This window comes from Arthrobacter zhaoguopingii (assembly GCF_009828595.1).
Lineage (GTDB): Bacteria > Actinomycetota > Actinomycetes > Actinomycetales > Micrococcaceae > Arthrobacter_D > Arthrobacter_D zhaoguopingii.
Genome location: NZ_WPNY01000007.1, coordinates 1 through 56,182 on the forward strand (window position 1 = coordinate 1; position 56,182 = coordinate 56,182).

56 protein-coding genes and 1 tRNA gene (1 of these 57 cut by a window edge) are annotated in these 56,182 nt (G+C 67.4%); 32 read left to right on the plus strand and 25 right to left on the minus strand.

What is annotated here, in order from left to right:
- Both acnA and dxs read left to right on the plus strand, forming a co-directional pair.
- Positions 1–1,751, plus strand: a 1,751-nt coding sequence (acnA, locus tag GVV86_RS10420; protein ID WP_159802762.1) for an aconitate hydratase AcnA, incomplete at its 5' end; no start/stop codon positions are given.
- Positions 1,752–1,927: 176 nt separating this feature from the next.
- Complete coding sequence (gene dxs / locus GVV86_RS10425; RefSeq protein WP_159619845.1) at positions 1,928–3,934, plus strand: 1-deoxy-D-xylulose-5-phosphate synthase; 2,007 nt, start codon at positions 1,928–1,930, stop codon at positions 3,932–3,934.
- 107 nt (positions 3,935–4,041) lie between these two features.
- Here dxs and GVV86_RS10430 read toward each other — a convergent pair whose 3' ends face one another.
- Entirely contained in the window at positions 4,042–4,674 is a 633-nt protein-coding gene (locus GVV86_RS10430) for a vitamin K epoxide reductase family protein (RefSeq protein WP_159802763.1), read from the minus strand.
- Positions 4,675–5,108: 434 nt separating this feature from the next.
- On the opposite strand from GVV86_RS10430, the gene GVV86_RS10435 reads away from it, so the two are divergent.
- From GVV86_RS10435 to GVV86_RS10495, 13 genes are all read left to right on the plus strand, one after another.
- Positions 5,109–8,504 carry an Rne/Rng family ribonuclease gene (locus tag GVV86_RS10435; protein ID WP_201291431.1) on the plus strand — a complete coding sequence of 1,132 codons (3,396 nt, stop codon included), beginning with the start codon at positions 5,109–5,111 and terminating at the stop codon, positions 8,502–8,504.
- Between the two features lie 483 nt (positions 8,505–8,987).
- A complete protein-coding gene (gene rplU / locus GVV86_RS10440; RefSeq protein ID WP_159619839.1) occupies positions 8,988–9,296 on the plus strand; it encodes a 50S ribosomal protein L21 in 309 nt (102 codons plus the stop codon).
- A 57-nt stretch (positions 9,297–9,353) separates the two neighbouring features.
- Entirely contained in the window at positions 9,354–9,614 is a 261-nt protein-coding gene (rpmA, locus tag GVV86_RS10445; RefSeq protein ID WP_026545518.1) for a 50S ribosomal protein L27, read from the plus strand.
- Positions 9,615–9,735: 121 nt separating this feature from the next.
- Positions 9,736–11,316 (plus strand): GTPase ObgE, encoded by a 1,581-nt coding sequence (gene obgE, locus GVV86_RS10450; protein WP_159619837.1) that lies wholly within the window; start codon positions 9,736–9,738, stop codon positions 11,314–11,316.
- 7 nt (positions 11,317–11,323) lie between these two features.
- The gene (gene proB / locus GVV86_RS10455; RefSeq protein WP_159619836.1) at positions 11,324–12,454 is read left to right on the plus strand and encodes a glutamate 5-kinase; all 1,131 of its coding nucleotides are present in this window, start codon (positions 11,324–11,326) and stop codon (positions 12,452–12,454) included.
- 67 nt (positions 12,455–12,521) lie between these two features.
- Positions 12,522–13,907, plus strand: coding sequence for a glutamate-5-semialdehyde dehydrogenase (locus GVV86_RS10460; RefSeq protein ID WP_159802764.1), 1,386 nt, complete (start codon positions 12,522–12,524; stop codon positions 13,905–13,907).
- A gap of 103 nt (positions 13,908–14,010) precedes the next feature.
- Positions 14,011–14,247, plus strand: coding sequence for a hypothetical protein (locus tag GVV86_RS10465; protein ID WP_159619834.1), 237 nt, complete (start codon positions 14,011–14,013; stop codon positions 14,245–14,247).
- A gap of 95 nt (positions 14,248–14,342) precedes the next feature.
- A complete protein-coding gene (gene nadD / locus GVV86_RS10470) occupies positions 14,343–14,993 on the plus strand; it encodes a nicotinate-nucleotide adenylyltransferase (RefSeq protein WP_159619863.1) in 651 nt (216 codons plus the stop codon).
- A 7-nt stretch (positions 14,994–15,000) separates the two neighbouring features.
- Positions 15,001–16,365: a hypothetical protein gene (locus tag GVV86_RS10475; RefSeq protein ID WP_159802765.1), complete on the plus strand. Its 1,365-nt coding sequence runs from the start codon at positions 15,001–15,003 to the stop codon at positions 16,363–16,365.
- Between the two features lie 18 nt (positions 16,366–16,383).
- Positions 16,384–16,806, plus strand: coding sequence for a ribosome silencing factor (rsfS, locus tag GVV86_RS10480; RefSeq protein WP_120168924.1), 423 nt, complete (start codon positions 16,384–16,386; stop codon positions 16,804–16,806).
- Positions 16,803–17,483, plus strand: a complete 681-nt coding sequence (locus GVV86_RS10485) for a histidine phosphatase family protein (RefSeq protein ID WP_246669953.1) — start codon at positions 16,803–16,805, stop codon at positions 17,481–17,483. The genes rsfS and GVV86_RS10485 overlap by 4 nt, the downstream gene beginning before the upstream one ends.
- Before the next feature lie 94 nt (positions 17,484–17,577).
- A tRNA-Ala gene (locus tag GVV86_RS10490) sits at positions 17,578–17,653 on the plus strand.
- 209 nt (positions 17,654–17,862) lie between these two features.
- The gene (locus GVV86_RS10495; protein WP_159802766.1) at positions 17,863–18,639 is read left to right on the plus strand and encodes a hypothetical protein; all 777 of its coding nucleotides are present in this window, start codon (positions 17,863–17,865) and stop codon (positions 18,637–18,639) included.
- 54 nt (positions 18,640–18,693) lie between these two features.
- On the opposite strand, the gene GVV86_RS10500 is transcribed toward GVV86_RS10495, so the two are convergent.
- Entirely contained in the window at positions 18,694–18,954 is a 261-nt protein-coding gene (locus GVV86_RS10500) for a hypothetical protein (RefSeq protein ID WP_159802767.1), read from the minus strand.
- A 130-nt stretch (positions 18,955–19,084) separates the two neighbouring features.
- On the opposite strand from GVV86_RS10500, the gene GVV86_RS10505 reads away from it, so the two are divergent.
- On the plus strand, positions 19,085–19,267 hold the full coding sequence (locus GVV86_RS10505; protein WP_159619830.1) for a PspC domain-containing protein: 183 nt from the start codon (positions 19,085–19,087) through the stop codon (positions 19,265–19,267).
- Positions 19,268–19,369: 102 nt separating this feature from the next.
- On the opposite strand, the gene GVV86_RS10510 is transcribed toward GVV86_RS10505, so the two are convergent.
- On the minus strand, positions 19,370–19,819 hold the full coding sequence (locus tag GVV86_RS10510) for a GNAT family N-acetyltransferase (RefSeq protein WP_159619829.1): 450 nt from the start codon (positions 19,817–19,819) through the stop codon (positions 19,370–19,372).
- 62 nt (positions 19,820–19,881) lie between these two features.
- Positions 19,882–20,769, minus strand: a complete 888-nt coding sequence (locus GVV86_RS10515; protein WP_159619828.1) for a YsnF/AvaK domain-containing protein — start codon at positions 20,767–20,769, stop codon at positions 19,882–19,884.
- 177 nt (positions 20,770–20,946) lie between these two features.
- Between GVV86_RS10515 and GVV86_RS10520 the strand changes: the two genes are divergently transcribed.
- On the plus strand, positions 20,947–21,717 hold the full coding sequence (locus GVV86_RS10520; RefSeq protein ID WP_159802768.1) for a TM2 domain-containing protein: 771 nt from the start codon (positions 20,947–20,949) through the stop codon (positions 21,715–21,717).
- An 8-nt stretch (positions 21,718–21,725) separates the two neighbouring features.
- Here GVV86_RS10520 and GVV86_RS10525 read toward each other — a convergent pair whose 3' ends face one another.
- Positions 21,726–23,273, minus strand: a complete 1,548-nt coding sequence (locus GVV86_RS10525; RefSeq protein WP_159802769.1) for a CYTH and CHAD domain-containing protein — start codon at positions 23,271–23,273, stop codon at positions 21,726–21,728.
- A gap of 129 nt (positions 23,274–23,402) precedes the next feature.
- Between GVV86_RS10525 and GVV86_RS10530 the strand changes: the two genes are divergently transcribed.
- Entirely contained in the window at positions 23,403–24,599 is a 1,197-nt protein-coding gene (locus GVV86_RS10530; protein ID WP_201291432.1) for an App1 family protein phosphatidate phosphatase, read from the plus strand.
- Here the strand turns inward: GVV86_RS10530 and GVV86_RS10535 are convergent.
- The 3 genes from GVV86_RS10535 to GVV86_RS10545 all read right to left on the minus strand — a co-directional run bounded on the left by GVV86_RS10535 (position 24,596) and on the right by GVV86_RS10545 (position 28,069).
- On the minus strand, positions 24,596–25,678 hold the full coding sequence (locus GVV86_RS10535) for an FUSC family protein (protein WP_246669954.1): 1,083 nt from the start codon (positions 25,676–25,678) through the stop codon (positions 24,596–24,598). The two genes, GVV86_RS10530 and GVV86_RS10535, sit on opposite strands and share 4 nt — an antisense overlap.
- A gap of 318 nt (positions 25,679–25,996) precedes the next feature.
- On the minus strand, positions 25,997–26,974 hold the full coding sequence (locus GVV86_RS10540; RefSeq protein WP_159802770.1) for an SDR family oxidoreductase: 978 nt from the start codon (positions 26,972–26,974) through the stop codon (positions 25,997–25,999).
- A 168-nt stretch (positions 26,975–27,142) separates the two neighbouring features.
- Entirely contained in the window at positions 27,143–28,069 is a 927-nt protein-coding gene (locus tag GVV86_RS10545) for a LysR family transcriptional regulator (RefSeq protein WP_159619824.1), read from the minus strand.
- 660 nt (positions 28,070–28,729) lie between these two features.
- Between GVV86_RS10545 and nrdH the strand changes: the two genes are divergently transcribed.
- The 4 genes from nrdH (at position 28,730) to nrdF (ending at position 32,757) form a co-directional block, all read left to right on the plus strand.
- Positions 28,730–28,975, plus strand: a complete 246-nt coding sequence (gene nrdH / locus GVV86_RS10550) for a glutaredoxin-like protein NrdH (protein ID WP_120168950.1) — start codon at positions 28,730–28,732, stop codon at positions 28,973–28,975.
- Between the two features lie 43 nt (positions 28,976–29,018).
- Positions 29,019–29,477, plus strand: a complete 459-nt coding sequence (nrdI, locus tag GVV86_RS10555; RefSeq protein ID WP_159619822.1) for a class Ib ribonucleoside-diphosphate reductase assembly flavoprotein NrdI — start codon at positions 29,019–29,021, stop codon at positions 29,475–29,477.
- Complete coding sequence (gene nrdE, locus GVV86_RS10560) at positions 29,474–31,639, plus strand: class 1b ribonucleoside-diphosphate reductase subunit alpha (RefSeq protein WP_120168954.1); 2,166 nt, start codon at positions 29,474–29,476, stop codon at positions 31,637–31,639. The genes nrdI and nrdE overlap by 4 nt, the downstream gene beginning before the upstream one ends.
- A gap of 143 nt (positions 31,640–31,782) precedes the next feature.
- A complete protein-coding gene (nrdF, locus tag GVV86_RS10565; RefSeq protein WP_120168956.1) occupies positions 31,783–32,757 on the plus strand; it encodes a class 1b ribonucleoside-diphosphate reductase subunit beta in 975 nt (324 codons plus the stop codon).
- Between the two features lie 229 nt (positions 32,758–32,986).
- On the opposite strand, the gene GVV86_RS10570 is transcribed toward nrdF, so the two are convergent.
- On the minus strand, positions 32,987–33,397 hold the full coding sequence (locus GVV86_RS10570) for a hypothetical protein (RefSeq protein WP_159802771.1): 411 nt from the start codon (positions 33,395–33,397) through the stop codon (positions 32,987–32,989).
- A gap of 349 nt (positions 33,398–33,746) precedes the next feature.
- Here GVV86_RS10570 and ppk2 point away from each other — a divergent pair, with 349 nt between their 5' ends.
- A complete protein-coding gene (ppk2, locus tag GVV86_RS10575; RefSeq protein ID WP_246669955.1) occupies positions 33,747–34,619 on the plus strand; it encodes a polyphosphate kinase 2 in 873 nt (290 codons plus the stop codon).
- A 101-nt stretch (positions 34,620–34,720) separates the two neighbouring features.
- Here ppk2 and GVV86_RS10580 read toward each other — a convergent pair whose 3' ends face one another.
- Entirely contained in the window at positions 34,721–35,971 is a 1,251-nt protein-coding gene (locus tag GVV86_RS10580) for a phospholipase D-like domain-containing protein (RefSeq protein ID WP_246669956.1), read from the minus strand.
- Positions 35,972–36,294: 323 nt separating this feature from the next.
- On the opposite strand from GVV86_RS10580, the gene GVV86_RS10585 reads away from it, so the two are divergent.
- Complete coding sequence (locus tag GVV86_RS10585) at positions 36,295–36,528, plus strand: hypothetical protein (RefSeq protein WP_159802772.1); 234 nt, start codon at positions 36,295–36,297, stop codon at positions 36,526–36,528.
- A gap of 165 nt (positions 36,529–36,693) precedes the next feature.
- Here GVV86_RS10585 and GVV86_RS10590 read toward each other — a convergent pair whose 3' ends face one another.
- From GVV86_RS10590 to GVV86_RS10600, 3 genes are read right to left on the minus strand one after another with little or no spacing between them, the layout of a single operon-like run.
- On the minus strand, positions 36,694–37,461 hold the full coding sequence (locus GVV86_RS10590; RefSeq protein WP_159802773.1) for an SCO1664 family protein: 768 nt from the start codon (positions 37,459–37,461) through the stop codon (positions 36,694–36,696).
- Positions 37,461–38,015 carry a DUF3090 domain-containing protein gene (locus tag GVV86_RS10595; RefSeq protein ID WP_159802774.1) on the minus strand — a complete coding sequence of 185 codons (555 nt, stop codon included), beginning with the start codon at positions 38,013–38,015 and terminating at the stop codon, positions 37,461–37,463. The genes GVV86_RS10590 and GVV86_RS10595 overlap by 1 nt, the downstream gene beginning before the upstream one ends.
- Before the next feature lie 9 nt (positions 38,016–38,024).
- Complete coding sequence (locus GVV86_RS10600) at positions 38,025–38,732, minus strand: MSMEG_4193 family putative phosphomutase (RefSeq protein WP_159802775.1); 708 nt, start codon at positions 38,730–38,732, stop codon at positions 38,025–38,027.
- 186 nt (positions 38,733–38,918) lie between these two features.
- Here GVV86_RS10600 and GVV86_RS10605 point away from each other — a divergent pair, with 186 nt between their 5' ends.
- Positions 38,919–39,380, plus strand: coding sequence for a hypothetical protein (locus GVV86_RS10605; RefSeq protein ID WP_159802776.1), 462 nt, complete (start codon positions 38,919–38,921; stop codon positions 39,378–39,380).
- 69 nt (positions 39,381–39,449) lie between these two features.
- On the opposite strand, the gene GVV86_RS10610 is transcribed toward GVV86_RS10605, so the two are convergent.
- From GVV86_RS10610 to GVV86_RS10620, 3 genes are all read right to left on the minus strand, one after another.
- Positions 39,450–39,611 (minus strand): hypothetical protein, encoded by a 162-nt coding sequence (locus tag GVV86_RS10610; protein WP_159802777.1) that lies wholly within the window; start codon positions 39,609–39,611, stop codon positions 39,450–39,452.
- Between the two features lie 307 nt (positions 39,612–39,918).
- On the minus strand, positions 39,919–40,608 hold the full coding sequence (locus GVV86_RS10615; protein ID WP_159802778.1) for a response regulator transcription factor: 690 nt from the start codon (positions 40,606–40,608) through the stop codon (positions 39,919–39,921).
- Positions 40,605–41,768: a sensor histidine kinase gene (locus tag GVV86_RS10620; RefSeq protein ID WP_159802779.1), complete on the minus strand. Its 1,164-nt coding sequence runs from the start codon at positions 41,766–41,768 to the stop codon at positions 40,605–40,607. The genes GVV86_RS10615 and GVV86_RS10620 overlap by 4 nt, the downstream gene beginning before the upstream one ends.
- A 170-nt stretch (positions 41,769–41,938) precedes the next feature.
- On the opposite strand from GVV86_RS10620, the gene GVV86_RS10625 reads away from it, so the two are divergent.
- A complete protein-coding gene (locus GVV86_RS10625; RefSeq protein ID WP_159802780.1) occupies positions 41,939–42,364 on the plus strand; it encodes a hypothetical protein in 426 nt (141 codons plus the stop codon).
- 23 nt (positions 42,365–42,387) lie between these two features.
- Positions 42,388–43,950, plus strand: coding sequence for a multicopper oxidase family protein (locus GVV86_RS10630; protein ID WP_201291433.1), 1,563 nt, complete (start codon positions 42,388–42,390; stop codon positions 43,948–43,950).
- Between the two features lie 110 nt (positions 43,951–44,060).
- Here GVV86_RS10630 and GVV86_RS10635 read toward each other — a convergent pair whose 3' ends face one another.
- Together GVV86_RS10635 and GVV86_RS10640 are read right to left on the minus strand one after the other, a co-directional pair.
- Complete coding sequence (locus tag GVV86_RS10635) at positions 44,061–44,468, minus strand: VOC family protein (RefSeq protein ID WP_159802782.1); 408 nt, start codon at positions 44,466–44,468, stop codon at positions 44,061–44,063.
- Between the two features lie 86 nt (positions 44,469–44,554).
- Positions 44,555–45,286 carry a DinB family protein gene (locus GVV86_RS10640; protein WP_159802783.1) on the minus strand — a complete coding sequence of 244 codons (732 nt, stop codon included), beginning with the start codon at positions 45,284–45,286 and terminating at the stop codon, positions 44,555–44,557.
- A gap of 298 nt (positions 45,287–45,584) precedes the next feature.
- Between GVV86_RS10640 and GVV86_RS10645 the strand changes: the two genes are divergently transcribed.
- Positions 45,585–47,126, plus strand: coding sequence for an LTA synthase family protein (locus GVV86_RS10645; RefSeq protein WP_159802784.1), 1,542 nt, complete (start codon positions 45,585–45,587; stop codon positions 47,124–47,126).
- An 83-nt stretch (positions 47,127–47,209) separates the two neighbouring features.
- On the opposite strand, the gene GVV86_RS10650 is transcribed toward GVV86_RS10645, so the two are convergent.
- Positions 47,210–47,809 carry a hypothetical protein gene (locus tag GVV86_RS10650; RefSeq protein ID WP_159802785.1) on the minus strand — a complete coding sequence of 200 codons (600 nt, stop codon included), beginning with the start codon at positions 47,807–47,809 and terminating at the stop codon, positions 47,210–47,212.
- A 200-nt stretch (positions 47,810–48,009) separates the two neighbouring features.
- Between GVV86_RS10650 and GVV86_RS10655 the strand changes: the two genes are divergently transcribed.
- Positions 48,010–48,513, plus strand: a complete 504-nt coding sequence (locus GVV86_RS10655) for a hypothetical protein (RefSeq protein WP_159802786.1) — start codon at positions 48,010–48,012, stop codon at positions 48,511–48,513.
- Between the two features lie 210 nt (positions 48,514–48,723).
- Positions 48,724–49,392: a VOC family protein gene (locus tag GVV86_RS18910; protein WP_343206291.1), complete on the plus strand. Its 669-nt coding sequence runs from the start codon at positions 48,724–48,726 to the stop codon at positions 49,390–49,392.
- A 24-nt stretch (positions 49,393–49,416) separates the two neighbouring features.
- Here the strand turns inward: GVV86_RS18910 and GVV86_RS10665 are convergent, their stop codons facing one another.
- The 4 genes from GVV86_RS10665 to GVV86_RS10680 all read right to left on the minus strand — a co-directional run bounded on the left by GVV86_RS10665 (position 49,417) and on the right by GVV86_RS10680 (position 52,788).
- Positions 49,417–49,605, minus strand: coding sequence for a bleomycin resistance protein (locus GVV86_RS10665; RefSeq protein ID WP_159619790.1), 189 nt, complete (start codon positions 49,603–49,605; stop codon positions 49,417–49,419).
- 120 nt (positions 49,606–49,725) lie between these two features.
- Complete coding sequence (locus GVV86_RS10670) at positions 49,726–50,400, minus strand: LmeA family phospholipid-binding protein (RefSeq protein WP_159802787.1); 675 nt, start codon at positions 50,398–50,400, stop codon at positions 49,726–49,728.
- 104 nt (positions 50,401–50,504) lie between these two features.
- Positions 50,505–51,245, minus strand: coding sequence for an alpha/beta fold hydrolase (locus GVV86_RS10675; RefSeq protein WP_159802788.1), 741 nt, complete (start codon positions 51,243–51,245; stop codon positions 50,505–50,507).
- Positions 51,246–51,504: 259 nt separating this feature from the next.
- Positions 51,505–52,788, minus strand: a complete 1,284-nt coding sequence (locus tag GVV86_RS10680) for an SAM-dependent methyltransferase (RefSeq protein WP_159802789.1) — start codon at positions 52,786–52,788, stop codon at positions 51,505–51,507.
- A 111-nt stretch (positions 52,789–52,899) separates the two neighbouring features.
- Here GVV86_RS10680 and GVV86_RS10685 point away from each other — a divergent pair, with 111 nt between their 5' ends.
- Entirely contained in the window at positions 52,900–53,298 is a 399-nt protein-coding gene (locus tag GVV86_RS10685) for an MmcQ/YjbR family DNA-binding protein (protein ID WP_159619782.1), read from the plus strand.
- Between the two features lie 53 nt (positions 53,299–53,351).
- Here GVV86_RS10685 and GVV86_RS10690 read toward each other — a convergent pair whose 3' ends face one another.
- Both GVV86_RS10690 and GVV86_RS10695 read right to left on the minus strand, forming a co-directional pair.
- The gene (locus tag GVV86_RS10690) at positions 53,352–53,825 is read right to left on the minus strand and encodes a cupin domain-containing protein (protein ID WP_159802790.1); all 474 of its coding nucleotides are present in this window, start codon (positions 53,823–53,825) and stop codon (positions 53,352–53,354) included.
- Positions 53,826–53,963: 138 nt separating this feature from the next.
- The gene (locus tag GVV86_RS10695; protein ID WP_159802791.1) at positions 53,964–54,926 is read right to left on the minus strand and encodes a GlxA family transcriptional regulator; all 963 of its coding nucleotides are present in this window, start codon (positions 54,924–54,926) and stop codon (positions 53,964–53,966) included.
- 111 nt (positions 54,927–55,037) lie between these two features.
- On the opposite strand from GVV86_RS10695, the gene GVV86_RS10700 reads away from it, so the two are divergent.
- Positions 55,038–56,182, plus strand: the 5' portion of a protein-coding gene (locus GVV86_RS10700; RefSeq protein ID WP_159802792.1) for an alpha/beta fold hydrolase. Its footprint extends 175 nt past the window's final position; only the first 1,145 of its 1,320 coding nucleotides appear in the window; it begins with the start codon at positions 55,038–55,040; the stop codon falls past the right edge of the window.

Genomic DNA, 56,182 nt, shown 5'->3' on the forward strand with positions numbered 1-56,182 from the left:
ATCCGTCCACCGAGATCCGGTTCTCCGAATACCTGGAGCTGGACCTGTCCACGGTGGTGCCCTCCATCGCCGGGCCCAAGCGCCCCCAGGACCGGGTCGCCCTGACCGAATCCAAGAGCCAGTTCCGCAAGGATCTGGCCAACTATGTGCATGCCGTCGACGACGACGCCCTCGATGAGGCCCTTGACGAGACGTTCCCCGCCTCCGACGTGCCGGCGATGACGGCGCCCCTGGTCGCCTCCGCCGCCTCCCCGGGACGCGGGCGTCCCTCCCGTGCCGTGCCCGTATCCATGACCGACGGGCGGGAGTTCGAGCTGGACCACGGTGCGGTGACGATCGCGTCGATCACCTCCTGCACGAACACCTCCAACCCCTCGGTCATGCTCGCCGCCGCACTGCTGGCGAGAAACGCCGTGGAGAAGGGCCTGAGCTCCAAGCCGTGGGTGAAGACCTCCGTCGCCCCGGGCTCGAAGGTCGTCACCGACTACTACGACCGCTCCGGTCTCACCCCGTACCTTGAGAAGCTCGGCTTCTTCCTCGTCGGGTACGGCTGCGCCACCTGCATCGGCAACTCCGGGCCGCTCGAGGATGAAATCTCCTCGGCCATCTCCGCGCACGACCTCACGGTCGCCGCTGTCCTCTCCGGCAACCGGAACTTCGAGGGCCGGATCAACCCGGACGTGAAGATGAACTACCTGGCCTCCCCGCCGCTGGTGGTCGCCTATGCGCTGGCCGGCACTCTGGACTTCGACTTCGAGCACGACCCCCTGGGACTCGATGCGGACGGAAACGGCATCTTCCTCCGCGATATCTGGCCGAGTCCGGTCGAGGTGCAGTCAGTCATCGACTCCTCGATCGATCAGGAGATGTTCACCTCGAGCTACGGGTCGATCTTCGAGGGCGACGAGCGCTGGCGGGCCCTGCCCACACCGGCCGGCGCCACTTTCGCGTGGGATCCCGAGTCCACCTACGTGCGGAAGCCTCCGTACTTCGAGGGCATCACCGCGGTGCCGGAGCCCGTGGGAGACATCGCCGAGGCCCGGGTGCTCGTGATGCTCGGCGATTCGGTGACCACCGACCACATCAGCCCGGCAGGCTCCTTCAAGTCCGACACCCCGGCCGGACGGTACCTGCTCGAGCACGGCGTGCAGCGCAAGGACTTCAACTCGTACGGCTCCCGCCGCGGCAACCACGAGGTGATGATCCGCGGCACCTTCGCCAATATCCGGCTGCGCAACCGCCTGCTCGACGGCGTCGAGGGCGGCTTCACCCGGGATTTCACCCAGACCGGCGGTCCCCAGACCTACATCTACGACGCGGCGAGGAACTACGCCATCGCAGGCACGCCGCTGGTGGTCCTGGCGGGCAGGGAGTACGGCTCCGGGTCCTCCCGTGACTGGGCGGCCAAGGGCACCGCGCTGCTCGGGGTGAAGGCGGTGATCGCCGAGAGCTACGAGAGGATCCACCGCTCCAACCTCATCGGCATGGGCGTGCTCCCGCTCCAGTTCCGCCAGGGCGAGAACGCCGCAGTCCTTGGACTGACCGGCACCGAAACGTTCTCGGTGGAGGGCATCACGGCGCTCAATGCGGGCAGCATCCCCGACACGGTCCGCGTCACGGCGGTCCCGGAGGAAGACGGCGAGCCGGTTTCTTTCGACGCCGTCGTGCGCATCGACACCCCGGGGGAGGCCGACTACTACCGGCACGGCGGCATCCTCCACTACGTCCTGAGGCAGCTCAGTGCGCACTGAGTCCCGGATCTCCGGCGGGAAGATGCCAGGACAGCCCGCCCGCCGGTCCGCCGCGGAGGGGTCCCGGGCGTCGGGCGCCGGGAGATCGGGCACCTGCGGGTGGGCTGTGACGTTAGAGTTAACGGACATTGCCCTGGCGAAGTCTTCGCCGCAGCAGACGACCTGAGGAGGCGCCGGTGGGACTTCTTGAGACAATTCGCAGCCCGCAGGACCTGAGCCGGCTTACCGAATCCCAGCTCGACGCCCTTGCCCGGGAGATCCGTTCCTTCCTCGTCACCAACGTCTCCCGCACCGGCGGTCACCTCGGCCCTAACCTGGGCGTTGTCGAACTGACCCTGGGCGTCCACCGCGTGTTCGACTCGCCGCGCGACAGCATCATCTTCGACACCGGCCATCAGTCCTACGTCCACAAGCTCGTCACCGGCCGGCAGAACTTCGACACCCTGCGCCAGCAGGGCGGCCTCTCGGGGTACCCCTCCCGCGCCGAGTCCGTGCACGACATCGTCGAAAGCTCCCACGCGTCGTCGTCGCTGTCCTGGGCCGACGGAATCTCCCGCGCCCGCGTGCTGAACGGGGAGGGCGACCGGTACACCGTCGTCCTCGTCGGCGACGGCGCCCTCACCGGTGGCATGGCCTGGGAGGCGATCAACAATATCGCCGCGGACAAGCGCCGCCGCGTGGTGATTGTGGTGAATGACAATGGACGCTCCTACGCCCCGACGATCGGCGGCGTCGCCGATTACCTCGCCTCCCTCCGCCCGGCACTCGACTCGGTCCGCACCCACAAGGTGTACGAAAGAACCCTCGAGTGGTTCACCGGCCGGCTGCAGGCCGGCGGGCCCGCGGGCCGTTTCGCGTACAAGAGCCTCCACGCCACGAAAAAGGGCGTGAAGGACTGGTGGGCTCCGCAGGGTCTCTTCGAGGACCTCGGCATGAAGTACGTCGGCCCGGTCGACGGCCACGACCTCGGCGCCGTCGAGCAGGCACTCCACCTCGCCCGCAACTACGAAGGCCCGGTGATCGTGCACGCGATCACCGAAAAGGGGCACGGCTACGCCCCGGCACGCGCCCACGAGGCCGACCAGTTCCACGCCGTAGGCATCATCGACCCGGGCACGGGGGAGCCGGTCGAGTCCGGCGCCTCCCAGTCCTGGACCTCGGTCTTCGCCAACGAAATCGCCGACATCGCCGACGAGCGCCCCGACATTGTCGGCATCACCGGCGCCATGCTCATCCCGGTCGGGCTGCACCGCTTCGCCGCCCGCCACCCGGACCGCGTGTTCGACGTCGGCATCGCCGAACAGCACGCGCTCACCAGTGCCGCAGGAATGGCCTACGGAGGGCTGCACCCCGTCGTCGCGCTCTACGCCACGTTCCTGAACCGGGCCTTCGACCAGCTCCTGATGGACGTCGCGCTGCACAAGGCCGGGGTCACCATCGTCCTTGACCGCTCGGGGGTGACCGGGCCCGACGGCGCCAGCCACCACGGCATGTGGGACCTCTCCATGCTGCAGACCGTGCCCGGGCTGCACCTTGCCGCCCCGCGTGATGCCACCCGGCTGCGTGAGGAGCTGCGCGAGGCAGTCTCGATTCCGGACGCCCCGAGCGTGGTGCGTTATTCCAAGGGCTCGGTCGGTGCGGAGGTCGAGGCCATCGAGCGCCTGGGCGACGGCGTCGACGTGCTCGCCCGGCGGCCCTCCGGATCCACGAACAACGACGTGCTGATCGTCAGCGTCGGCGCCATGAGCGAACTCGCCCTCGATGTCTCAAACCGGCTCGGGGCCCAGGGCATCAGCTCGACGGTCATCGATCCCCGCTGGGTGCTGCCCGTCTGCCCGTCGGTGATCGATCTGGCCGCGGAGCACCGCATCGTCATTGTGATCGAGGACGGCGTGCGCGCCGGCGGCGTTGGGTCGAGGATCCGGCAGGAGATGCGGGCCGCGGGCGTCGATACCGCCCTGAACGAGGTGGGCCTCCCCGTGGAGTTCCTCGACCACGGCTCGCGCAGCGAGGTGCTCACCCGGGTGGGCCTGACCGCGCAGAAGGTCACCCACGACATCGTGGCGCAGGTCCTGGGAACGAAGGTCCCGGTGGCCCGGCCCCTGCCCGGCCACGATTCCGCTGCCGGCCGGGAGTCCACTTCCGGCCAGGACGCGACCACCGGGCAGTTCCCGACCCTCTAGGCTCCCGGCCTGCGTCGAGGACGCAGGAATAACCGGTGAACCGACGGCTGCCCCGGAATTACTGCGTCCTCGATGGCGGGGGAGGGCGCCGGATGGTTCGAGGCTGCTCAGCCCAGCAGGGCCCCGGCGAAGCGCAGGAACACCGACGCCGCGCCCGCCACGATCAGCAGCGCCACCAGGACCCACGACCACTCGGCCAGCAGCCGTGCGGCCCGCGGAGGAACCGGCAGCACCCCGGACGCGGCATTACGTGCCGTGAGGTGCACGGTCAGCACGATCATCACGACCCAAACCACCATGCAGTAGATGCAGAGGATGGAGATCACAAACAGCGCCTGGAACCACAGCCAGAGTGTGAACGCCGCGCCGAGGACCGTTCCGGCCTGCAGGCCGAGCCAGTACCAGCGGCGCAGCTCGGCCCCCGCGAGCAGCGCCATGCCTGTGGTGATCACGACGGCGAAGGCCACGAGGCCGATCAGCGGGTTGGGGAAGCCGAACACCGCGGCCTGCTGCGTCCGGAACACCTCGCCGCAGGAGATCCACGGGTTCAGGTCGCAGCTGGTGACGTACCCTGGGTCCGCATAGAGGGCGAGCCGTTCGAGGACCAGCTGCCCCGAGGCGAGCCAGCCGACGACGCCGGTGGCCACCAGGAGGAAAGCGAACCGCCGCTCCGGCCGTCGGGTCGCGGCTCCTTTCTCCGGATTCGTGGCGGAGGGAGCAGCGTGCGCGGGGTGTGCCATGGGGTGGTCGTCGTCCTCGGGTGGGCGGTCGGCGCCGGCATCCCGTGCGCCGATGGTTCCGCCACTCTAGCCGCCGGAACGGCTGATTTGCATGCTGGTGTGAGACAATTGCCGTGGCTGGTTCGGGAACCACATTTCCGTTCCGGTCCAGCGACAGGCTTCCGCTCTGCGGGCGATGCTTCCGGCGCACCGAGCCCATCAATCCTGATGGGCGGTTCCGGAATCCGCCTCGCAGGCCACCGTGATTACGACGGATGAGTTGGAAAAGCGCCGCTGGTCTTTGAGTGATGCCGCACCCTCCAGCCGGTGCGACCTCAAACGACACAATGACGACTTCCGGTCGCCGCTAGGGCGTAGGGTCCGCGGACGGCCGACATACTGCCCTGGAGGGCGCTGGAATGTGGCCGGTGCCGCAGGGGCTGGAGCCAATACATATGGATCAGTTCGAAACGCAGAACAACGAGCAGGGTGCAGCAGCAGGGGCCGCCGAGGCGCAGTCCCCAACAGTGCCGGTGAAGAAGGCCCCGCGGGCCCGCAGGGCGGCAAGCTCGCCCGCCGGAGCGCCGACGAAGGTCCCGGCGGCCGAGACCGCCGGAGACACTCCCGCACCGGAAGCATCCGCAGCGCCGGCCGACACGGCCTCCGAAGCACCCCGCCGGCGCGCCACCCGCGCCCGCAAGGCCCCGGCCGCTGTGCCGGAGTCGCCGGTGGAGGCACCGCTCGACGCCGCAAGCACCACGGCCGGCACTGACCCGGCCGGCGGTGGCGCAGCCGCCAGTGAGGCACCGGAGAGTGTCGGTGGGTCGGTCACCGGTTCCGCCTCCGACGTGCCCGCCGCCGAGCCGGCACCCAGGGCGAAGGCCACCCGCACGCGCCGCAGGGCCGCCACGGCCGAAGCAGGACCGGCAGCGCCCGCGCCCGAGGTTCCTTTCGGAGAGCCCGCCGCCGCAGAGGCCGCCGTAGCCGCGGCCGCCGTCGCCGGTGACACCGCCGACGCCGGAGCGGCACCAGCCGGGGAGGACGTCCCGGCCGAGAAGCCGGTCCGGGCCCGCCGGACCGCACGCACCCGCCGGACGAAGAGCGACGCCGGAGAGGCCGTCGCGGTTTCCGCGGACGGTGAAGCAGCCGAGGAGGCAGCCGCAGGCTCGGCCGACGACGCCGGAATCGAGGTCCCCGCGGCCGCCGCGCAGCAGCCCCACGCTACCCAGGCAGGAAAGACGGAGCCGGGCACGGCGGAGACCGCCGCCGAACCGGCACCGAAGAGCGCCGAACCCTCGTACGTCGACCCCTTCGCCATTCCGGATTCGCCCCTCTCCCTGCTCTTCCATGCCCCCGACCTGAGCGCCGCGGTCCAGGCCGTCAAGGTCACCGAGCCCGCGCTTGAGGACGACGAGGACGACGACTCCGATGACTCCGGACCGCGCCGCCGGCGCAGCCGCCGCCGGGGCCGGAACCGCAGCGACGACGGCTCCGGCGACGCCCAGGACGACGAGACCGGGGACTCTAGGGAGGGACAGTCCAACGGACCCTCCTCCGAGGCAGGGGACGCCGTTACCTCCCGCCGCCGGCGCCGTCGCCGCCGCGGAGACCAGGACCTCGAACTGACCGGCGGGGAGGACGACGATCCGCCCAACACGGTGACCCGGGTCCGCGCCCCGCGCCAGAGCAACGACGTCCCCTCCGACCGGGTGACCAGCGTCAAGGGCTCCACCCGCCTTGAGGCGAAGAAGCAGCGCCGCCGTGAATCCCGCGATTCCGGCCGCCGCCGCCAGGTCATCACCGAGGCCGAGTTCCTTGCGCGCCGCGAATCAGTCGACCGTCAGATGGTGGTGCGCCAGCGCGACGACAGGATCCAGATCGGCGTGCTCGAGGACGGAATCCTCGCCGAGCACTTCGTCTCCAAGACCCAGCAGGACTCGCTGATCGGCAACGTCTACCTCGGCAAGGTGCAGAACGTTCTGCCGAGCATGGAGGCGGCCTTCGTGGACATTGGACGCGGCCGCAACGCCGTGCTGTACGCGGGCGAGGTCAACTGGGACGCCGCCGGCCTCGACGGGCAGCCGCGCCGCATCGAGCTGGCGCTGAAGTCCGGTGACCCGGTGCTCGTCCAGGTCACCAAGGACCCCGTGGGCCACAAGGGAGCCCGCCTGACCAGCCAGATCTCCCTGCCGGGCCGCTACCTCGTGTACGTGCCGGGCGGCTCCATGACGGGCATCTCCCGCAAGCTGCCCGACGTCGAGCGCAACCGGCTCAAGCGCATCCTCAAGGACCGCCTGCCCGAGAACGCCGGGGTCATCGTGCGCACCGCGGCCGAAGGCGCCAGCGAAGAGGAACTGACCCACGACATCAACCGGCTGCGCGCCCAGTGGGAGGAGATCGAACGCAAGTCCTCCTCCACCAAGACGCTCGCCCCGGAGCTCCTTTACGGCGAGCCGGACCTCACCATCAAGGTGGTCCGCGACGTCTTCAACGAGGACTTCTCAAAGCTCCTCGTCTCCGGCGAGGAGGCCTGGGACACCATCGAGGCCTACGTCATGTACGTGGCGCCGGATCTGGTGGGCCGCCTTGAGAAGTGGACCTCGGAGGAGGACATCTTCACCGCGAGCCGCATCGACGAGCAGATCCAGAAGGCCCTTGACCGGAAGGTCTACCTTCCCTCCGGCGGCTCGCTGGTGATCGACCGCACCGAGGCGATGACCGTCGTCGACGTCAATACCGGCAAGTTCACCGGCAGCGGCGGCAACCTCGAGGAGACGGTCACCAAGAACAACCTCGAAGCGGCCGAGGAGGTGGTGCGCCAGCTGCGGCTGCGCGACATCGGCGGCATCATCGTCATCGACTTCATCGACATGGTCCTCGAAGCCAACCGCGACCTCGTGCTGCGCCGGCTCGTCGAGTGCCTCGGCCGGGACCGCACCAAGCACCAGGTGGCGGAGGTGACCTCACTCGGGCTCGTCCAGATGACCCGCAAGCGTATGGGCACCGGGCTGCTCGAGGTCTTCGGCGAGGTCTGCGAGCACTGCGCCGGACGCGGCGTAGTGACCCACGACGAGCCGGTCGAACACCGCCGCCACGCCGTCTCTACCGAGAACCACCAGCAGCACCTCCGCCAGGAAAAGATGTCCCGCAGTGAGCGCAAGCGCAGCCGCGGACGCACCTCCGAGCAGGTCGAGGAGCCGCAGGCAGCTCCCGAGCCGCGCGCGGAAAGCCCGGAGCGGGCAGCCAAGGCGGAGGCGGCGCGCGCCGCCCTCGCGAGTATCGCCGCGGCCACCCACCATGCCGCACACAGCGACGACGCGCCGGCGGTAACGCCGGAGAAGGCACCAGCCCCGGAGAAGGCGCCCGCCGCCGAGGGGTCCCGGGACGAGGCAGCCGCGGCGGTCCTCACCATCAATGGTGAGACCGTCACCCTGCCCCGCGCGGACGCGGCCGCGGCGCCAGCCGCCCCGGAGGGTCCGCGGCTGACACTTGACAGCCTTGCCGAGGCTTTCGACAAGAAGCCGGCCGGTGAACGGGGTGCGGGAGCCGCTGAGGCCCCGGCGCGGGATACGGCCCAGCGCGCGGAAGCCCCGGCCCAAACCCCGGCCTCGCCAGCACCGGCCACCCAGTCAGTACCGGCTGCCCAGGGGTCCCGCCGCCGCCCGCGGCGCCGGGCCGCCAGCGCCCAGGGCTCGAACGCCTCCATTGAAACGGTGACGGGCTCCGGCGCAGGCGAAGCCCAGCCCGGCGCACAGCACGTGGCCCGGGCCGGGAAGCCCGCGCCGCGGGAGGATAACGGGGGAGACGAGCCGATGATCCTCGGCGTCGGCGTGCCCGCCTCCGACCTGTAGGCAGGAACGCTGCTTCCTTGAGCGCACAGGAGCCGGACCCCGCACCGCGGGGGCCGGCTCCTGCGCTGTCCTGAAGAGTTTCCGGTTGACCGAACATCAGTTCGGCTCCCAGGTATGCAGAACGACGTCGAAAATGCGGAACCGACGTACGATCCGCCTATTCGGCCGCCATTACTGCACTGTCGACGGCAACCGGGCGATGGGAACCGGGCCCGGCGACGCATCGAAGTCGCACCCGGCCCGCACTCGGCCCGCACCGGGGCCGCACCTTGGCCGCGCCGGGAGGAGCCCTGAATTTGCGGGAAGCTGCCCCACTGACGTAACCTTGATCTTCGGTGCGTTCGCCTTCTAACCGGTGTATCCGGGGCGTAGACGCACGGCGCAGATATGGCTCTTTGAAGTGTCCTTCCCGGATGCCAGCCGCAGAGCGCAACCAGTTTTTCACATCAGAAGTCAAGATTGTCGAGAGAAGTGAGTTCCCAAGTGGTGTACGCGATTGTCCGCGCAGGCGGCCGCCAAGAAAAGGTTTCCGTTGGAGACCTCGTTACCCTTGACCGCGTCACCGGTCAGGCAGGAAGCACCTTTGCGCTGCCTGCCCTCCTTCTGGTAGACGGCGACAAGGTCACCTCAGCAGCAAAGGACCTCGAGAAGGTCACCGTCACTGCCGAGATCGTTGAGAATCTTCGCGGCCCGAAGATTGTCATCCAGAAGTTCAAGAACAAGACCGGCTACAAGAAGCGCCAGGGTCACCGTTCAGAGCTGACCCGCGTCAAAATCACAGGTATCGCGTAACCCTCTGCGGTTGCTCGGTCGGTCAAACAGTATCTTCAGCGAAGGCAGGCATAACTCATGGCACATAAGAAGGGCGCGAGCTCCACTCGCAACGGTCGCGACTCCAACGCTCAGTACCTCGGCGTGAAGCGCTTCGGCGGCCAGGTCGTCAAGGCCGGCGAAATCATCGTCCGCCAGCGCGGCACCCACTTCCACCCCGGTGCCAACGTTGGCCGCGGCGGGGATGACACGCTGTTCGCCCTCGAAGCAGGTGCCGTTGAATTCGGTACCCGCCGTGGGCGCCGCGTCGTGAACATCGTTGGGGCAGCCGCGGAGTAATCTGCCGCTTTCAACGCACGATGCTCCAAGCATTGAGGTGGGGTGGGCCGACATGGCTCACCCCGCCTTCTTTTAAGCCGGTTAGACCCGGCACAGTGAAGCATTTCAGAAGGAGATCAACGTGGCCAGCTTCGTTGACCGAGTAGTCCTGCACGTTTCCGGCGGCACAGGCGGCCACGGCTGCGTGTCCGTCAAGCGCGAGAAGTTCAAGCCCCTGGGCGGGCCCGACGGCGGCAACGGCGGCGACGGCGGCGACGTGATCCTGCGCGTCGACCCGCAGACCACCACCCTGCTCGACTACCACCACGCCCCGCACCGGCACGCCACCAACGGCGGCAACGGCATGGGCGACTGGCGCGGCGGCAAGAACGGCGAGACGCTCATCCTTCCGGTCCCCGACGGCACCGTCGTCAAGGCCAAGGACGGCACCGTGCTGGCCGACCTCGTCGGCGAGGGCGCCGAGTTCGTCGCCGCCGCCGGCGGCCAGGGCGGGCTGGGTAACTCCTCGCTGTCCTCCCAGAAGCGCAAGGCTCCCGGCTTCGCCCTGCTGGGTATCCCCGGCGACGAGCGCGACGTCGTCCTGGAGCTGAAGTCGATCGCCGACATCGCCCTGGTGGGCTTCCCCTCGGCGGGCAAGTCGAGCCTGATCGCCGCGATGTCCGCCGCACGGCCCAAGATCGCCGACTACCCCTTCACCACGCTTGTCCCCAACCTCGGCGTGGTCGAGGCCGGTAACACCCGCTTCACCATCGCCGACGTCCCCGGCCTGATCGAGGGCGCCAGCGAAGGCAAGGGCCTGGGCCACCACTTCCTGCGCCACGTCGAACGCTGCGCCGCCCTGGTGCACGTGCTTGACACCGCGGCCCTCGAGACCGACCGCGATCCGCTGGGCGACCTGGCCGTGATCGAAGGCGAACTCGACAAGTACGCCGTGGACATGAGCTTCGCGGGCTCCGACGGGGAGGTCGTTCCCCTCAATGAGCGCCCGCGCCTCGTGGTGCTGAACAAGGTGGACGTGCCCGACGGCCGCGACATGGCCGCCATGGTGCGGCCCGAGCTCGAGGCGCGCGGCTACCGCGTGTTCGAGGTCTCCGCCTCAAGCCACGAGGGCCTGCGCCAGTTTGGCTTCGCCATGGCCGAGATCGTCCAGGCCGCCCGCGACGCCGTGAAGGCCGCCCCGCCGAAGGTCGCGCCTCCCGTCCTGCGCCCCCGCGCAGTCAATTCCGCCGGGTTCCGCATCCGCAACGAGGAAAAGGACGCGCTGCCCCTGTTCCGCGTGCTCGGCGAGAAGCCCGAGCGCTGGGTCAAGCAGACCGACTTCACCAACGACGAGGCTGTCGGCTACCTCGCAGACCGCCTGGCGAAGCTCGGCGTCGAAGAGCAGCTGTTCAAGGCCGGGGCCAAGCCGGGCGACACCGTTGTTATCGGCGAGGGCGACGGCGTAGTGTTCGACTGGGAGCCCACCATGATGGGCGGGGCGGAGTTGCTGGCCGGCCCGCGCGGCACCGACCTGCGGCTGGCCGAATACGTCCGCCCCACCCGCGAGCAGAAGCGCGAGGAGTACCAGGAGCGCAAGGACGCGAAGGCCGCCGCGCGCGCCGAGCTCGAGGCCGACCGCAAGGCGGGCATCTGGACCGAGTCCGTGAACAACAAGGCCAAGCGCACCCCCGCCCCCGCAGACAACGCGGGCGACCAGGCGTAGGGACGCGATGGCAGCACACTCACCCCTGACGGACCGCTCCGGGCTGCCCGGGGCCCGGCGGGTCGTCGTCAAGGTGGGGTCCTCCTCCCTGACCTCGGTTTCGGGTGGGATCTCCACCGAGGCCCTGGTGGGCCTCGTCGATATCCTCGCCGCGCGGCGCCTGGCAGGCACCGAGCTGATCCTGGTTTCCTCCGGGGCGATCGCGGCGGGCCTCGCCCCGCTGGGGCTCGCGCGCCGTCCGGCGCAGCTGTCCTCCCAGCAGGCCGCGGCGAGCGTGGGGCAGGGACTGCTGATGGCCCGCTATACGCAGGCCTTCGGCGCCCATGGGGTGACGGTGAGCCAGGTGCTGCTCACGGCCGACGACCTGATCCGGCGCTCCCACTACGCCAATGCGCACCGGGCCATGGAGCGACTGCTGAACTTCGGCGTCGTGCCGATCGTCAACGAGAACGACGCCGTAGCGAGCCACGAGATCCGGTTCGGCGACAACGACCGCCTCGCGGCTCTGGTGGCCCACCTGGTGAAGGCCGACGCCCTCGTGCTGCTCTCGGACGTCGACGCCCTGTATGACGGCCCGCCGAAGGACGGCGCGCAGCGCATCCCGGACGTGCACTCGGCGGCCGACCTTGAGGGCGTCAGTATCGGACGCGCCGGCGCAGCCGGAGTCGGCACCGGCGGCATGGCCACCAAGGTGGAGGCCGCCGGGATCGCGGCAGCCTCGGGCATCCCCGCGCTCGTGACCTCGACGGCGAACGCCGCCGCGGCCCTGAACGGGGCCGACGTCGGCACCTGGTTCTCCGCCGGCGGCCGCCGCCAGCCCATCCGGCTGCTGTGGCTGGCCCATCTGGCGCGCATCCAGGGCACCCTGATTCTCGACGACGGTGCCGTGAAGGCCGTGGGGGAGCGGCGGCGCTCACTGCTCCCGGCGGGCATCCTCGCCGTGAAGGGCGACTTCGAGCCCGGCGATCCGGTGGAAATGGTCGACACCTCCGGCCGTGCCGTCGCCCGCGGGCTCGTCAACTACAGCTCCGCCGAACTGCCGCCCATGCTGGGTCGCTCCACCCGGGACCTCGCCGAGGAACTCGGGCACGGGTACGAACGCTCGGTGGTGCACGTCAACGACCTCGTGGTGCTCTGAGCCAACGCCCACTCCGGCCGCGGAGGCCGGACCCGCGGCACCGGGAGCCTCTCGGTAGACTGTGCTCATGATTCCTCCCCAGACGCTGCAGGGCGGGCGCACCCCCGCCGAATCCGAGGACGCCGCCGTCCAGGCCGCGTCCGGTGAACCGACCACCGTGGAAGCGACCACCGCGGAACCGACCACCGTGGAACCGGACGTCACGCAGGCCGTGTACGCCCTGACCGACCGTTCCCGCGCCGCCTCCCGCATCCTTGCCTCGGCCACCCGCGCCACCAAGGACCGGGCCCTGCGCGCCGTGGCAGCTGCGCTCACCGAACGCCAGGACACCGTGCTCGCCGCCAATGCGCTCGACGTCGAGGCGGGCCGGGCGAACGGCACCTCGGCCTACCTCCTTGACCGGCTCAGCCTCGATCCGGGCCGCGTGGCCGGGCTGGCCCGGGCCCTTGAGGAGCTCGCGGCCCTTCCCGATCCCGTGGGGTCGGCGGTGCGGGGGCAGACCCTGCCCAACGGGATCCGGCTGCGCCAGGTGCGGGTGCCTCTCGGCGTGGTCGCCGCCATCTACGAGGCCCGCCCGAATGTCACGATCGATATCGCAGGCCTGGCCCTGAAAAGCGGCAACGCCGTGATCCTGCGCGGCGGATCCGCCGCGGCGCACACCAACGCCGCGCTCGTGGAGATCATCGGCGCGGTGCTCGAGGAGAGCGGACTGCCAGCCGACGCGGTGCTGAGCGTCGACCAGTACGGCCGGGCCGGGGCGGCCGCCCTGATGGGCGCACGCGGCCGGGTCGACGTCCTGATTCCGCGCGGCGGGCGGGACCTGATCCAGACGGTCGTCCGTGAATCCTCGGTGCCCGTGATCGAGACCGGCGAGGGCAACGTGCACATCTTCCTCGATGAGAGCGCCGACGCCGGGATGGCCACCGACATCCTGCTCAATGCCAAGACCCAGCGGCCCAGCGTCTGCAACACCGTCGAGACCCTGCTGATCCACAGCGGTGCTGCCGCGGCCCCGGCGGTGCTCGGCCGGCTCGCCGACGCGGGCGTCCGCCTCCACGTCGACGGGCGGGCCCAGGCCCTGCTGCCCGAGGGGACGGCGTCCGAGCCGGCCACCGACGACGACTGGGGCCGGGAGTACATGGCCCTCGACCTCGCCGTCGGCGTCGTCGATTCGGTGGACGAGGCGCTGGCTCACATCCGGCGCTGGAGCACCGGGCACAGCGAGGCGATCATCACCAACGACCTGGCCAACTCGGAGCGGTTCATCGCCGGCGTTGACTCGGCGGCGGTCCTGGTGAACGCCTCCACCCGGTTTGTCGACGGCGGGGAGCTGGGCCTGGGTGCGGAGGTCGGAATCTCCACCCAGAAGATGCACGCCCGCGGACCCATGGGCCTTGCCGAACTGACGACCACGAAATGGATCATCTCGGGCGAAGGCCAGGTGCGGCAGTGACGCACGTGTGCGGCTCCGATCGAGCAGCGCGTAATATGGTATCGAACCTGCTCGCCGGCCCGGGCGCTCCGGCGGTCCGCCATTACATTCCAAGGGGAACTACATGCTGAATTTCTACGCCGACGCAGCGGTGCTTGCAGGCGAGGCGGCGGTGCACCACGAGCTGCCGCTTCCGGCGATCGTGTACCCGCTGATCGTCGGGGGCTTCCTGCTCCTGCTCATGATCGTCACCGCCTCGTTCTCCAACCTCGGCCACCGGCATGAAGCCACGCGGGAACACCTCGACCCGCACAAGCAGCACCCCAACAAGCACGACCACGGCGAAGCCACCCGGCGCTAGTTCCCTTGGGCGATTCGACGAAGGCCGGCGAGCCGGGCACCGGGGACACCGCACCGCACCGGCGGCGTGACGGCGGGCCATGGCGGCTCGGTGTCATGGGCGGCACCTTCGACCCGATCCACCACGGGCACCTCGTGGCGGCGAGCGAAGTCGCCGCCGTGTTCGGCCTGGATGAGGTGGTCTTTGTTCCCACCGGCCAGCCGTGGCAGAAGGCCGACACCCGCGTGACGTCGGCGGAGCACCGGTACCTGATGACGGTGATCGCCACGGCCTCAAACCCGGACTTCACCGTGAGCAGGGTGGACATCGACCGGCCCGGCCCGACCTTCACCATCGACACGCTGCGCGACCTCAAGGCCGCCCGGCCCGAGGCCGAGCTGTTCTTCATCACCGGGGCCGATGCGATGGCGCAGATCCTCTCGTGGAAGAATGTCGACGAGCTGTGGACCCTCGCCCACTTCATCGGAGTGACGCGCCCCGGGCACGAGCTCGACGGCGGCGGGCACGACGTGAGCCTGCTTGAGGTCCCGGCCATGGCCATTTCCTCGACCGACTGCCGCCGCCGGGTCGAATCGGGCAACCCGGTGTGGTACCTGGTGCCGGACGGGGTGGTGCAGTACATCGCCAAGTACGGGCTCTATGCAAGGACCGACGCTCCCGCCGCGCAGGGGGCCGACGACGGCGCCGGACCCGGGACGCCGCCCCACGGTGTCAATCCCACAGCGCTTCCGCAGACGACCGGATGAGAAAGCAATGAGCAAGGCTAACGACGAGAAGGACCCACGACCCGCCGCTTCCGGCCGCGGGTCTTCCGCTGTATCGGGAACCGGAACCGCAGGCGGGGGGCAGCGGCGGAGCCGGCGTGCCGCCGACGCGCCGGTCGACGCCGAGGTCCACACCTCCGAGCGGGTATCCCTGGTGCGGGCGAGGGACCGTGAGGCCCTGCGCACCTACCGTGCCTTGGCCGAACACTCAGTGCCCACGGTCACCGGCTCATATGACGCAATGCCCACCCGGCGCCAGCTGCGGCTGCAGCAGCAGGAAGCGCAGGCGGCCCGGGCGGAGGCTCCCACCACCGCTCCCGGCGGCACGATCCCGGGCGATTCCACCCCGGCTGCTTCCACCCCAGCTGCTTCCACCCCGGCTGCTTTGACCGCCGATGAGTCGGCCTCCGCTGCTTCGACTCCCGCCAATGCAGGAGCCGGCAGCTCGGCGCAGGGATCGGCCGGTGCAGCCCCCTCCGGCGCGGTGACGGCACCGGAGACGGCCGCGCAGCAGGGCGAAGGCCGCCCCCTGCACCCCGACGGGACCCCCATCGAGCGGCGGGTCGCCCAGGTGCCGCTCGAAGGCCGGCGCGACCGCCGCCGCCGCGTGAGCACCGAGGGGGCAGGCGCGGCCGGTGAGCCGCAGGCAACCGGCGCTGCCCCCGCCGCCGGCCAGGGAGCCGGTGGGGAGGACCTGAGCGTCGAGCAGGCCCTCGCGGCCCGCGAGGCCATCGCTGCGCAGGCCCGGGACCAGGTCGCTCTGATCGAGGCGGCGCAGGGCACCGATCCGTTCGCCGTCGACCCCGCCATCCTGGCGAAGCAGAAGGCCCTGGCCGAACGCGCCGCCGTCCTCAACAGCCGGGCGCAGAAGATCCAGAAGCTTTCCGAGGAAAATTCCCAGCGGCGTCCGCAGTCGAGCGACCCAACCACCGCGCACAACCTCTCGATCGTCGCGCCGCCCGAATACGTTCAGGTGCCCGGGGTAGGCGGCCCGGTCCTGAAGGCCCCGACCACCTCCCACGTTCCGGTCGTCCGCCGTCCCCTTCCGTCGAAGCCATCGGCACACCCTGCGGCTCCCGCCCAAGGTTCGGCCTCCGCCGGCAAGGGCCCCGAGCGGCGGTCGCAGGTGCTGGCGCAGGCCGAGGCCCTCGCCCGCAACCACGGCCGGGCCACCGACGACGGCGCCACTCCCGTGCGTGCCCAAAGCGCCCACGGGCTTGACCCCCTTGACGCGATGACCGCGGGCCTGGCCCGGGTTCGGCGGATGAGGTACCTGCAGTTTTCAATACTCGGGTTGGGCGTGCTTGCACTCCTGGCCGGAATTCTAATGATTGTCAGCGGCCTCGGCGGCTGACCACACACAAGGAGATCAGTGAGCGCTACCGAATCGTCCATCGGGATTGCCCGCACCGCGGCACACGCCGCAGTGGACAAGATTGCCCAGGACATTGTTGCCATCGATGTAAGCGAGCGCCTGGCGATCACCGATGTTTTCCTCATTGCCTCGGCGCCGAGCGAACGGCAGGTCAACGCCATCGTCGACGGCATCGAGGAGGAACTGTCAAAGCAGGGGCTGAAGCCTGTTCGGCGTGAAGGCCGGAGCGAGGGCCGCTGGGTGCTGCTCGACTACGCCGAGGTGGTCATCCACGTCCAGCACGAGGAGGACCGCGTCTTCTACGCCCTGGAGCGGCTGTGGAACGACTGCCCTTCCGTCGACCTGCAGCTTGAAGGCTCCCTGCAGAGCTCACCGCAGAACCCCGATGCGCCCAGCGCCGTCAGCACCGAAGCGGAGTGACGGGACACCGGCACGATGACCCTGCCGCCCGCAGGGTGATCTTCTGGCGGCACGGGAGAACGGCCTGGAACCACGGCGGGATGTTCCAGGGCCAGGAAGATATTCCGCTCGATGCGACCGGCCGGCGCCAGGCCTCCCGGGCCGCCGGGCTGCTCGCCCAGCGCCACCCGGTGCGCATTGTGTCCTCCGACCTCAGCCGGGCCGCCGACACCGCCCACGCCCTGGCCTCCATCACCGGCCTGAAGGTGCGGCTGGACAAGCGCTTCCGGGAGACGGCCGCCGGTGCGTGGCAGGGTCTCACCTTCGCTGAGATCGATGAGCGGTTCCCCGAGGACAATGCCGCCTGGCGCGGGGGCGACCCTTTGGTCCGGGCCGGCGGTGCGGAGAACCGGGAGGAAGTCGGCCGCCGGATGAGCGAGGCCACCCTCGAAGCGGTGGAGGACCTCGCCCCTGGGCAGACCCTCGTGGTGGTCAGCCACGGCGGAGCGATCCGCGCCGGACTGGCCGCCCTGATGGGCCTGCCCTCAACCACCTGGGGTGCGCTGGCCGGGGTATCCAACTGCCACTGGTCACTTCTGGACGAGCAGGTCCGCACCCCGGAGGCGCTCTTTTCCTGGCAGCTGCGGGAACACAATGTGGGTCTCGGGTCCTTCCCGGCGGAGCCGATCGAGGGCTAGCGGGGGCCGGTTCCGGCCGATTTTGCAGGAGCGGAAAACTTTACTAAACTAAACGAGTTGCTTCAGCCGGTTAGCCGGAGGGAAACAACGGATTGGGGCTGTGGCGCAGCTGGTAGCGCACCTGCATGGCATGCAGGGGGTCAGGGGTTCGAGTCCCCTCAGCTCCACCAATCCGCCGCCAGGTTCCGGGAATCACCCCCGAGACCTGGCGGCTTTTGTGTGCTCGGGAGACTGTGCGGCGCGGACCGGAACCTGCAACAGTTTTGGAACGATTCCGGCGCCCCTGCCCACGACGCGCCGCCGGGCCCCACAATGGACCGATCGATGCACTACCGATCGATGCACTATGGACAGATCAGCGGCCGTCCGGGAGGTCCACATGAACAAGAGGCGCACGTCCGTTTTATCCGTCAGCGGGGCCCTCGGCCTCGCCGTCGTGCTCGGAGCATGCGCTCCGGCCGCCTCGGGGCCGGCCCCCGGGCTCACCCAGTCGGCATCGAACAGCATCGCGGCGTCCTCGACGCCAACCCCGACGCCCGCCGGGACCACCGCGCCAGCCTCCACGCCGGGTGCCACGGCACCCACAGGCACCGCACCGCCGACCGACCCGCCCACGGCGCCCGGCTGGAACACCTACACGACCCTCGACGGCGAGCTCGCCTTCGACTATCCCGAGAACTGGACGATCGTCGCCGCGGAAGGGACAGCACCTGGCGGGGTCTCCATCGAGGTGGTCAGCGACACCGGAAAGTCGATCGCGACGCTGCGCACCAATCTGGTCACCGGCGCCGAGTGCGCCCAGAAGAGCCCCTACGGGGTGATCGAGTCGCGGCCGCTGCCCGCCCTGGCCCAGGCCGGCAGCACTCCCCGCTTCGTCTTTGAAATCCGCAGCGACCCAGCGCAGGCCGACCCGCAGAAGGGATTCAGCGGAGCCTATGGCATCACCTCGGCGCCGGAGCCGGTGGGCCCGACGGCGTGCCCGATTGCGCACTTCTTTACCTGGCCTCCCAGCGGCGCGGCATTCGGAGGCATCTACGACCCGTTCGACACGACGCCCGGCAACCCGCCGCACGCCGACACGCCGCAGGTGTACGCGGAGACGGAGGAGTTCGGGAAGATCCGCACCATGATCACGTCCCTGCGCCCGGCGGAGTAGGCCGCCGCCAGGCTCGGCGTCCCGCCGCGGGGCAGCCCGGCGTCGGCGGTGGTACTACCGGGCGGGCCCCGGCCGGCCCGGTCCGTCCCGGTTTTCGGACAGCCAGCGCCGCGACCAGATCACCACCACGTACACCACGAGGCAGTTGGTGATGACCCGCATCAGGGTCAGTTCGGTGCTGTAGGCGCCGAAGATCAGCACCGTGACGAGGACGACGAAGGCGCTCCTCCTCAGGAGGGAAAAATGCCGGGACGTCAGGCCGCTGGGCCAGGGGTGGAAGTCAACCTGCGGCGGTTTGTCCGCGTTTCCGAACACATCAGCTCCTCGGGTGGTTTCAGCTGATGCAGCAATGGTGCGCGCTCGGTCCACCGCGCACAAGGCCTATCCCGGAGCCCGCCGTATTTGGTCCTGTCCACCCATGCGGCCGCGTTGGTAGGGTACGGGCATGACTTCTCAACTTGTACGTCCGCGCAACGGCAAGGTGATCGCGGGGGTCTGTGCGGCCCTTGCCGCCCGCTTTGGCATCTCCAAGACCCTGGTACGGCTGCTGTTCGTGATTTTCGGCCTGGTCGGGGCCGGGGAGATCGCCTACATCATCCTGTGGATCGTGATCCCCAAGTCGTACTGACACGACGAGCTGGCTGGACGGGCAGGCCGACCCGGCATCGCCGGGCGGCCACTGACCGGTCGGAAGGTCAGGTCCGGCTTGACCGGACAAACTCCGGCCCGGTCAGGGACCCGACCACGCATACCGGATGTCCGGTGCCCGCTCCTCGTTACCGGTGCCGTCCGTGCGTTCGACGGCGACGAACCCGTGCCTCTCGTAGAACCGCTGGGCGCCGAGGTTTGACTCGAAGGTCCACAGCTGGAGTCCGGAGGGCTGCAGCGCCTTGGCGTGGCCGAGGAGTAGCGTGCCCACCCCGCGCCCCCAGGATTCGGGGGCGACGTAGAGCTGATCGATCCACCCGGGGCTGAGGCTGAGCAGGCCGGCGGCACGGCTGTCCCCATCCACCGCAAGCCAGGTCTGCCGTTCCGTGATCAGGACCCCGCGGACGAACTCCTCGTCCTCCGCCTCAGTATGGGCGGCCGAGGGCAGGTAGGCGGCGGCGGCCGTGCGGGAGCCCCGGAAGACGCGGATCGCTTCGGCAGCGTCCGCCGGTTCGGCGCGGCGTATCAACATTGCCTTTTCCTGTTCTCCGCGCGCCGAGGCGGCGCCGGTGCGGTCAACCGGTGGGGAAGGGGTCAGCCACCGGTCCTGCGTGGTGCCGCCGCGGCCCGGCCGGGAGCATCGAACGATTCGGCCTCGATGACCTCCTTGCGGACCTCCCCGCTGAGGGTTTCCTCGTGCGTGATGATTTCCTTGAGCACATGGATCCGCTCGACGGCGACGATCTCGGTCTGCACCACGGGGCGCTCCTGGTAGAGCACAATGGTGACCTCGTCCCCGCTGAACGCGGAGCCGACGGCGGCATACAGGTCGTCCCGGTCCGCGGCGGTATCCTCGTCGCGTTCCACGTAGGTGTACGACCCGCCGCCGGTGGAGGCCGCCCCGTTGGTGTGTCCGTTGCCGTTACCGTTGCGGTGGCCCGGCACATCGTCGAGGGGGACGCGCTCGATGGAGAGCTCTTCCCGCCGGACCGGCACCGTGATGGTGACCTCCTCCGTGACGATCCTCTTCACCAGGCGTACCCGCTCGGTCTCCCGGATCTCGGTGCCCGCGCGGAGCTGCTCCTCGGAGCGGATCATCACGTGGTCGCTCTCAAGCCGGGACGTGGCGTGCTCATCGGACCGGTCATCGGAGACCTCGTCGACGCCGGGGAGGAGCCCGTAGTGGCGCAGCAGGTGCTTCTCCTCCGCCTGGCTCAGGTGTCCGTCCTGGGACATGCCCGGGGCTGCGAGCACCGATTCTCGGGGGTAGGCGACCTGGACGTCGCCGCCCGACGTGGTGGCACCATCAAGCGGTACGAAGGACTCGGCGGCGGAGGCCCCCGTGTCCACGGTGACCCAGGTGGGCCGGCCCGTCGCATCGTCGACATACAGGCGCCCCAGCGGGCCGAGGATCTGCCCGTCCGCGCTCAGGACATTGCCGCCGGCGCTGATGAGCTCCTTCATCTGTTCCTGAGTGATCATGGGGTCTCTTTCCGCAGTGGAGATGGTCCGGGATGCCTAATGCATTTCTGTCCCGAGGCTCCCAACAATATACCAAGCATGCTTAGTACACAGCGGGCTACGCCGCGCCGATGGCAGCGTACTAAGCAAGCGGCCTCCGCCCTACCCCGGCCGCCGCCGCAGGCATAGTGTTCAGCCATGAACGCGGAGGCCGGGCCTGCAGCGAAGCGGTGGTCCAACCGTTTGACCGCCGCGGCCCGGGCGCGCTCCGCCGGAAAGGCCCGGGCCGATTCGGTTCCCGAAGTGCGCCTGATCGACTTCCGCAGACCGTGGGTGCTGTCGCTGCTGGGAGGGTTCTTCGGTGTCGACCGGTTCTACCTTCGGCGCCCGGTGTCGGGGGTCATCAAGCTGCTCACCCTGGGCGGCGCTGGCTTCTGGTGGGCGGCCGATGTTCTGGCGCTCGCCCTGGGATCCGCGGTCGACGGCGGCGGCCACCCCCTGGCGGGGCGCCGCAGCCACCGTGCCGCGGCGCTCGTTGCTTCACTGGTGGTGATCCTTACCGCCTTCACCCTCGCCTCGGGTCCGGCGCTGACCCTGCTGCGCGCCGGTGGCGGGTCGGCCATGACAGCCCTCAGTTCCGTCCTTCCGACCAAGGAACCTCCGCCCCGGTGGACCGCGGTGGCAGTGCTCGCCGGCGGGCCCGGACGGCCGGCGCCCGAACCATTCACCCTCACCGGAGGCGCTGCGCGGATTCAATACACCCTCGACGGGCCGGGATTCATCTACCTGCTGGCGGAGGGGACGGGCGGGGTGCCCGAGGGGGAGGAACCGCTGATCTCGAAGCTTGAGGCGGGCTCGGGCACCTACACCCGGCGGGTGGATCCGGGGGAGTGGACGCTGATGGTCCTTCCGGCCGGGACCCGTTGGTCTGCCACCATCGACAGCCTCACCGGAGGCAGCATCGAATAGCCCCCGCCTCAGCCCTGCCGAAGGCGCTCCGCCGCCTCCCGGTACGCCTCGGCCGCCATCTCTTGGCGGGATGCCTCGGCCTGGTGAAGCACGCCGTACGCGAAGGTGTTTTCGCCGGAGCGGTGTGCCGCGCGGGCGGTTCTGGTGACAAATTCCTGGAACATGACGCTGTCGCGGTGGACGCCGAGGGCGTCCTGGATGTCCTCGGCGGTCGCCAGGACGGCAGCGAGCTTGCTGCCGAAGTCGAAGCCGGTGGCCGTGGAGACCGATCGAATGGCGTACCGAAGCCGCTTGGACCGCTTCCTCACCTCGTGAAGGAGATGGATCCGCGCCGCGGCGTCCTCCTCCCCGGCGGCAGCGTCAACGAGTTCGAGCACCTTGCGCTGCTGGCGCTTGGCGGCCCGCCGGATGGCCTTCCGTGCGCTGTGCCCCTCCCGTTCGGCCGCCAGCGGCGGCCGGGCGGAAAATTCGTCGAGCACGGCAAGGAGCCGGAAATAGTCAGGGGAGCTCAATTCCCCAAGCAGTTCCCCGTAGGCCCGCCGGTACTGGGCCGAGGCCGTCCTCTGAAGCCGGCGGGCAACGTGGGCGGGAATCGATCCATCCGGAAGGGCCTTCACGCTTCCAGGCACCCAGCCACGGATCACGTCGGCATCGCGGGCGACGGAAAGGGTATGTCCGAGCCGTTGCAGCCGGCCCTCAAGGTCCCGGACGGCGGCGTCATCGAGCAGCTTTTCGTACGTCTTGAGCACGCTCCGCAGGGTGCGGGAGCGCACCCGCAACTGGTGGACGGCGTCCTCTTCGTCCACCCGTACGCGGAGGTCCCAGGTCTTGAGCTCGGCCGCGAGTGTCGAAAACACCGGGGCGAGGACCGCGCCGATCGGCGTGCCGGTGTCCGTTGGGGCCTCCGGGACGGTGCTGCGGCCCGCCGCGGGCGGTGCGAGCCACTCCGCGGGCCCGCCGGGGGAGGCACCCGCCGCGACCAGCAGGGCCTCGACGGTGTCAAGCAGCTCCCCGGCCTTATTGCCGTTGCCGTCGACGTCGCCATCGCCGTGGCCGCCGTCCCCAGGTCCGCCGTCCGCCGCCGGGTCAGGGAGTGCCTCTACCGTCCATTCCCGCCAGCCGGCGTCGTCGAGGGGTTCGACGGCGTCGTCCCTGACCCGCAGCGAGATGCCGTCGGATTCCGGGAGGGTGACCTCCCGACGCCGGAGGACCAGGTCGGCCACCGGCCGCAGGTCCCGGTCGCGGACATGGACCCGGACCCGCTCGAGGACCTCCGGCGGGACGCCGCCGGCCTCCGGGGACGCAACCGAGAAGTCCAGCTGGCTCAGCGCCGCGGGAAAGGTCAGGTCCCAGCGGGCCGCCGGCCCCTCACCGGTGACGGCCACGGTGATCCCCGCGTGCGCCAGCTCATGGTCGTCGAGATCCCAGTGGACGCGCCGAAGAACTGTGGTTCCGCCCTGCGGGGGTGTCCCCGCGCCGCCTGGCAGTTCCGGCAGGACGGCGGCGACGTCGGCAAGATACCGGCGCGCTGCGGGCGCTTCTTTCCCCTGGGTCATGAGCCATTATGGTGCCGCCCGGCGCCGGAGGGCCACGGGCTTCCCGCCGTGCCGGTGCTCTTGCGCCGACGGTGCACAGGAGGGCACGAAGGGAGGGTTTCCGGAGCGTACTCGTGACACACTGAACCCATGACGACTCCTGCTGAACAGCCAACAGACCGTCCAGCCGACAAGGCCGAAATCATCGAGAGCACCCCGGCCACGGAGGTGCCGGCGGCTAAGGTACCGGGCGTGGAGGTGAAGGAACGCACCCACCTGGGCATGAGAATCGACGACGCCTGGCTGGGCTTCCAGCGCCGGCTCGCCATCCGCCGAGGGCACGTGCAGACTGTCATCCCGTACACCGGTTACGGGACGACCAAGTGGGTTCGGGTGCTGGCCCGGGTGGTGCTGACCGATCCCCGCGACAGCGGTCCGGTGGAGGACAGCGGCCCCCTCAAGCCCTTAAAGGAGGGCATCCGCGGGTGGCGGAACTTCACCAGCGCTCCCGTGCGCGACGCCGTCGTGCAGGTGCAGATCAATGGAAGCACGCACACCGTCAAGGCCGACCACGGCGGGGTGATCGATGCCCGCATCGATGTGGAACTAACACCCGGCTGGCACACGGTCCGGCTGCGGTCGGGCGATTCGCGGCTCGCCGACGCGCCGATGCGGGTGGTCGACGACTCAGTGGACTTCGGGGTGGTCTCCGACATCGACGACACCGTCATGGTCACAGCCCTTCCGCGGCCCTTCCTGGCCGCCTGGAACACGTTCGTGGTGGACGAACACGCCCGGACGCCGACCCCCGGCATGGCTGTGCTGTACGAGCGGATCACCCGCAGCATGCCGTCGGCGCCGGTGCTGTACCTCTCGACGGGGGCGTGGAACGTGGCACCTGCCCTGACCCGGTTCCTCTCACGCAACCTCTACCCGGCCGGCCCGAAACTGCTCACCGACTGGGGCCCCACCCGCGACCGCTGGTTCCGCAGCGGCCAGGACCACAAGCGCACCTCCCTCGAGCGCCTGGCTGGGGAGTTCCCGTCGGTGAAGTGGCTCCTGGTGGGCGACGACGGCCAGCACGATGAGGCGATCTACGCCGAGTTCGCGCAGCGGCATCCAGACCGGGTGCGTGCCATCGCCATCCGGCAGCTCTCGGCCAGCGAGGCGGTGCTCGCCGGCGGGCGGTCGAAGACCAATGCCGCCGAGCTGACCCCGGACATCGAGTGGGTGTACGCCCCGGATGGCGCCGGGATGTCCAAGCAGTTGGAGAAGCTTGGCATCATTGCCCCGGATCCCGACCCGGACCCCGTCCCCGAGCCCTTTCCTCACCGCGAGGACAGCTAGCGGGCGGGAACCGAGTCGAGGCGGATCGTCAAAAGGATCCGCCGGAGCCCCATGCCGAAGGTCGCCGCGGCGTCGATCCGTTCGTTGACGGCGCTGGCGTGTACCTGGCGGATGAGGGACTCGACCGCGTCTTCCGCGGTGGCCTGGGCTGACGCTTCGGGATCCCAGGCGTCAATGGCCTCCGAGGTCAGCCGGCTGGCCTCGGCGAGGGGTACGCCCAGGGCGGCGGGCAGCGGCGCCGCGGTCTCCGAACGCCAGATGGCGCCGGAGAGCACCTCTGTGATGTCCTCGACGTAGAAGGTGATCCGTTCAAGGGACCGCAGGGCGTGGTAGTCGGCCTCAAGGTCCCGGCCGTTGCGGTAGCGGCGGAGGTTTCCCCGGCGGCTCGTATCGGCCAGCTGCACCGCGGCGCGTGCGTCCCGGCCCAGCCGGCGGAGCCGGTCCTGCCGGGAGGCCCACTCCTCGTGCTCGGGCGGCCAGCGTTCCTCAAGGGCTGCCCCCATGTCGCTGAGCTGGAGCGCCAGGGCGGAGCGAAATTCCTCGAGGCTCTGGATAACGCCGTTGAGGTGCAGCGGGGGGAAGACCAACGCGTTCACCGCAAGCCCGACGGCGACGCCGACGAGCATCTGGATCGAGTACCCCAGTGAATAGGTGTTGGCGTGGTCGCCGCCCAGCAGCAGCACGAAGAGCGCCGCCATCGGTATCCAGTCCCGTCCGGCGCCCAGGCGCGGAAGCCCGGCCAGCAGCACACCGAGCCCGACGACCAGTCCGACCGTCAGGCTGGTGGGGTTGCCAAGCAGGATCACCGGGAAGGCCAGCAGGATTCCGGCCCCGAGCCCGATGAGGGTCTGGAGGCCCGTCCGCGCCGAGCCGGCCACCGTGGGGTACATGCACACGAGCGCCCCGAGCGGCGCGTAGTACGGGTAGCTGGAGGCCACTCCGGGGACCAGCAGGGCCACCCACCAGGCGATGCCGGCGGCGATGGCCGCCTTCAGGGCGAGCAGGACGCGCCCATGACGCAGGTACGCGCCGAGGCGTCGTGGCAGGGGCCGGGGGACGGTGGGAAGTGGTGAAGCCATCCCTCCAGTATTGCAATGCGGAGTGGGCCCGGTTCGACCGGCGGCCCGGTCGGGGGCCCGGCCGGGGAGCCGTGGCGGTGCCCTTCAGGCCTCTGCGGCGCCTTGTCCGGCCGACGCTGCGACCCTCGCCGCAATGTCGCGCAGCTGGATGTTCCGGGCCGGTGGACAGCGAGGTTGGCGAGGTCGTAGAGGAAGTCCTTCACATCGGTGCTGTCCAGGACCAGGTCCCTCAGCGCCGGGGAACGTCCCGGAGCATCGGTGTTCACTGCCCGCTCGGCGTGCCTTCGACGTCCCTGTCCTGGATTCTGTGCCCCGTGGTCAGCCGCGCATCCGCCGGACGAGGATTCCGCCTGCTGTCGCCAGGGCGGCGGTGCCGAGCAGCGAGCGCTGCACCGACCGGCGCCTGCCGCTCCACCCGCCGGTCACCGCGGTGTTGCGCCGGTCCGCGGAGGGTTCGTAGAGGTTGCCGCTGGTGGCCTCGGCCGACTGTTTCCTCGACAGGTGGGTTTTCTCCACCTGGTGGGCCATTGCGGTCTCCACCTTCGCGGGGGCGAACCGGTGCTGGCGCACCATCGAGCGGCCGATCCTGCCGACGACCACTTCGCCGCGCGGCGAGTCGACAAGCTTGTAGATGGCGACGGCCACCTTCTGCGGGCTGTACACCGGCGGCATCGCCTGGGCCCGGCGGCCGGTGTAGTTGGCCGCCTGGTTGAAGAAGGGGGTGTCGATGGTGGCAGGAAGCACCGTGCAGACGTGGATTCTGCGGGCCTTGGCGAGCAGCAGTTCCGAGCGCAGGCTCACTCCGAGGGCGCGGACTGCGGCCTTGGACATCGAATAGGCGGAGGTGTACGGCTGGGGGACGACGCCCACGATCGAGGCCACATTGATGAGCACGCCCGAGCCCTGGCTGCGCATGTGCTGCAGCGCCACCCGGGCGCCGTGCACGTAGCCCATGATATTGACGTCGATCACCCGGTTGAAGTCCTTCAGCGGGACCTCAAGGAAGGGCGCGAAGAAGGAGACAGCGGCGTTGTTGACCCACACGTCGATGCGGTCGTAGGCCTCCACGGCCCGCGCGGCCAGTTCCTGGACGGCCTCGGGGTCGCTGGTGTCGGTGGGCACCGAGAAGGCCCGGGAACCGTAGGCCTCGCACTCCTCGATCAGCCCCTCGAGGGCTTCCTCCCGTCGGGCGGCCAGGACGAGGTCCGCGCCCCTGCGGGCGAAGTGGAGGGCTGTCGCGCGTCCGATCCCGCTCGATGCACCGGTGATCACGACGACTGGCTGCTTCTTGCTCACTGGGTTCTCCCTACCTTGGGCATGAATTGCGGCATGAACTGCGGTATGGACCCCGGCACGGCCGGTGGAGCGGGTGGACGGCTGGGGGCCGCCCACCCGCTCCGAGGCTACCGAGGCACGGAGGGCCCGACAACGCTTTTAGAGGTCCGCAGGAGGGGGTGCGGATCGTCAGGAAATGTGTTTCGGTTCGATGCTCCGCTGGCGAAGGATGTCGGCCAGCTGGTCCATGAAGAGCCGCACCCGGACGTTCTGGCGGTCCCCGGTCTGCAGGGCGAAGATGCTCCGGGCGAGCCGGATCTCCGGGACGTCCAGGGCGACGATGCCGGGCGGCCGGTTCAGCATCGCCAGATCTGGAACCAGTGCGGCGCCGAGCCCCGCGGCGGCCATTTCGAGGCTGGCGTTGAAGTCGTCGCAGTATGCCACCACCCGCGGATGGAGGTTGCAGCCGGCGAACAGGCGCTCGATCACCGTGGCGTCGGCCGTGCCGGGATGGTGGAGGATCCACGGCATGTCGGCCAGCTGGTCGGCACTGACCGTGGATCCGGCCCGGATGCCCCAGGCCTCGGGCAGGACCACCCGGAAATCGTCGTCGCCGATCCACTGCCGGCTGACGCTTGAGGGCCAGGCCAGGCCCGCCTGGCCCACCTGGTACACGAGGGCGAGGTCGAGTTCCCCGCCGGTGCGCAGGCCCTGGATGGTCTGTGCGGGTTCGGCGACGTACACCTTCAGGTGGATCCCGAGGGACTTCCACTGCTGGGTGCTGAGCAGCCGGGGCAGCGCATAGGTCGCCAGTGAGGGGAACAGGCCCAGGCGGAGCTCCTGGGACGTCTCGGCCTGGGCGCGGGCCGTGGAGGCGAGCAGCGCGTCGATGTCCGTGAGCACCTTTGCCGCATGCCGGGACATGACGACGGCGGCCTCCGTGGGCACGGCGCTGCGGGCGCTGCGTTCGAAGAGGGTGGCACCGGTGTCCTTCTCCAGCGCCGACATCTGCTGGGACACCGCAGAGGCGGTGTAGCCGAGGGTGGTGGCGGCTCCTGCGAAGGACCCGTGGCGGATCACCTCGAGCAGCGTCCTCAGATGGACGGGATTGACCATGGGCGGTCCTTTCCGGCGAACGATGGCGCGATGCTCCGGTGCGTGGGGCGGCGGAGCGATCCACAGGTGGGGGGACTCCGAACTTTAGCCGAGCCGGTGCCCGCTAAGTCGAGCCCGCGGTGCTCCGCACGGAATGTGTCGTGCCCTGCGCGGCCGGGACGGGAGCCGGGTGCGGGTTGGCGCTTCTACCTCTGCTACTCCGGGGCAGGTTTCCAGGCCGGGTAACTCGACGTGCAGCAGTTCCTCATCGACCGCCGGCCGTAGGGCCCGCGGCGGCCCAGGGGTGTGCCCTCGGACACCCCGCGGAAGGTCACCGCGACACGCCGAGAAAAGGACGACACAGGCAATTTTTTGCTGTGTGCAAGTACTCCACAGGGTGTGCACCCAGGGGTGCAGATCGGCGTAAATCCGCGGGTCCGAGAGGGCCCCGCCTGTGGATTTCATGTGGACTCAGGAGCGGGTGAATGACATACTTGTAATACATCATGTTGGGGTCTGTATCGGTGGCCCGCACTAGATGTAGTATCTAGATATCGAATCAACCGCTGGCCGGGCAGAGACCGCAGGGCCGGAAATTCCCCGGAATTTCCCCCTTATCGGGACGCTCCACCACCACCCACGGACACGGCAATACAGCAGCATCAAGAAGGGGACAGGGACATGACCGTAACGGTTTACACCAAGCCAGCATGCGTACAGTGCAACGCCACCTACCGGGCTCTGGACAAGAAGGGAATCACCTACCAGAGCGTCGATATTTCACAGGATCCGGCCGCACTGGAGCGCCTCCGCTCGATGGGCTACATGCAGGCACCGGTCGTCATCACTGACAAGGACCACTGGTCCGGTTTCCGCCCCGACAAGATCAACGAGCTGGCCGAGCTGTCCGTCACCTCCGTCGCCTGATTTTCCTGCCTTCGCAGGACCGGGCCGGCCTATCCCGCCGCTCATGACAACCACCGTGGATACCGAGACACCCCGCCTGGAGCAGACGGCTTCTGGCGGGGTTACCGATGCGCCGCTGATCTACTTCTCGTCGGTCTCGGACAACACGCACCGGTTCGTCACCAAGTTGGGCATGCATTCGGCCCGGCTCCCGCTGCTCACGAAGGATCCCACCCTCAAGGCGCTCCAGCCCTACGTGCTGGTCCTGCCCACCTACGGGGGAGAGTCCGGCAGGGGAGCGGTGCCGCGGCAGGTCATCAAGTTTTTGAACAATGAAGGAAACCGCTCGCTCCTCCGGGGAGTCATTGGAGCGGGCAATACGAATTTCGGGGAAACCTACTGTCTGGCGGCCGACATCGTCGCCGCCAAGTGCGGGGTCCCCGTCCTATATCGGTTTGAACTTATGGGGACGTCCGATGACGTAGACCGGGTACATCAAGGATTGGAAGAGTTTTGGACATGAGTGTTGCTGAGACGGACACCGCTGGGGCCACAAAGCACAGCGTCGATGCCCGCTACAAGGATCTGGGCTACCACGAGCTCAACGCGATGCTTAACCTCTACGGGCCGGACGGAGAGATCCAGTTCGAGGCCGACAAGGAAGCCGCACACCAGTACTTCCTGCAGCACGTCAACAACAACACTGTCTTCTTCCACGACCTCGAGGAGAAGCTCGACTACCTGGTGAAGAACGAGTACTACGAGCGGGAAACCCTCGACCAGTACACGATGAACTTCATCCGGGACCTCTACAAGCGCGCCTACAGCAAGAAATTCCGCTTCGAGACCTTCCTCGGCGCCTTCAAGTTCTACACCTCGTACACGCTCAAGACGTTCGACGGCAAACGCTTCCTGGAGCGTTATGAGGACCGTGTCTGCATGGTGGCCCTGCACCTGGCCGCCGGCGACGAGACGCTCGCCACCCAGCTCGTCGACGAGATTATCGAGGGCCGATTCCAGCCGGCCACCCCGACCTTCCTCAATGCCGGCAAGGCCCAGCGCGGCGAGCTCGTCTCCTGCTTCCTGCTGCGCATCGAGGACAACATGGAGTCCATCGGGCGCTCCATCAACTCCGCCCTGCAGCTGTCCAAGCGCGGCGGCGGCGTCGCCTTCGCCCTGACGAACATCCGCGAGGTCGGCGCGCCGATCAAGCAGATCGAGAACCAGTCCTCCGGCGTCATCCCCGTGATGAAGCTCCTCGAAGACAGCTTCTCCTACGCCAACCAGCTCGGAGCCCGCCAGGGAGCCGGCGCGGTGTACCTGCACGCCCACCACCCGGACATCAACCGGTTCCTCGACACCAAGCGCGAGAACGCCGACGAGAAGATCCGCATCAAGACCCTGTCCCTCGGCGTCGTCGTCCCCGACATCACCTTCGAGCTGGCCAAGCGCGACGAGGACATGTACCTGTTCTCCCCGTACGACGTCGAGAAGGTCTACGGCATGCCGTTCTCCGACGTGAACGTCACCGAGAAGTACTACGAGATGGTCGACGACGCGCGGATCAAGAAGACCAAGATCAAGGCGCGCGAGTTCTTCCAGACCCTCGCGGAGATCCAGTTCGAGTCCGGCTACCCGTACATTATGTTCGAGGACACGGTGAACCGGGCGAACCCGATCGAGGGCAAGATCATCATGAGCAACCTGTGCTCGGAGATCCTGCAGGTTTCGGAGCCCACCACGTACCACGACGACCTGTCCTACGCCGATACCGGTAAGGACATCTCGTGCAACCTGGGTTCGCTGAACATCGCGAAGACGATGGACTCGCCGGACTTCGGGCGGACCATTGAGACTGCGATCCGCGCCCTCTCGGCCGTCTCCGTGATGTCGAACATCACCTCGGTTCCCTCGATCGCCAAGGGCAACGAGCAGTCGCACGCCATCGGCCTGGGCCAGATGAACCTTCACGGCTACCTGGCCCGCGAGCGGGTCCACTACGGTTCCGAAGAGGGCCTGGACTTCACGAACATCTACTTCTACACCGTGGTCTACCACGCCATCCGCGCCTCGAACCTGCTGGCGATCGAGACCGGCCGGACCTTCGGCGGCTTCGAAAAGTCCAAGTACGCCTCGGGTGAGTTCTTCGACAAGTACACCGACCAGACGTGGGTTCCGCAGACCCCGCGCGTGGCGGAGCTGTTCAAGGACGTGCACATTCCCACGCAGGAGGACTGGCGTGCGCTGAAGGCCTCGGTCATGGAGCACGGCATCTTCAACCAGAACCTGCAGGCCGTGCCGCCGACCGGTTCGATCAGCTACATCAACAACTCGACCTCCTCGATCCACCCGGTGGCCTCGAAGATCGAGATCCGCAAGGAAGGCAAGCTGGGCCGCGTGTACTACCCGGCTCCGTACCTGACGAACGACAACCTCGAGTACTACGAGGACGCGTACGAAATCGGCTACGAGAAGATCATCGACACGTACGCTGCGGCGACGCAGCACGTGGACCAGGGCCTGTCCCTGACCCTGTTCTTCAAGGACACCGCCACCACCCGCGACATCAACAAGGCGCAGATCTACGCCTGGCGCAAGGGCATCAAGACCATCTACTACATCCGTCTCCGCCAGCTCGCGCTGGAAGGGACAGAGGTGGACGGCTGCGTCAGCTGCATGCTCTAGTCACCTAGATTGGGTGGGTCGTTCCCGAGGGGATGACCCACCCACCGGACCTCCCACAACGAAGGCATTGAGAAAGCCGACTGCAGGTATTGCATCGAAGACTCAGCCGAACCAAGTTTTACCTCAGAAAGCGAGTCGGAGTCATGACCGAAAAACTGAAGCTTCTCAGCCATGTTGAGGCGATCAACTGGAACCGCATCCGGGACGAAAAGGACGTGGAGGTCTGGAACCGCCTCGTCAACAACTTCTGGCTGCCGGAGAAGGTGCCCCTGTCCAACGACGTCCAGTCGTGGGCCACGCTGACCCCGGACGAGCAGCAGCTCACCATGCGCGTGTTCACCGGGCTCACCCTGCTCGACACGGTGCAGGCCACCGTAGGTGCCGTCAGCCTGATCCCGGACGCCATCACGCAGCAGGAAGAGGCGGTGTACACCAACATCGCGTTCATGGAGTCGGTGCACGCCAAGAGCTACTCCTCGATCTTCTCCACGCTGGCCTCCACCAAGGAGATCGACGAGGCCTTCCGCTGGTCCACCGAGAATGTGAACCTTCAGAAGAAGGCGCAGATCGTCATGGACTACTACCAGGGCGATGATCCGCTGAAGCGCAAGGTCGCCTCCACGCTGCTTGAGAGCTTCCTGTTCTACTCCGGGTTCTACCTGCCCATGTACTGGTCCTCACGGGCGAAACTGACGAACACGGCCGACCTGATCCGCCTGATCATCCGCGACGAGGCCGTGCACGGCTACTACATCGGGTACAAGTTCCAGAAGGGCCTTGAGGGCCAGTCGGAGGAGCGCAAGCAGGAGATCAAGGACTACACCTACGAGCTGCTGTTCGAGCTGTACGAGAACGAGGTCCAGTACACGCACGACCTCTACGACTCCGTCGGTCTGGCCGAGGACGTCAAGAAGTTCCTTCACTACAACGCCAACAAGGCGCTGATGAACCTGGGCTACGAGGCGATGTTCCCCTCCACCGTCACCGATGTGAACCCGGCGATCCTGTCGGCGCTCTCACCGAACGCGGACGAGAACCACGACTTCTTCTCTGGTTCTGGCTCGTCGTACGTGATCGGTAAGGCAGTCAACACCGAGGACGACGACTGGGACTTCTAGTCTGATCGGATATGCAGGCCCCATTGAAAGAATGACGGTCTAGCTGGAAGATGCGGCGCACCTGGTTGGAAGTCATCCAACTAGGTGCGCTTTTTCGTTCGACGAGGTGCATCGATTTCGGGCGGTCTCCGTGAACAGGCAGTCGTGCTGCACGCAGATACGTTGAGTCGATGGCGGCCGGGAGCCGGGGCCCGCTGCGGCGTTTGCACCGACCTGCGCGCTCCGGTCCCTAGCGAAGGGGCGTGCCGGACGAGTCGACCCGGAAACTCCCGATGACTTCATCGGTTTCGGTGTCGATGATGACCACCGACTTTTGGGGCCATGCAGGGTTCACTACCACTGAGTACTCGACGTCATCCGGATCGACAGCCGCGGCCCGCCCGTTCTCGTCCCGGGTGGAAGCGTCCACGACCTCGCCGGTGTCGGTGCGGACCGCCACGGTTTCCTTGGGCAGGCCGGACGTATCGCCCGAGACAGGGGTGCTGTTCCACCACCCTTCATAGCCCCCAACGGTGGGCTCCGGCGAGAAGGCGGAGCCTCCGGCGGCGCCTACAGCCGGTCCAGCTCCAACCCCGCAGGCGCTCATCAAAAGAGCCCCGGCTAGCAGAAACCCTGCGGTCACCGCCCCGTCAGCCTTCATCGTTCATCCCCCATGCGTCGAATTCCACAACCCAACCCCAGGAAGCTTCCACGCCCGCTGAGTAGGAGCCCGTGGGACGCGATGGTGAAGGACCGAACTCGAATCTTATCCTCGAGGAGTAGCGGATGTGGAATCGTTCGGGATTCTGCCTGTACGCCGTCCCTCAGCCGCGCTTCCCCGGTCGGGTCCGATGCTGGCTCCCGTCAGCGCCTGGCTACTGCAAAGGCGTCATAAGAAACTCCGAGTACCCGTGCGACGGGTTCTCCCAGAATGTCAATTCTCGTGGTCCTTTGGTCCGCACAGTGAAAGCACCTCCCCGAATAGTGCGGTCTGGGGCAGGATACGAAGTGTGGTCAAGAAAACGCCCGATGAGGCAAGCTCCCAGGTCCTGTCCAAGAAGGACTACAAAAAGGAACTGCTGCGGTTGCAGGAAGAACTGGTCGCCCTGCAGGAGTGGGTGCGCAAAACCGGGACGCGGCTGGTTGTTATCTTCGAAGGACGCGACACAGCCGGTAAGGGCGGAACGATCCAACGCATCAGCGGTGCGCTCAACCCGCGCTCCTGCCGCGTTGTTGCACTCCCGGCGCCGACGGAGCGCGAGCGGTCGCAGTGGTACTTTCAGCGCTACATCGCCCATCTGCCGGCGGCCGGCGAAATGGTGCTCTTCGACCGGTCCTGGTACAACCGGGCCGGGGTGGAGCGGGTGATGGGTTTCTGCACTGACGAGCAGTATGCCCAATTCGCCGACACTGTGCCCCGGCTCGAGGAGGCACTGATTGCCGACGGTATCGTCCTGGTGAAGTACTGGTTGAGTCTTTCCGACTCCGAGCAGCGCCGTCGATTCCAAAGCCGCATCGATAACCCGGCCAAGCGATGGAAGCTGAGCCCCATGGACCTCGAAGCGCAGGCCCGCTGGGTTGACTACGCAGAGGCCAAGGACAAGATGTTTGAGTTCAGTGACACCGAGCGCAGCCCGTGGTGGGTGGTGGACGCCGACAATAAGAAGGAGGCCCGGCTCAACCTGATGGCCCATCTGCTGTCGCTGTTGCCTTACGAGCAGCCGGAGTTGCCGGACATCGAGTTGCCCGACCGCCAGGACCGGAACTACGAGCGGCCGCCGTTGGACCGCCAGCGGTTCGTGCCCCAGCGCTACGAGATCGAAAAGTCGGAGAAAGCGCCGAAGGGCAAGGAGAAGGATTCCGCCGAGCGTAAGTCCGGTTGATTGGATCAATAAGTCCCGCTGAGTGGATCACCCTGAGCGGATGTGCCGACACTACGCGCGGTGGTCTGGTTTTACATCGCGTTAGGGCGACGGGACTTCACTCAGAGGAATGGCCGCAGAGGCCGGAGGACTGTTTCGGCGAACCAGGCGGCGGGGTGGCGCCGTTCCCACATCTGGGAGGACAATTCCAGGCAGTTCGCGCTGTCGGTCGCGAAAATTTCTTCCATGTCCGCGGCAAAGTCCGGATCGTGGACGATGAGGTTGCTCTCGTAGTTGAAACTGAGGCTGAGCCGGTCAATGTTGGCGGTGCCGACGATTGACCACTGACCGTCGATGGTCGCGGTCTTGGCGTGGATCATGGCGTGGCGGTAGAGAAGCAGCGTGATCCCTTCGGCCAGCAGCGCGGAGTAGAACCCGCGCGAGAGCCAGTCGGCCAGCACATGGTTCGAGTTTTCCGGCACGATCACCCTCACATCCACACCGCGCTGGGCTGCCTCGATCAGCGCGGTGAGGATTTGCTGGTCGGGGATGAAGTAGGCGGTGGTGAGATAGATGTGGTCCCTGGCGCGGTGGATGGCATCAAGATAGACACTGCGGATCGGGTAGACCAGATTGGCCGGGACGTTGTTGACGGCGTGCAGCTGCGAATTCCACGCCGCAAGATGCGAATGCGGCAGCTTCGGCTGCGGCCCCCAGGGATGGTTCCACAGGGCCGTGAAGGAATGCCCCAGTTCAAAGGCGGCAGGCCCGGTGAGACGAACGTGGGTGTCGCGCCACTGTGTGGCGTAGAGCGAGCCAATGTTGTAGCCGCCGATGAACCCGGTTTCGTCATCGACCACCAGCAGCTTGCGGTGAGTCAATCCGGTTGCACGCAACGGGGTAAGGAGCAGACGCGGGCGCACGACGGGAAAGCGGAAGACGTGCACGGCGGGGTGGAAACGGTAGAACGAGGAGGGCACGACCAGATTGCCGAAGCCGTCGTAGATCAGGTACACCTCGACGCCGCGTTTTGCAGCAGCGTTGAGCGCGTCCCGGAACTGCCGGCCCACGCCGTCGTTCTTCCACAGATAGGTCTCCATCAGGATGCGGCGCTGCGCGCCATCGATGGCGGCGAGCATGTCGCGGTAGAGATCCTCCCCGTAGGTGTGGATTCGGGTGCCCGTGTCGCCCACCGTGTGCTCGAATATGCCGGGCCGCGGGAATCTGGAGCGCCGGACCCGGGATCGGCGCTTGAGCGCGTCCGCGGCGATCAGGATGGCGATCACGGTCGCCTGAACCGCGATGAAGCCTCCGAGGGCGCGCAAAGCCACGGTGCGGAGACCACGCGGGTGCAAGAAGGAAGGAGGAGCCACCGGTTCAGCCTATCCGCGCCCGTCGACGGACTACCAGCGCTTCTGCCTGCCGGATAGGACTTCAGAACGGATGATTCGTTGCCCGGAACCTCCCGCCTCTGGTCGCGGATCACGAGTTTTCAGCGACCGCCGACCCAGCATTCCAGCGCCCCACAGGACGAAAACATCAAGAGACTGATGAATCATTTCCGTGGCACCCGTTCCTCCGCTCTGTCAGCGGCGAAGGAAAGTTCGAGAAACTGCAAGGGTATGTGGGAGCAGGCCCCACTTTCCGCCGGAAAAAGCCCCGACGGCGAACTCAGCAATCGGTGTTGTCATTCTTCGTGGGGCAGCAGACCCAGGAAAGCGACGATGACAACGGCGACGCGGGCCTGTGGGGCCTCCTGGGCCTTCTGGGCCTTCTCGGCCTGCTGAAGAGGAACAAGAAAGAGCACGTTGACCATGTCCGTACCGTGGGCAGCACCACGACCAGTGACACCCGCACCGCCGGAACCACAAGCACGACAGGCACGACGGGCACCACCGGCGTCAACGATCCGACCCGCCCCGGTTACTAGGCCGCATAATTCGGAGGATCTGAAATGAAGATCCACGCGCCGCACACAAGGGCTCACTCATCCACGAGTGGGCCCTTGTGCGATCATCGCCCTGCTGTCGGACGTTGTGTTGACTGACCGTTACGTCCTCTATGCCGGAGTGCAAAGGCCGTGGCGACATTTCCCTCAGAACAGCGGCCAGGGAACTGCCGGCATCCCACCGCTCGGAGCCGGAAACCGCGCCGCCCGGCGCAACCGGGTGCAGCGCGCGGCGAGTGCAGCGATTTCTTCTTCGGTGAGCAGGTCCGCCAGGCTGCGGCCCAGCTCACCGTGCAGTCCTTCGCTGACCCGCTCGATGCCGTCGAGTTCCTCGGCGGTCAATGCATCTCCCAGCCACCCCCACAGCACCGTGCGCAGCTTGTGGTCGCTGTGAAAGGTGAGCCCGTGGTCCACGCCGTGCCGGTGTCCGTCGGTCATCGCGAGGATATGGGCGCCCTTGCGGTCGGCGTTGTTGACGACGATGTCGAACACCGCCATGCGCCTGAGCGCCGGCGAGTCTTCGTGAACGAGGGCGACCATCCGTCCGTCCTGATCCTGGCCCTCGAGAACGGGCTTCCACCCGGTCTCGGGCACCTTGTCTGTCGCGACTAGGTCCACGGCGTTCTGGGCGGGATCCTGTTCCTGCCAGAGCTGCACCATTCCTTCGCCGAGCGGACCGTCGCGCAGCCAGGTCTTCGGCACGACGTTCCAGCCGGCCACCTGGGAGACGAGGTAAGCGGCGACCTCCCGCTGAGCCAGGGTGCCGTCGGGAAAGTCCCACAACGGGCTCTCGCCCGCTATCGGCTTATAGACGACCGCGATTCCGGCGATGCTGCCCAGGAAGGTGGCATTCGACGCCGTCGTGATGCGGCCGGTCAGTGTCAGGTCGGCGGCCGCCAGGTCGGGTGCCGGCATCAGTCCTCGGGAAGGGTGCAGGTATGCCCGTCGGCGTCCATCGGGTAGCCGCAGAGCGGGCAGATCGGACGCCCGGCACCCACGACCTCGCGGGTGCGCTTGGCGAACGCGCGGGCCGTGCCGACCGGCATCCGCACCCGTAGCACTTCGGAGCCGTCAGCGTCGTCGTCATCGAGGGTTTCGGCCTCGTCATCGGCTTCGAGGTCGGCCAGAGGGTAGGCCTCGACGACGATCTGCGCCGTCGTCGGGTCCCAGCCCAGGCTCATCGCGCCGGTCCGGAACTGCTCCTCAACGGCGTCGAGCTGGTCATTGTCGACAAGTTCGATCGGAGTACTCGTGGGAACGCTGAAAGGGTTGCCGTCGAGTGTGCTGAGCTGATCGAGGATTTCGTCGATCTTCTCCGCGAGCTGCGCGGACTGCTGCTTCTCCAGGGCGATACTCACGATCTGCTTCCCGGTGCGCGCCTGCAGGTAGAACGTTCGTTCCCCCGGAGCGCCGATGGTGCCGATGACGACCCGGTCAGGCCAGGGGAACTCGTGAACGATTGTAGGCATAGGACTATTTTAGGCTGAGGAAGCCGGTGGCGCCGTGTGCCCTGCGCCACCGCCCACCGGCGCATCGCCGGAGGGGGCGCTGTTCGCCAGCCAGGACAGATCTCCGGCGTCGGTGTTGGTGGCGTGGACGTTCGGCCGGCTCGTGCCATAGCGCACGATCGACACCGAGGCCGGACCGACCGTGATGCGCTGGAACAGGTCGAGGTGCACGCCGAGCGCGTCCGCAAGGATCGACTTGATGATGTCGCCGTGGCTCACCGCCACCCACACGGCTCCCGGCCCGTGCTCGGCTTCGAAGGCTGCATCGTGGCGTCGAATCGCTGCCACCGACCGGGCCTGCATCGCGGCCATGGACTCGCCGCCGGGAAAGGTGACGGCGGACGGTTGCGACTGCACCACCGACCACAGATCCTCCGTCGCGAGCTCACTGAGCATACGGCCCTGCCACTGACCGTAGTCGCATTCCGTGAGGTCCGGATCGACTGGTGAGTGAGGGGTGCCGGCTTGGCGATCGAGGATGAACCGGGCGGTCTGCTGACACCGCTCGAGGGGGCTGGACACCACTCCGACGACCGGCACGGCCGCGAGCCGGTCACCGGTGAGGGCCGCCTGATCGCGCCCGGTCTGATCCAGCCCGACGCCGGCGGCCCGACCGGCCAGCAGTCCGGTGGCATTGGCTGTGGTGCGGCCGTGCCGCACGAGAAGAACTGTTGCCATCCACCCAGCCTAACCATCCACTCGACGGCCAGACTCCCAACGCGGGGGAGCGCTTCCGCAATTTTCCTGACGCTCACCTGCATCGCATGCTAGTTTGCCCGCATGAAGACCGTGGGGGGCTTTGGGCGTGCGCATACAACGGGGCCGCGCCGCAGGCCAACCTTGGCGCATCGGGCGGGGCTGCTCATGGCGGCGGCCACGCTGGCTCTCTTGACTGGTTGCGCCGCCGAGGAGCCACGCGAACCCACGTCCCACGCAACCTCGGCGGAGGACGCGACCAACCGCCAGAGTGCCTGCCTGCGCGACCGGGGTTGGGCGGTCTCCATCACCGACGACGGCGCGATCTCGGTCTCGTCTTCGTCCGTGTCCGAAGAGCAGTTGGACCTGTACCGGAGGGACGCCGAGGACTGCGGGGAAGGCCTGCTCCCGAACCCCGCAACGTTCGACGACGGGCAGTGGTCGGAAATGTACGCAGCCGTGATGGAATCAGCGGACTGCCTTGCAGAACAAGGATATGAAGCTCCCGACAGGCCCTCACTTCAGGCCTTCATCGACATGGACGGCGGCTGGAGCCCGTACTCGGAGATCGATACCTACGACTTTGAGAGACTCGAGAATCTCTGCCCGCAGGCAGAATACTGGGGCTAAAACCGTCCCGGAACGTGCTGACCGGGACACGCCCTGATACCTCACACCTGTGGTCCCGCAGCGCTCAATCTAGACCGGCGCGAAGGCCTGTTGTGATTTATCGGCAAGGTCCTGCCTGCTGCGGGAGGCCACAGCAGGACGACCTCCACGTCGCGGAGTGCGCTTTACGGTCTCGGACCGGGTGGCGTTGATGAAGGAGGAGCGGATGTCCTCGATGGAGAGGGGTTGCATGAAGAATCGCCTTTGTGGTGGAGGAGGATCGGGAACAATCGGCCTCTGCCGGCGTTGTGCGTGCGGATGTTGCAGACCCGGGCGGGAGATATTGTCGACGCGCTGGTCGGGATCAGCTCCGGGATCTGTCCACTGCGCACGGGGAGGCGGGCATCGGCCGGGGCGCACAGCAGACCCGAAGGGCCACCCCACTCACCATGGCCATACCGCCCCCGGAGGTCCTCAGCATGTTCATCATCCTTGTTCTTCGACGCTTCTGCGTGCCTATCTTCTCAGGTGCATCGCACCGACGGAGGAGTGCCGCGCATTATTGACCGAGGGGGTCGTAACTCGCCGTTCGGTACCGGTTCTCGTCGATGAGGCCGCTGCGGTGGGCGATGACGACAAGCTGGGATCGGTCGCGGGCGTCGAGTTTACGAAGAAGTCTGCTCACGTAGGTTCGGGCGGTCGCGGGACTGATGAACAGGCGTCCGGCTATTTCTGCGTTGTTCATTCCGTGGCCTATTTCTGCCAAGACTTCGATTTCCCGAGGGGCCAGGTGAGCGATGAGCTCGGAATCAGCGGCGGGGCGTGAGCTGGCGGCGGCTCGCATGAGCGTGGCGGTCACCTCCGGCGAGAGCACCGGCCGGCCCGCGGCTACCGTCCGGATGGCCTGGCGCAGCTCGGGGGGAGCTACGTCCTTGAGGAGGTAGCCGGCCGCACCGGCCCTCAGTGCCTCGATGACTGTTTGGTCTTCGGCGAATGTCGTCAGGACCAAGACAGGGATGGTGGCCAGGTGGGGATCCTGGGTGATGAGTTGCGTCGCGGTGATGCCATCGAGTCCAGGCATCCGGATATCCATGAGAACAACATCCGGTCGCGTCTCGCGGACTCGGGCCAGAGCGGCTCCGCCTTGGTCCGCTTCGCCGACGATCTTGATGTCGCCGTCGTGTTCGGCGAGGGCTATCAGGCCGCTGCGCAGCAGCGCCTCGTCCTCGGCGATAACGACCCTGATCATTTGTCGTCCCCCATCGGAAGCATGGCGTTGACGGTGAAGCCGGACGGACCTGCCTCGATCCTGACATCGCCGCCGAGCAGCGCCGCACGTTCCCGCATTCCTGCCAGGCCCCGGCCCTCAACGAGGGTCCGCGTGTCGGCGCCCACGCCATCGTCGAGGACCCGGAGATACAACGCATCATCTTTCACCCGGACAATCACTTTCACGGCTGTCGCCTGTGCGTGCCGGAGCACATTGGTGATCGCTTCCTGAACTATGCGGAAGGCTGTGCTTGCCGTGGATGCGGTGATGGCGGCGGCCCCAACATCGATCAGGAGGTCAACGGCAAGTCCGGCATCACGTGCTGCCTGTGCCGTGGTCGATATGCCGCTCAGGGTCAGCGGCGCGTGATCGGTTGTGTCGGGATCTGTCCGAAGCATGGCGATCGTGCGGCGCAGGTCTCCCAGCGATGATCCCGTGGCACTGACAACATTGTCGAGCGCGTGGACGGCTGCGTCGTCGTCCTTGCCCAGGGCTTGTTGTGCGACGCGGGCTTGTACGGAGACGAGCGACAGGGCATGCCCGATGGAGTCATGGACATCACGTGCGATCCGAAGGCGTTCGGCCTCGAGCTGCCGGGCAGTCCTTTCCTGCTGGTGCCGGCGCTCCAGACGCGCCATGCGTTCGTGCTGATCACGCAGGGAACGACGGCTGCTCACCGCCAACGCCAGCGCGATGGCGCACCCGATGAGAGCTGCGTTAGTGATGACGTCATAGGCAAGGACGGCGCTTGATTCGCCGTCGCTCGTTCGGAAGAACAGAGACACCGTCAGCAGCACTGCTCCTGCGAGGGCCGCTGTGAGGACCCGTCCGCGTTCGGCGGCGCTGTAGAAAGCACCAACGACGGGGAGGGCCATACCGATCGGCGGGTAGTCGATGGCGTAGTAGATGAACACTCCAAGGATGCTGAGGGCCAGGACACCCACGGGCAGTTCCCTGCGGAACAGCAGAAGCGCACCGAAGCAGGCCGCGAACAGGTAAGGACCGTAGCTCTGATCCGCGCTGGCACCAGAGCCGACGGCAAGAATGAGCGCGACCACCACAGCCTGTCCCACGGCGACCAGCACGGTGAGAACCCAGGCCGGCACCTCATCGGCGTGCGCAACTGTCTCCGCGGACATGATCCACTCCTGATGTCGGTGTCCAGTCCTTCAATGGTGGCACCGCAGCACCCCCGCGGGTGTACATCCAAAAGCGACAACCGAACATCGCTTTGTGACGCAGCTCCCCGCAGCAAGTGACGAGCTTGAGCTGACACGCCAAGATCCGGTCCGGAAATAGCGTGGAAGCCATGAAATCATCATCGACACTCCAAAGCCTTCACTGGCCGCTGATCCTCGGCCTGACCGCCCTGGCGCTGATCCGCCCGCTGTTCTCCATCGTGGGATTGAGCGATGCCCTCGGCAAACCGGCAACTCCATTGATCCTTACCGCGGCCATCACCGCGGCCTGGGTCCTCATCGTGGGCCTCAGCCGTGTGCCTCACCCGGTCCTCACCCTCGTAGCTGCCGGACTCACGTACGCGCTTGCTTCGATCGTGCTCAGCGCAGTGCTTTCCCCCATCCTCACCGGCGAGCTGCAGGGACCCCTCGCAATGCCGCTGGCCATCATTCCGCTGCTCATCACCAACGCACTCTGGGGCCTGATCACCGGCGGGCTGGCTCTCCTCCTCCAGCGGATGCGCGCGGGCCGCAGCCCGTCCCGGGCAGCCCGCTAATGGCCAAGCGCGAGGCGCCCGCAGTGTCGCGGCGTACCGCCCTCAAAGCAGGTGGCCTGACCGTAGCCGGCCTCACCCTTTCCAACCTCTTCGCCGGCTGCACCATCGACAGCGGTGGTTCGAACAACAGTATCGAAGGCAGCGCCGGCCGCCTGTTGAAAAGCCGGCTCACACTACCTGCTGCTTTCCGCGCCCGTCTGCCGGTGCCGCCCGTCCTCGAACCGGTGAGCGTTGATGGCACAGCGGACCACTACGAGATCACCCAGAAGGCCGGTCTCGCGTCGATCCTCCCCGGAGTTCTGACCGAGGTCTGGGGTTATGACGGACTGTTTCCCGGACCCACCATCGTCTCGCGGCGCGGCAGACGCACCATCGTCACACACCGCAACGAGCTCCCCGTTCCGGTGAGTGTCCATCTTCACGGCGGCAGGACCGCCCCGGAGCATGACGGATACCCGACCGATCTCATCCTGCCCGTCGTCGGCGGGGACCGACACTCCCACCACGAGGGCGCCACGACAGCCGGGAGCAGGGACTACATCTACGAAATGAACCAGCCCGCAGCCACGTTGTGGTACCACGATCATCGAATGGACTTCACCGGCCCCCAGGTCTACCGGGGGCTGGCCGGCTTCCATCTCATCCACGACGACGTCGAGGACGCGCTTGGGCTGCCCAGCGGCGACCGTGATGTCCCGCTGATGATCACCGACCGCGCGTTCGCTGCCGACGGCTCCTTCCTGTACCCCTCCGTCGACCCCTCATTGGAAGGAACCCCCGGCGTCACCGCGGACTATATGAGCGGGGTCCTAGGGGACTGCCTCCTCGTCAACGGTGCCCCGTGGCCGGTGCTGGAAGTCGCCGCCGTGAAATACCGCTTCCGGATCCTCAACGCCTCCAACGCCCGCCGCTACCGCCTCAGGCTCGACGGCGGACAACACTTCATCCAGGTCGGAAGCGACCTCGGGCTGATCGCCAGACCGATCGAGCACGAGGAAATCGACATTGCCCAGGCGGAGCGCTTCGACGTCATTGTGGACTTCTCCGGGCATGAAGTCGGTGACGAGATCACCATGACCAATGAGCGGGGTGCGGGCCGGACCGCCGACATCATGCGGTTCATTGTCACCCGGCGCGAAACGGACACCGGCGCCGTGCCTAACCGGCTCGTCGATCTCGAAACTCTCTCACCAGACGACGTCACCGTTGAGAGGGAGTTCGTCTTCGCGCGCGGTGGTGCCCGGGCCCATGGCATGACCCTGTGGACAGTGAACGGCAAGCCCTTCAGCCCCGACACCCTCATAGCGGAACCCAGGTTCGGTACGACGGAGAAATGGACGATCCGCGCCGCGAACGTCGAGCACCCTTTCCACATCCACCTCGCACCCTTCCAAGTCCTTGGCCGGAACGGCAACGACGATCCCGGCCGCTACAACCATGGATGGAAAGACACCGTCAATCTTGACAATGGCGGACGGGCCGAGCTCCTCATCCGGTTCGACGGCTACCGGGGCAGGTATGTTTTTCACTGCCACAATCTCGAACACGAAGACATGATGATGATGGCTAACTTCGAGGTGGTCTGACACTGATTCGATGGGGCGGTGCACTCTGGCGTGCGAGAAGCCTCCGTACGGGGGTTAGGGTGCCGGCAAATGATGAACCGGCATCTAGCGCCTCATCTCTGCGCGACGGGCTATAAACCCGCCTCGGCCTTGGAGCGCAGGATGCAGAACTCATTGCCTTCGGGGTCGGCAAGTACAACCCACCCCGTACCGGGTCCATCCTTGCCGCGGAGGTCGTCCACCGTCGTGGCCCCGTGAGCCAGCAGCGACTCCAGCTCCTGGTCGCGGGTGCGATCACGCGGCCGCAGGTCCAGATGAAGGCGATTCTTGCCGCATCGCCGCTTGGCCGCCGCGGCGTCCGGCACCTCGATGAATAACAGCCGATGACCGGTTGCTGGGTCTTGGATCATGCACTCCTCATCGCCGGCCTCGTTGGGATCACCCTCGATGTCGGTGTAGCCCAGCACCGGCTTCCACCAGTTCGAGAGAGCGAAGGCATCGGCGCAATCAATGGTCGTATGCGAAATGAAGGAGGTCATGCACCGAGTTTCCACCCCCGGCCATCGAAGTAACATCCTGACGCGCCGAGAATGTCTTCACGCTGCTTGGCTGGCTGGTTTTCCCTTCAAGGAATACGAGCGAGATCCCGTCGGATGTAGCGCAGGTGCGCCCACTCCTCCTCTAGGATCACGCGGATACAGTCGCCGACGCTGGGACGCCAGTCACCGCCGCCCCACGGGTCCGCGCGTTCCTCCGCGAGCAAATCCACCGTGGCCGTGGCCAGAAATTCTGTTACCTGCCGTTGTCGCTCTGCCCGAACCGCGAGGATCTCCTCGTACGCCGGCGGGTCCACGCGGAAGATCGACATGTCGAACCCCATCTCAGCTGCACCGGTAAAAATCTGCCCGATCTCGTGGAACGGCTGCTCCTTCTGCAGGATCCCGCCGCCGAGCCAGGCATCGGTAGCCAGAATGAGGTGCCGCAGGGTCTGCGCCAAGGACCACTCGTCGTCTATCCGGGCATCCACCAAGTCCGGCGGCGTATTCGTTACCGTGTGCTGCCACGCGGACTGGACTGCGTTCCACCCCTCGCGCAGTCCTTCGGGGGTCTGTGCCTTCTGCAGTTCGCGGCCCGGGAACTGCCGGTTCAGCTCGGCGTCCACGAGCGGCACCACGTCGACCCCGTTTATTAAGAGGCTGCCGAAGAATAGGTCGTGGCTGTCGATGTCGAGTCCGTCCACGTCGACGCCGCGCATCGACACACCGCTGACATCGGAGAATCGCAGAGTGGCGCCCTTGAAACTCGTCTTGACAAAGGTCGCCCCCTCAAACTCCTTCGTGCCGAAATAGGTCGTCATCGCCCCATTATCAGACAGAGCCACCTCAACCTCACACCCTTCCGGAGCGATCCGCATCGTGACAGGTAGCGGAAGTCCGCTCGGCCCACTATGCAACGCAACAATTCCACGGCTGTCCCGAACCGCCGCCGAACGATTCCCGGCACCCGGGCGTTGAACCACCACATGCTGGGGTAGACGGCTCGTTACCAAGGGGTGAACGACTGTTGAACGGGTAGGGTAGCGGCACTAGGCTTCGATCGGCCCGAAAACGGGTTGTTCGTTGAACGCCCGGGCAGCTGGAATGCGAGGTGTAACGATGTCTGACCGGATTCTTCACGTGACCCGACGGGTCGGCGTCGTCGTGGGCCGCATCGTTATCTACGTCCTGATCTGGGCCGGACTCGCGCTGCTCATCGCCTCCCTCGGCATCCGTATGTACTGGGGCGAGATTTCCGTCGGTCAGATGCTCCTGAACCTCGTATCCGTGGAAACTGACGGCGGGGGCGGGCCCATCGTGTGGACCGGAATCCTGGGAATCGGCGTCGTGCCCCTCCTCATCACCGTCGGGGTGGCGATGTGGCAGTCCCTCCGCCGCCGCAGACGCCGCCGCAACGGCGACGGTGACCGTCCTCGTCGCCGTCAGTGGATGATGCACACCGTCTCCACCGCTCTGGTGGCCGCCGTCGTCGTCGGCGGCACCACGGCCTTCGCCACCACGGTGGGCCTCGGGGACTACATCCGGGCGGCGAACTCCAAATACGACATCGGCGACTACTACGTGAAGCCGATCGTCACCAACAACGACGACAAGCGCAACCTGGTGGTGATCTACCTCGAGTCCGGCGAGGCCACCCTCGCCAACGACCGGCTCTTCGAGAAGGACGCGTTCGCTCCGCTGAAGGAGGCGACCAGGGCCTCGGACGGCTGGCAAAGCGTCGATGATTTCCAGCAGTACGAGGGTGGAGGCTGGACGATGTCGGGTCTCGTCGCGACGCAGTGCGGCGTTCCGCTGAAGGGCGTGGGCTCCGCCGCGGGCAATGACCTCGGCGGCGGTCTCGACACCTACCTGGGAGGGCTCACCTGCATGGGTGATGTCCTGGATGAGCACGGCTACACCAACGTCTTCCTGGGCGGCGCCAACGCCGCCTTCGCCGCGAAGGGCACCTTCCTCAGCAGCCATGGCTACTCCGAGCAGAAGGATCTCTCCGACTGGCGTGCCGCCGGCGAGCCGCAGAAGAACTTCCGCAGCGACTGGGGCCTGAGCGATGAACGCCTGATGGCCTATGCCAAGGAAGAGATCGACGGGTTGCACGCCGAAGCGGAGAGGACCGGTGAGCCGTTCAACCTCACGGTGCTGACGCTGGACACCCACGAGCCGGCGTACATCTTCGACTATTGCGACGTGGATACCCAGGAGGAGGTCACCTCGGTGTTCTCCTGCTCCATGACCCAGGTGGCCGGGTTCGTTGAGCATATGAAGGAGAAGGGCTACCTTGACGACACCGCCGTGGTGATCATGGGGGACCACCTCAAGCACATGGGCGCGAATGACGCCTTTCACGAGCAGCTGGACAACCATCCCAACCGCACCATCTTCAACCGGATCTGGATTCCGGGCGGGGACCCGGACGGCGCGCTGCGCCCCCGGATTGATCAGCTGAACCTTTACCCCACGCTTCTCGAAGCCGCCGGGCTGACCCTGCAGGATCGAGAAGCCGGGCTGGGCGTGTCCGCCTTCGCTCCGGCGGTGCCAAAGAGTTCAGCCCAGGCGATGAAGCCTGACGCCTATGGTGAACTGCTGGAGTCGCGTTCCCCGCTGTTCTATACGGAGGCCTGGGCCGGCAGGGACGCCCGGTAGCGCCTTCCCTGCCCGACGGCGAGGCACAGCCCCTCCGGCCGCGAAGCTCCGTCACGCGCGAACGCCGGCAGCCATCTGGATGCTCAGCTCCGCGTGGGTCTGGGCAGTACCTCGCTGTCCTCGTGCCCGGAAGGCAGCGCAGTGGCGCCGGAACGACCCGAGGAAATCTGCCGCTTGAGCAGCTCAAGCTCTTTCTTAAGCAGGTCGACGTCGGCGCGGTATCGATCGAAGGCAGCCGTCCGGCGCCGGGCCATCGCGAAGCCGATGCCGGCGGCGAGAATAGCAAGCGGGAATGACGCCAGGAGGGCCCAGCCGGACGCGGCAAGGAAGTCCAGCGCGACGGGAAGTGCCTGCTTGAAGGCGAGGAACTCGTTCACCCCGCCGACCACGTCGTCCAGGGCGGAATCCAGGGGGCCCAGATACTCACCCACAATGGGCGTCCCGGATAACGATGGGGCGCTCAGGGACGAATCCTCCTCTGAAGACCACCGCGGATCGTCGAAAGAATTCAGGACGTAGATTGCGGCACCCGCATTGAGGGCCGCGAAAAGGAGGACCGAAGCAAGCGCGGTCCAGTGAAGCTTGCGCGGACGCCAAAGCCCGACCGCGAGCGCGAAAACGATGGACGCGGCCCAGGGAAGGATGCGGAGGACGTCGTGGCTTACGCCTCCCAATGGATCCATGGTATTTCCCTGCCCCCGACAGTTGGGATCGATGCGCGATCCGGTCCGAATCGAGCCTATCCCAGTCGTGCCCGGGCAGGCGCAGATCCTGCCTGATCGTGCTCCCATGACTGCCGGCCGCGGCACCGGCAGGATCACCGCGGGGAACAGTGACGGCAGTCCTCGGTGAGGCTAGGATGCCCACCAAGGAGGTCGGTGCCGTGAACGGATACCCTGTCCGATGGAAGTCAATCTTCTCCTGGGCTGCCGTGGTTCTCTTCGGTGCGCTGTTGGCCGGGTGTGGTGCAGCAGGGGCCCGGGGACCGGGGGCGCATGATCCCGAGGCGCAGATGCGCCCTGAGCTGCTTGAAGTCTCGGCTTCCCCGGTAACCCAGGGACAGACAGTCCACGTGCGCTTCCCGGAGGGAACCGAGCGGGGCGTCGGCTGGGTCCTGGAGGAACAGGACGGCGACACGTGGCATGTCCGTTACTATCTGAGCGCCACGAGTGCCGGCTACGCCGGCTCAGGTTCCCCAACGTGGTGGTCCGCCGATGACGCCGAGAACAAGGCGTGGTCGGCCGTTGCCATCGCCGGACCCGGCCCGGACAGCCTCACCATCCCGGACAGCATCCGACCCGGACCGTATCGGCTGTGCACGGTCAACGACGTCCCGAACATCTGCACCACGCTCGACATTGCCGAACAGGACCAGGGCGCCAGCTAGCGTCCCAAATGCGCCATTCCAGGTGTCGACGCGGCCGGGCGACCTTCAGGCCCGTCGACGCTCGGACGCCTAGCACCTGCCCGGGGCCGCAGAGCTACAACGGCGAGCAGGGGTTCGCCGGCACGTAACACCAGCGGGGGACCCTTGCGCCGGGTGCTCCGCGGTGCCACCCTGAGGCTGACCTGAGAGGGTACGACAAGGGAGGCCAACGTGAACCCGACAGAACCCGATACCAGCCCCGAGACCGCGGCGCTGGGTGCCGCAGTGGACATGAAGCTGGAGGTGATCGTTATACCGGTTGCCGACGTCGACCGCGCCAAACAGTTCTACGACAGCCTGGGGTGGAGGCTCGACGGCGAACGCGTCGACGGGGACTTCCGTAGCCTTCAATACACACCCCCCGGCTCCGGATGCTCGGTCCAGTTCGGCAGGCAGGTCACCCTGGCCGAGCCGGGATCGGCCCAGGGCACGCACCTGATCGTCACCGACATCGAAGCAGCGCGCCGGGACCTCGTCTCCCGCGGTGTCGATGCCAGTGAGGTCTTCCACTGCGAGTCCGGCTACGCGTGCAGGTTCCCCGGCAACGACGAGCCCGTTCCGGGCCCCCACCCGGAGCGCGGCACGTACGGGTCATTCGTCTCGTTCAGTGATCCGGACGGAAACAGCTGGATCCTGCAGGAGATCACCCAGCGGTTCCCCGGCCGCGTCCAAGGCGGGACAGCGTTCGGCTCGCCCGCCGACCTCGCACAGGCACTCGAGCGCGCCGCCGCGGCCTATCAGGACCTCGAGAAGCGCAACACCCAGGAGGACCCTAACTGGGCGCAGTGGTACGCCTCGTACCTCGCACAGGAGCAGAGCGGCGAAAAACAGACGTCATAACATCGGGAGGGCCCCCGGGGGTGGTTACTGCCCACCTCCCTCGAGGTGGGCGACCGCGTCGTCGTACGCCTGTTCCGGAGTGCGGCCCTGGTCCCGCGAGACGATAAACGCTGCGTACCAGTCCGGCCATGCGTGTGGAGCGGCTTCCGCTTCGTACTTGCCGTGGTGTTCCTCGGCCTCATGGAGAAGTGAGGTCAGTGTCGACACGTCCATTGCTGGTCCTTCCCAAACGTTAGTCGCTGATGGTTAACGGGAGCCGCAGCGCGGGTCGCCGGGGGACCATTCTCCCGAATTGCGAAGGATCTTGGAAGAATATTTCAGGACGAGCACACCTCAGGGGGTGAGTTCGACGTCCTCGCCCCGGAGGCTGGCGCGGAACCCGTCGTCCCGGACCGCGACGTCGTGGAGCACGAGGCCCTCCGGCAGTCCCTCGATGTCGTGCTCAACGGTCACGAACCTACGCACCACGGCGGCGGTGGCATCGGAGAGGAAGTCCGGCCCGCCGATGTCGATCGAGCGCGGTTCGACAACCAGCCTGCCATCCTCAACATCGACGGTACCGGTCGCGGTGACGCGCAGTTCGCGGCCCAGGGCCTCGACCGTACGGACGACCGTGGCCTGGCCGCCGTCGGCGGCCCGGACCACCGACCCGCCGCCGAGCTCGTCGGCCAGCACCTCGAACGGCACCGTCGCGTCCACGGCGAGCCGGCCGGCGACAAGCCCCTCGGGGCCCGAGACGATGTCCTGGCCGACCGCGCGGACGTCGTGGAGCAACGATCCGGCCGTCACCACCGTCCCGGCGTCGAGGTCAAGGTCGGCGAGCCACACCTCGTCCTCACGCAGCCCGTCCGGTGGCAAGGCGCCCTGTGTGGGCGACGGCATCCGCTCCGCTTTGTCTGCGCTCGCCGGGTCGCTTGCCGCCCACCAAAGGACGACGAGCGCAACGCCCAGAACGAGGACCATCCCCACAGCACCGATCAGCCAGTCCTTCGCACGCTTCCACTCCATGAGGACAGTCTGATGGCTCACCGCCTGAGGAGCGATACCCCTGTTGGTCGGATACGCCGGAGGTCACCTTGTGTCCGGAGTTCGCGGTGCCCGCTCGGCCTGAATTAGCGGATGCCCTCCAGTGCCTGCAGAATGACGTCGGTGACGATCTGGGGCTGGGACACCATGATGACGTGCGAGCCTTCGGTCTCGGTGATCGTCGCTTGAGCCCGTTGCGCCATGGAACGCAGCACGTCGCTGCCGGCGGCCTTGTCTCCGGTCGGTACGACGGCCCAGGACGGCAGGGTCTTCCAGGCAGGCGTTCCCGTCGGCTCGCCGAAGGCAGCGGCGGCGACGGGGCGCTGCGTGGCGGCCATCACCGCTGCCTCCTTCACGGACACATCGGAGGCAAAGGCGTCATGGAACTTCGCAGGGTCAACCGTAAGCTCGACTGCCGTCTCGGAGTCCTGCCCCACGGGGTACTGAGTGGGGATCAGTGCCGTGTTGAGGACGCTGTCAGTGGAGCCGTTTTCGATGCCCTCCAGGGTTTCACCCTCGTCGGGGGCGAAGGCCGCGACGAAGACCAGCCCAACAACGTTGTCGGTCTGCGGGGACGCATTGGTGATGACCGCGCCGCCGTAGGAGTGCCCGACGGCGAGCACAGGTCCGGGGATCTGCCGGATGGCGCTGGCGGCGTACGCCGAGTCGTGGGAGATGCCGCGCAGCGGATTGCTGACGGCCTGTACGGGTACTCCGGCGTCCTGAAGCCGTTCGACGACGCCGTTCCAACTGGAACTGTCGGCGAACGCGCCGTGGATCAGGACCACTGTGGGGCCGGCGGCCGAATCGGGGGTGGACTGCGTCATGTTGTCTCCTTTGAATGAGGACGGCTGCCTTCGCCTGTGCTGAGGCTGTAACCGGTCCAGGGATTGATGAGCCCCCGAGTTCAATGGTGGCCGGGGAATGTAAAGACGCGCTCAAGCAGGCGTCAATGTTTGAGGACTGCAGATGAACTGCAGGGGCACCGGGCGGGCCGGTCCCTTCACCCCTCCAACGTGATCTCCGCGTGGGCGGCCTGCGTGGGCGGCAGGGGGCGGCTCGTAACGGTGGTGTCCTACCGGACGCCTAGATCCATTCGTGCAGCCGCAGCGGCGGGTTTCCCCCGCCCGGGCGACGCACCAGCACCTGGTTGACGCCGTTCAGTCCCCGCTCGAAGCCGAGCGCGCTCGCCGCCATGTACAACCGCCACACCCGGGCCCGCCCCTCGCTCGTTAGCCGTACCGCCTCGTCCCAGTTCTGCTCGAGGTTGCGCACCCAGGCGCGCAGCGTCAGTCCGTAGTGCAGGCGCAGCGCTTCGACGTCGAGCACTTCGAGGCCGGCCGACTCGAGCGCCCCGAGCATGACGGTGAGGCTGAGCATTTCGCCGTCGGGAAAGACGTAGCGGGGGATAAACGAGTCGGGATCAGGCGGCATGTCGCCGGCGTTCCATGAAATCGCGTGGTTGAGCAGGCGCCCGCCGGGACACAGTAGGCCAAAGAGGTGGGACGCGTAGTTCACGATCTGCTCCCGGCCGACATGTTCGGCCATGCCGATCGAGCTGATGGCGTCAAACGGACCATCGGTGACGTCGCGGTAGTCCTGGACCCGGATATCGACGCGGTCGGCGAGCCCGGCATCGGCGGCCCGCTTCCGCCCGAGGGCCGCCTGCTCCTTGGAGAGCGTGACGCCGACGACGTCGACTCCGTAGTTCTGGGCGGCGTGCAGCGCGAAGCTGCCCCAGCCGCAGCCCACGTCGAGCACGCGCATGCCGGGCCGAAGGTCGAGTTTTCGGCAAACCAGGTCGAGCTTCGCCTCCTGTGCCGCATCCAGGCCGGTGTTTTCGTCCTTCCAGACCCCGCAGGAGTAGACCATTGACGGGCCGAGCACCAAGGCATAGAAGTCATTGCCGACGTCGTAGTGCGAGGAAATCGCTGCTGCGTCACGCTTCTTGGAGTGTTGTCTTCCAAACCGCGTGACGTTCACTTCCTCCGGCGGCGGCGCAGGCGGAAGCCCAAGCGCACCTACGCGGACCGCGGTGCGGAGCAGCGCGGAACGTTCGCCCAGGGTGGGAGGGCGAAACGCCTTCAGTTCGGCAAATTTGCCCACCGAGCTGAGCGCGGAGAAGCTCTCGAAGAGGTCGCCGGGCCCGTCGATATCGCCGGCCACATATGCACGGCTCAAGCCGAGCTGGTTCGGCGACCACAGCATTCGCCGAAGCCCCCGCCGGGAGCGGAACTCGATCACGGGCGCTCCGGAGGGTCCGGCCTCCGAACCGTCCCACGCCCGGAGCCTCAGCGGAATCTCCTGGGTGCCGAGCACGATCCCCAGGGCTTCGGCCAGGCGGGGTGCCACTCCGGTCCTCTTCGTCATGCCCCCTGTCTACTACGACTCGTCCGGGGGAGCCAGAGGCAGTTCGGCGGCGGACATCCCGCACCCGGCCGGCGCTGGTCCCGCTAAAGGAGGCACAGTTAGGGTGGTCGCATGGACTTCGACTGGCTCCGCGCCACGTGCCTGTCCTTCCCTGGCGCCTACGAGGACTACCCCTTCGGCCCGGAGACCGCGGTGTTCCGGGTCAGGGTGCGGCAGCAGGACAGGAGGCCTGTCCCTGGGAAGATCTTCGCCTTGGTCGGCGTCGACGCCCGCCCGCTGTCCATTTCCTTGAAGTGCGATCCGGCTCTTGCCGTCCAGCTCCGCGCAGCGCACCCGGAGATCACCGGCGCCTGGCACCTGAATAAGAGGCACTGGAACGGAGTGAGGCTCGACGGGAGCCTGTCCGCCGGGACCGTGCACGACATGATCGAGGACTCCTACGACCTGATCGTCGCATCCCTGCCCGCAACGGCCCGGGAGGGACTGGGCTGGTCGACCGGCGCTCCCTGAAAAACGCCATGAGCCGTCCGGCGAACTTTCGCGGACGGCTCATGTAGCAGGACTCAGGCGGATTCTTCGCCCTTGTCGTCGACCTCCTCGACCCAAGCCGGCGGTTCGTCGCGGCCCTGCTCCTCGTCCTTCTCGGCGTCCTCCGGCGTCGCCTGCACGATGCCCTGCGCGTGGTGCGTGGGCGCGTAGATGGTGTAGAGGCGGAGGGGTTCGTCCCCGGTGTTCTCGACGTCGTGCCAGGTGCCGGCGGGCACCTGGATGCTCCAGCCGTCCCCGACGTCCTGCTGGAACGACAGGTCGTCCTTCGAGGGCCCCATCTTCACCCGCCCCTTCCCGGCGTCGATGCGCAGGAACTGGTCGGTGCCGTGATGCACCTCGAGGCCGATCGCACCTCCGGGCTCGATCGACATGAGGGTCACCTGCAGGTGCTTGCCGGTCCAGGCGACGCGGCGGTAGTCGGAGTTCGCCGTCGTCGCGCTCTCGATGTCAAAGGCGTTGGGCTTCGGGCCGTTGTCAGTGATGTCCATGTCCGCATTCTGTCCCATTCGCCCCGCGAACGCCAAGGCGCCCGGACCGATCACCGCCGATTCAGGAGCAGCGCGTAGCGTGACCGGGCGGTTTCGGTGCGTCAACTGGAAGGACCAGAACCTGCGGAGGCAAGGCGGTCAGGAGGACCGTGGAGCAAGCGCAGACCGGTTCCGCCCCTGGTAGAGGCGGCGGTAGCTGGAAGGCGTGGTGTTGAGCTCGCGCGTGAAGTGCAGGCGGAAATTGGCTGAGGTTCCCAAGCCCGTCCTGGCGGCAACAGCTTGCACGGTCAGGTCCGTCGTTTCGAGCAGACGGCATGCCTCGGCGATCCGCTGGCTGGTAAGCCAGCGCAGGGGTGGAGTTCCGGTCTCCTTCAGGAACTTCCGCGCGAAACTGCTTGGCGCCCAGCCTGCGTGGGCGGCCAGGTCGACGACGGTCAGCGGCTCGGCCAGATGCTGGAGTGCCCAGCCACACGTTTCGGCGAAATGGGTCAGGGGCGCAGCGACGGGGCGTTCGATGAACTGGGTCTGTCCGCCCTCCCGGTGAGGGGCCACGACCATCCGCCGCGCGATGCGGTTCGCGGCTTCGGCACCGTGGTCGGTTCGGACCAGGTGCAGGCACAGGTCGATGCCCGCCGCGACGCCGGCGCTGGTGCTCACATCGCCCTCGTCCGTATAGAGAACGCCCGCGTCGACGGCGACGGCCGGATAAAGGGTCTGCAGACGCTCTGCGTTCCGCCAGTGGGTGGTGGCGCGCCGTCCGTCAAGGAGACCGGCGGCCGCCAGTGCGAAAGCCCCCGTGCAGACGGACACCACCCGGGCGCCGTTCGCCGCAGCATCGCGGAGCGCCTGGGTGACCTCCGGGGGAGGGTCGGTGAGCGGGCTGAATCCGGGCACCACAATGGTGTCAGCCGATCGAAGGGCGTCCAGCCCTTCCGCGGCGTGGATGGCGTAGCCGGTGGTCGTGTGCACCAGGCCCGGTTCGGCCGCGCACACCGCAAAGGAATAGCGCTGCCGCTCGTCCTCGTGGCCGAAAACCTGCGCGGGAATGGCCAGATCAAAGGCCACGACATCCGGCAGGGCCAGGGCAACGACACTGTGCATGGGGCCACTGTACCCACGGAGGACCGCCCGGGATCCAAGGTTGCAGGATCCTTTTCATAATGGTCATTTTCACCCCTCCCGTTGGCTGCTCCCGCTTGGCAGTCTTGTCCCATGTTCGACTCTCCCAGCCTGCAATCCCCGCCCAAGCATCAACTCGGCGGGATCGCTGCCGGCTCGGCGGGAACCGGGGTCCTCGCCGCACTGCTGCTGGCCGCCGCCCCGTTTGTGCCGGCAACCGAGGCCGGCGTGACCGGAGCCATTCTGGTCGGGCTTGCGCTGGGCTGGGGGATACTGGCCGTGCTCTCGGTAAGGTTCACCGATCAACCACAGATCTGGGCGTTTGCTCCGGCACTCTTCCTGGGAATGGGGGGCTTCCTTTTACTGGCGTTCGGTTCCCCTGCGCACGAGGCGCTCGCCTGGGTCTGGCCCCCCGCACTCCTGATCCTGGCTCTCTGGATGATCGTCAAGGCCAGCCAGCGGCTTCGAAGCCGCGGCGCCCGGCTTTTGCTCTACCCCGGCATCGCGGTGCTGGTGCTGGCATCGTTGGGCGCCGGCCACGAGACCGTGCGTGGAGCCGTTGATGCGCAGGCCCGTCCGGTGCAGGGTGAACTGATCGACGTCGGCGGACACCGCCTGTACCTGAACTGCACCGGCGCGGGCAGCCCGACCGTCGTCCTCGAACCGGGTGCCGGCCTCAGCTCCTCGGACCTTCGATGGATGACGCCGGTCGTTGCCCGGAACACCCGGGTGTGCGTCTACGACCGGGCCGGCCGCGGCTGGAGCGATTCGGCGACGACTCCCCAGGACGGCGGGCAGGTCGTGGCCGATCTCCACACGCTGCTCCAGCGCGGAAAGGTTCCGGGACCGTACGTGCTGGCGGGGCATTCGTTCGGCGGCCTCTACGCCCTCACCTTCGCTGCCCGTTATCCCGAGGAGGTCGCCGGACTGGTCCTCGTGGACTCGACCGCGCCGGCAGCGGGCCGGGAACTGGAACCCGCACAGCCCGCCGCCGCGGACCCGGATGACACGATAAATCGGATTTCCGCGCTGGTGGCGGGGGCTGCGCGCCTTGGCCTCGGCCGGTTGGTCGGGGTGGCCGAACCCAGCCACCTGCGGAGCACGGTGGAGGAGTACCTCCACGCGGGGGCCTCGGTGCGGAAGGCTGCGGCCCTTGAGACCTTCACGAACAGGCCGCTGGCGGTCCTGACAGCAGGCACCGGAACCGAGCCCGGCTGGGCCGCGTCGCAGGAGGCTCT

Bases quoted from the DNA above. Each gene is read 5' to 3' on its own strand.
- GVV86_RS10535 (WP_246669954.1), bottom strand. From the start codon at position 25,678: ATGGCTTCACCACTTCCCACCGTCCCCCGGCCCCTGCCACGACGCCTC.
- GVV86_RS10675 (WP_159802788.1), bottom strand. From the start codon at position 51,245: ATGACGCAGTCCACCCCCGATTCGGCCGCCGGCCCCACAGTGGTCCTG.
- GVV86_RS10645 (WP_159802784.1), top strand. From the start codon at position 45,585: ATGTCTGACCGGATTCTTCACGTGACCCGACGGGTCGGCGTCGTCGTG.
- GVV86_RS10640 (WP_159802783.1), bottom strand. From the start codon at position 45,286: ATGACGACCTATTTCGGCACGAAGGAGTTTGAGGGGGCGACCTTTGTC.
- nrdH (WP_120168950.1), top strand. From the start codon at position 28,730: ATGACCGTAACGGTTTACACCAAGCCAGCATGCGTACAGTGCAACGCC.
- GVV86_RS10595 (WP_159802774.1), bottom strand. From the start codon at position 38,015: ATGCCTACAATCGTTCACGAGTTCCCCTGGCCTGACCGGGTCGTCATC.
- GVV86_RS10615 (WP_159802778.1), bottom strand. From the start codon at position 40,608: ATGATCAGGGTCGTTATCGCCGAGGACGAGGCGCTGCTGCGCAGCGGC.
- GVV86_RS10685 (WP_159619782.1), top strand. From the start codon at position 52,900: ATGGACTTCGACTGGCTCCGCGCCACGTGCCTGTCCTTCCCTGGCGCC.
- GVV86_RS10695 (WP_159802791.1), bottom strand. From the start codon at position 54,926: ATGCACAGTGTCGTTGCCCTGGCCCTGCCGGATGTCGTGGCCTTTGAT.
- GVV86_RS10460 (WP_159802764.1), top strand. From the start codon at position 12,522: ATGATTCCTCCCCAGACGCTGCAGGGCGGGCGCACCCCCGCCGAATCC.
- nrdF (WP_120168956.1), top strand. From the start codon at position 31,783: ATGACCGAAAAACTGAAGCTTCTCAGCCATGTTGAGGCGATCAACTGG.
- GVV86_RS10680 (WP_159802789.1), bottom strand. From the start codon at position 52,788: ATGACGAAGAGGACCGGAGTGGCACCCCGCCTGGCCGAAGCCCTGGGG.
- nrdE (WP_120168954.1), top strand. From the start codon at position 29,474: ATGAGTGTTGCTGAGACGGACACCGCTGGGGCCACAAAGCACAGCGTC.
- GVV86_RS10610 (WP_159802777.1), bottom strand. From the start codon at position 39,611: ATGCAACCCCTCTCCATCGAGGACATCCGCTCCTCCTTCATCAACGCC.
- GVV86_RS10545 (WP_159619824.1), bottom strand. From the start codon at position 28,069: ATGGTCAATCCCGTCCATCTGAGGACGCTGCTCGAGGTGATCCGCCAC.
- GVV86_RS10600 (WP_159802775.1), bottom strand. From the start codon at position 38,732: ATGGCAACAGTTCTTCTCGTGCGGCACGGCCGCACCACAGCCAATGCC.
- GVV86_RS10590 (WP_159802773.1), bottom strand. From the start codon at position 37,461: ATGCCGGCACCCGACCTGGCGGCCGCCGACCTGACACTGACCGGCCGC.
- GVV86_RS10475 (WP_159802765.1), top strand. From the start codon at position 15,001: ATGAGCAAGGCTAACGACGAGAAGGACCCACGACCCGCCGCTTCCGGC.
- GVV86_RS10670 (WP_159802787.1), bottom strand. From the start codon at position 50,400: ATGGAGTGGAAGCGTGCGAAGGACTGGCTGATCGGTGCTGTGGGGATG.
- GVV86_RS10530 (WP_201291432.1), top strand. From the start codon at position 23,403: ATGACGACTCCTGCTGAACAGCCAACAGACCGTCCAGCCGACAAGGCC.
- GVV86_RS10625 (WP_159802780.1), top strand. From the start codon at position 41,939: ATGAAATCATCATCGACACTCCAAAGCCTTCACTGGCCGCTGATCCTC.
- GVV86_RS10505 (WP_159619830.1), top strand. From the start codon at position 19,085: ATGACTTCTCAACTTGTACGTCCGCGCAACGGCAAGGTGATCGCGGGG.
- GVV86_RS10515 (WP_159619828.1), bottom strand. From the start codon at position 20,769: ATGATCACTCAGGAACAGATGAAGGAGCTCATCAGCGCCGGCGGCAAT.
- GVV86_RS10690 (WP_159802790.1), bottom strand. From the start codon at position 53,825: ATGGACATCACTGACAACGGCCCGAAGCCCAACGCCTTTGACATCGAG.
- GVV86_RS10430 (WP_159802763.1), bottom strand. From the start codon at position 4,674: ATGGCACACCCCGCGCACGCTGCTCCCTCCGCCACGAATCCGGAGAAA.
- proB (WP_159619836.1), top strand. From the start codon at position 11,324: ATGGCAGCACACTCACCCCTGACGGACCGCTCCGGGCTGCCCGGGGCC.
- GVV86_RS10635 (WP_159802782.1), bottom strand. From the start codon at position 44,468: ATGACCTCCTTCATTTCGCATACGACCATTGATTGCGCCGATGCCTTC.
- nadD (WP_159619863.1), top strand. From the start codon at position 14,343: ATGGGCGGCACCTTCGACCCGATCCACCACGGGCACCTCGTGGCGGCG.
- GVV86_RS10570 (WP_159802771.1), bottom strand. From the start codon at position 33,397: ATGAAGGCTGACGGGGCGGTGACCGCAGGGTTTCTGCTAGCCGGGGCT.
- GVV86_RS10465 (WP_159619834.1), top strand. From the start codon at position 14,011: ATGCTGAATTTCTACGCCGACGCAGCGGTGCTTGCAGGCGAGGCGGCG.
- GVV86_RS10510 (WP_159619829.1), bottom strand. From the start codon at position 19,819: ATGTTGATACGCCGCGCCGAACCGGCGGACGCTGCCGAAGCGATCCGC.
- rpmA (WP_026545518.1), top strand. From the start codon at position 9,354: ATGGCACATAAGAAGGGCGCGAGCTCCACTCGCAACGGTCGCGACTCC.
- GVV86_RS10495 (WP_159802766.1), top strand. From the start codon at position 17,863: ATGAACAAGAGGCGCACGTCCGTTTTATCCGTCAGCGGGGCCCTCGGC.
- GVV86_RS10520 (WP_159802768.1), top strand. From the start codon at position 20,947: ATGAACGCGGAGGCCGGGCCTGCAGCGAAGCGGTGGTCCAACCGTTTG.
- GVV86_RS10605 (WP_159802776.1), top strand. From the start codon at position 38,919: ATGGCGGCGGCCACGCTGGCTCTCTTGACTGGTTGCGCCGCCGAGGAG.
- GVV86_RS10620 (WP_159802779.1), bottom strand. From the start codon at position 41,768: ATGTCCGCGGAGACAGTTGCGCACGCCGATGAGGTGCCGGCCTGGGTT.
- GVV86_RS10525 (WP_159802769.1), bottom strand. From the start codon at position 23,273: ATGACCCAGGGGAAAGAAGCGCCCGCAGCGCGCCGGTATCTTGCCGAC.
- GVV86_RS10665 (WP_159619790.1), bottom strand. From the start codon at position 49,605: ATGGACGTGTCGACACTGACCTCACTTCTCCATGAGGCCGAGGAACAC.
- GVV86_RS10650 (WP_159802785.1), bottom strand. From the start codon at position 47,809: ATGGATCCATTGGGAGGCGTAAGCCACGACGTCCTCCGCATCCTTCCC.
- nrdI (WP_159619822.1), top strand. From the start codon at position 29,019: ATGACAACCACCGTGGATACCGAGACACCCCGCCTGGAGCAGACGGCT.
- GVV86_RS10435 (WP_201291431.1), top strand. From the start codon at position 5,109: ATGGATCAGTTCGAAACGCAGAACAACGAGCAGGGTGCAGCAGCAGGG.